The organism is Chryseobacterium sp. Mn2064 (assembly GCF_049319685.1).
In the GTDB taxonomy this organism is placed as follows: Bacteria; Bacteroidota; Bacteroidia; order Flavobacteriales; family Weeksellaceae; genus Chryseobacterium.
Genome location: NZ_JBMOUE010000010.1, coordinates 1 through 57,476, shown reverse-complemented (window position 1 = coordinate 57,476; position 57,476 = coordinate 1). Strand labels below are relative to the sequence as shown.

Here is a 57,476-nt window from a genome sequence, read left to right as displayed (position 1 = left end):
GGCAGACCCTCGGTCATTTTGGTTGCCATAAATCCTGGTTTTATGGTAAGAACGTGTACTTTTTTATCAAAAAGATAATTTCTCAATCCGCTTAAATAGGCTGTAAAGGCAGCTTTGGCACTTCCATAGATAAAGTTGCTCTGTCTTCCTCTGTCCCCTGCTACTGATGAAAGCCCAATGATGGTTCCAGATCTTCTGTTTTCAAATTTATGGGCAAAATAGTTCATCACAGGAACCAGCTTAGCGTAATTGATACTGATGATACGCTCTGTATTTTTGTTGTCATACAAACCCTCCTCTGTTCCTTCTCCTAAGTATCCTACGGCGCAAAACAATACATTTGAATCAATGGTATCAAATCTATTGTAATCTATATCTTTTGTAAGATCCAGTTCGATTACTTCAGACTGTTGCAGAAATTTCACATCAATGTGTCTTGCAAATCTTTCTGTAGTTTCTTTATTTGAGGTAAAAAGGTAAATTTTTCCAAACTTTTCTCCTTCCTGAAGTGCTTTTTCTACAAAGGCCTGTGCCACTTCGGACGTACTTCCCAGAACTATCATTATGAGTTGTTATTTATGATTCTTTTGTGCTGTAAAGACACAAATTTAGGATTTTGAATATTTTTCAGATAATTGGTGAGTGAAGATCTGCTCATGCTGTCTTTGGTAAGGTAAATTCTTCCGCCGAATTCCTGTACGATAGCATCCAGCTGATCTACCAGTTTTTTCAGTTTTGAATTGACCTTAAAGTCCAACGCCAATGTATACCCTTCTACAGGGAACGAGTTGTAGGCTTCCGGATTATCTTTTCCGAACAGCTTCAAAACCGCTAAGAATGATCCGTTTCCACTTTTGGCAATGGTTTCAAGAATTCTCTTCATTCCTTCTTTTCCTGCTGCTTTGGGAATCACCATCTGATATTGTATAAACCCTGATTTTCCATAGATCTTATTCCAATCATTAATGGCATCCAAAGGATAAAAAAAGGTTTCGTAATCGATAAAGTTTTTGACTTCTTTTTTAGACTGTTTTTTATAGTAAAGCCAATTGAATATTTTCACAGTCAGAGCATTCAATACAAATCCCGGAAAATAAAAAGGAACGATTGGCTGTAGCTTTTTCTTCAGTCTTAAAGGCGTTTTTCGTAGATTTTGCGGAAGTTCATGCTGAAAAGCGTGTTCTCCTCTCATAAGGATACTTCTTCCGATATCTTTTCCTTTCTGCAGACAGTCGATCCATGCTACGGTATAAGTCCAGCTTTCACTTTCTTCGAAAAGTCTGAAAATTTCATCTAGGTTTTCAGCTTTGATACTTTCCTGACGGATGTAAGCTGATTCTATATTTTTAAGTTTAAATCTTGCTGTGAGAATGATTCCCGTAAGACCCATTCCTCCAATTGTAGCCCAGAACTTATCGGAATTTTGCTCTCTTGAACAGGTAATAATTTCTCCGTTTTCATTCATCAGTTTAAAATCGATGACATATTCTGAAAAGCATCCTTCAGCATGGTGATTTTTTCCATGAACATCGGAAGCAATAGCCCCTCCTACAGAAACGAATTTTGTTCCGGGAGTTACATACAGGAAGTAGCCTTGCGGCACCGATATTTCCAGTACGTCTGATAGCAGTACTCCAGCTTCACATTCTATAATTCCGTTTAAGCGGTCGAAACTGATGAATTTATTTAATTTTTTGGTAGAAAATATAGATTCCCCCAATGAAGCATCTCCGTAGCATCTTCCATTTCCCCTTGCAATCACTTCATTGTGGTTGAGTACAAAATCTTTTATTCTTTTGAAGCTGTCCTCAGATCTCATTTCTTTTTCTACTACCGGGAAATTGCCCCAGTTAGTAACTTTCTGTGTGAAGTTCGGCTTCATTTTTTAAAGTAAATTTGAATTAAAAATGTGGCCACCCAAAGTAATAGTGTAACCTGTATATAGCGGTCTCTGTAAACAATTTTTGTAGGAGATTCTGTTCTGTTGTAAACAAGAGTCTGCTGAAGATATCTCAATAGTGCAAAAACTACGAAAATAACGGTATAAAAAACCCTCTCATGGAATCTTGCCTGTACTTCTGGCGACAGGGTAAACATAAGGTAACATACAATGGCCAACGTAATAGAAATGGAAAGCGCTATGTCTGCAAACTGAACATTATACCCGTCCAATGCTTTTCTTGTCTTTCCTGAAACCTGTGCATTGATAAGCTCTCCTCTTCTTTTTCCTATAGCCAATACAAGTGCCAGTACAAAAGTCAGCAAAATAGCCCATTGTGAGATACTGATCCCCGTGATATAGCCTCCTGCAAGAACTCTGAGTACAAATCCAATGGCAATAATAAAAATATCGATGATAGGAACGTGCTTCAGTTTGAAAGTATATGCTAAGTTCATTACCACATAAAATCCTATAATGGTAGCAAATTTCCATAACGGCTGATGGAAATAAAACTGTGCTAAAAATACAAGAACGGTATCGATAATCACTAAACCAATAAGAATTCCTATGGCTTTTGATTTTGAAATAGCTCCGCTAGCGAGGGGTCTTCTTCTTTTTTCAGGGTGTTTTCTGTCGGCTTCAATATCATTGTAATCATTCAGGATATAAACCACGCTTGCCGCAAGTGAAAAAATAACAAATGCGAAAACACTTTCAGTGAGAAGGTCAAAGTTGGTGATATTACCAGAAAAGAACAAAGGGACAAATACAAACAGGTTTTTCACCCATTGCTCTACACGGAGCAGCTTTAAATATTTCTTCATTTATGTTATTTCAAATGCAAAAATAGTAAATTCAAAATTTTCCAACCATAAAAATACAAAAAAAACCGCCGTGGCGGTCTTTTACGAAAATATTTATATGTTAAATTAATTACTGTCCTTGCTTGGCATCATTAATCATTTTCTCATTTGCAGTAATAGCGAATTCAACTCTTCTGTTTTTTGCTCTTCCTTCGTCTGTATCATTGCTTGCCACCGGCATATTTTTACCTTCACCTTTTGTGAACATTCTACCTGATGCTACTCCTTTTCCTGATAGATAAGCTTTCACTGCATCTGCTCTTCTTTGAGAAAGGGCAAGGTTATAAGCATCTTTACCAACGCTGTCTGTATAACCGTAAATGTTGATGTTTGTATCCGGGTTATCTGCCAATACCTGAGCAAGTTTGTTAAGGTTGGTTTGAGCAGTAGAAGTAAGATTAGAAGAATCGAAAGCAAAGTTCACAATACTCTCGTTCATTGTTACTTTAATACCGTCTCCTACTCTTTCTACCTGAGCTCCTGGTAAAGTTTCTTTAATATCTCTGGCTTGCTTATCCATCTTGTTACCAATCACGTTTCCAGCAACACCACCAATAATACCTCCTAATACAGCACCGATAGCACCGTTTCCACCTCTACCAACATTATTTCCAAGGATACCTCCAAGTACAGCTCCTGAAGCGACACCTACAGCGGTACCTCTTTGTTGATGATTTGAATTCTGAACCGCTTCACAGCTTGTCAATAATAATGCTGATGACAAGAAAAGGGCTCCTACGTATGTTTTAGTAAATTTCATTTTTTTTGATCTTTTATGTTGATAAATTATTTCATTCCTGCTCTCTGGAAGTTATAAACAACTTTTACGTTACCTCCTTCAAATGGAACATCTTGCTGAAGTGAAAACTGATCTGTAGTCTGGTTAATCAAAGTCAGTGTATAACCTGCTGTATTTTGTTTTGCCTTTGTACCGTCAGCAATTTTTTTAAACATAAACGTGTTACCGTCTTTTACTTCAAATTTGATAGGCTGTGTAAATGCCGGGCAATTTCCACCTCCGTTTAAAGTATACGCCCCTGTCCAGTTATTAGGAATTAATCTCCAGTGGCTTCCTACAAAACACTGTGCATCTGCACCTTCGTCAAAAGGTTTAATTTTATACCCTTTATCGTAATCTACGCTCACGATCTGCCAATCTCCTTTCATTTTAAGGAAATCGCCTCTCTGATTTTGAGATGTAGCTGCTTTATTCACTGAGGAACAAGACACTGCAAAAAGTGATGTTGCTAACATCCCTGCAAGTAGTAACTTTTTCATTTTGTTGTTTATTATTTTGTTACTATAAAGTTACAAAAAACCGTGCCAAAATTTAAAATAAAAAATAAAAAGTCCGAAAAAATTCGGACTTTTTATGGTTTCTCCTTAAACACAGGAAGATAAATTATTTTTTAACAGCCTTTTTTACGGATTTCGAAGGCTTAGTTACTTTTGCAGGTGTTTTATCGTTGTAAAAGTGTGTGTAGGCATATTCTGCGGCTCTTTTTACATCAATCACTCCTCCTGCTTGAGAATAGTTGGCAAATCCATTGGCTGTACTTGGGTTGCTACTTTTCACCAAAGATTCTATAATCTGATAAGGTTTAAGATCCGGCATATATGCTAATAAAACGGCAGCCGCTCCGGCAGCAACGGGTGAAGCCATAGAAGTCCCCTGAAGGTATTTGTATTCGTTTTTCGGAACGGTTGAATAGATTTCTTCTCCCGGTGCAAATACATTGACCATTTTCTTGTTATAGTTAGAGAAATCGGCTCTCAGCTCGTTATTTTTATTGGTACTTGCTCCTACAACCATTACGTTATTCACAAAAGGTTTTTCATCATTAACGTTTTTAAAATTGGTAGGATATGCTAAATGCTCTGCTACATCTTCATTTTCGTTACCCGCAGCTTTCACCAAAAGAACTCCTTTATCTTCAGCATATTTGAATGCGTCCCAAACTACATTTTTACCTGGAGAAAGTGGTTTACCAAAACTCATATTCAAAATTCTGGCGCCATTATCTACAGCATATCTGATAGCATTGGCTACATCTTTATCTCTTTCATCACCGTTAGGAACAGTTCTTACAGACATTATTTTCGCCACTTTGGATGCTACCCCATATTGGATTTCTTTTCCTTGAGGAAGGCCAGCAATAATTCCAGCTACGTGAGTACCGTGTTCTGCATCAGGGCCTTCGTAATGGTTATTTCCATAGATTTTTTCGGAATAATCATCATAATTATCCCCTACTATTTCTTTTCTCGTATCGTAGCTTAAATCGTATTGCTTAGATTGAGGAGAGTAATAGTCGATCGCTTCTTTCATCTGCTCTTTTACAGCTTTTTCGAATTCTGCAGAAGATTTACCTTTAAATTCCGGGCTTTGGGATAAACGGCCTAAGATATCAAGAGCAATAGCGTCTCTTTGCTCAGTAGGAGCTTTTATTGCAGCTACTGTCTGTGCATTTACCTCTTTTCCTCCCAAAAGCTTCACCATATTTGGGATCAGCTCATTAATCATGGTATAGGTTTGAAGACCTTGCTGTGCTTCCACGCTTTTCTTATTGAAAAGTTCTTTGGCCTTCATATACATTGCAAATTCTTCCGGCATTTTGGCCTGATTTGCTTTATTACTGGTGTAATCGCTTCCTTCAAAAACGGGCTTGTATTTGGCAACGACTCTTGTTACCTCCATATTGTCGATATCAACATCACCGTTTTTTCCTCCTAAGAAATTCCAGCCGTGTACATCATCAATATATCCGTTTCCATCATCGTCTTTTCCGTTTCCCGGAATTTCGTTGGGATTTGTCCATATATTGTTTACCAATCCCGGATGATCAACCTGTACACCACTGTCCAAAACTCCAACAATGACAGTTTTGGGTTTTAAACCTTTAGATTCTAAATACTTATAAGCATTTGCGGTATTTACTCCATATACTTTTGAGGTGGAAAAATCTTTATGATACCAGGTCATAAGATCTTTATCTTCTTTAGGATCAATACTTTTAGTTTTAGTTTCCTGTGCAAAGGAAAAACTAAAACCTGCTAAAAAAACGGCAGCTAATAATACCTTTTTCATATGTTGATATTTAAATTAAAATCATATTCAACCGATACATCAACTCGCTTTATTACTGAAGTTGTTATTTGCAGCGATTAATACGACTGTTTTATTTTTTTTATGTAAGCTAAAGATTCGGGGCCTTTGTTACACACAAGATCCAGAACCGATAAATCTTCCAGAAACCCGAATTTGTCTGAGAAAGTCTGATAATATTCTTCCATCTCAAATTCTGAAGACTGCTTGGCAGAAAATTTCTCTCTGAAATCAACAGCTTCAGGATTTCTGATATATTCTTCATTCAAAGAGTGTGCCTTTTCTGTTTTAAGTATCTGTTGGATGATCTCCAGCCCCTTTAAGTTAAAATCAAGAAGGAACTTTTCTTTAAGATCATATATTTTCCTGAATTTATCTTCATAGTATTCGAAATAAGGCGAGCTTTGATAAGCTGTTTTAATGGATTTCCAGTGAAGGGTTCTCCAATCTTCTCTATAAGAAATTTCGATATCTTTTATTACTCTCTTTCCGTTGTGAACCATAGGAATGATAAGCGACAGTTTTCCGTTGGCGCCATAGATATTGGCTCTGCTTCTGTAGGTTTGTTTGGGTAAGTTCTCAAATTGTTCCAATACAACTTCATTTTCAGCATCTAAAAACACTGAAAACCATGAAACCGGTGGCATATAAAATACCGGTAATACTATATTCTGCATAATAATAAATTCTAATTGTTAGGATAAAATATTCTTCCTACAACCTCTTTTTTGTCAACCAATCCCAAAAAACGGGAGTCCAAACTCGCATTGCGGTTATCTCCTAAAAAAAACAGTTTTCCTTGTGGAATTCTAAGAGGTCCAAAGTTATCTGCGCTCCAATTCTTGTGATACATTTTAATAATGTCCTGATCGGGATTTTGATTGATAAATCGTTCGTAGGTAAAATTGTTATTAAGTTCCTTATCGCTTAGCTGAGTAATGAAGTCGTTTTCATTCATTTGAAAGATCTCATGATCATCAACACCTTTGAGACTAAGATCGTTGGCATATGCCCTATCTATTTTATAGGAATGATTAACGTTGAACTGGTCTATTAAAACATTATTAACGTATAAGTTCCCGTCTTTAATCAAGACGATATCATTCTCCTCTCCTATCAGTCTCTGCAGGTATACTCCGCCAGGATAATTCGGGTTATTCTGATTGTAAGCAAGCATGGTAAATTTCTCATAAGGCAAGATATTACTCATAAAAACGAACGATTTTCTTTTGATGTTAGGTTCGTTTCCTGCTGTGGGTACAAAAGCATATTGCAAAACCCCGGAGAGTTTTGCAATAATAAAAAGAGTTACAATAAAGCTTCCTGTTAGAAGGACTTTATTAAATATTTTATTTTTAAACACTATTCTTCTGTGTTTTTCTTTTTGAATAATTTCATGAAATATTCCCATCCGAAGAACAGGATCAAAATCATCGCTGCAATCCACCAGTAAGAAGTTTTGTTAGCTTCTCCGGTATTGGTTGCTTTGAACATTCTTTCCCAACGGATTTTTTTAGGAGCCTGATATGTTGAGCTGGCATCTGAGAATACACCCTGTACACTCATCCAAGTAAACATAGGCTTTCCAACGATATTTTCTTCAGGCACAAAACCAAAGAATCTCGCATCTAATGAAGCATCTCTGTTATCTCCAATCATCATATAATAATCCTGCTGAATGGTATATTGGTTAGCTTCTTTTCCGTTGATGAAGATTTTTCCGTTCTTTTTCTCTAAGCTGTTGTGCTCATACTCAGAAATAATCCACTGGTACATTGGAAGCGTTTCCTGATTGATGGCTACCACGTCTCCTTTCTTAGGAATTCTTAGAGGGCCATACCAATCCTGATTCCAAGGTTTGTTGATTGGGAAAATAGATTGTGTTGTATCTATTTTAGTTTTAGCTTCGTCTCTGTAATATACCGCAGCTTCTCCTTTTGGATAAATTTCTTCCTTCATAGTAAGAACATGAGGAAGTTCTTTAATTTCTTTAGCCGTTTTATCAGTTAAGCCCTGGAAACCATAAATAAAGCCTCCGTCATTCTGCTGTACCTCCTGAACAGGTAGGAAACCATAAGCTTTATATAAACTTGGAATGTCTAATTGAGCATCTGTAGTTACAATGTATCTGTGTTGTACTTCCTGATCTCCTAAAACGGTTTCCGGTTTTCCGTTCACGAAAAGTCTTCCGGCTCTCATTTCAAAAGTATCACCAGCAGTCGCCACACATCTTTTTACATAAGGATCTTTTCTGTCGATTGCCGTATGAACTGAATCCTGAGGATAGTTGAAAACAACGACATCATTTTTTTGAGGTTTATTGAATTGTAAAATTCTTGTGTAAGGAAGTTTTACAGCATCTACATAAGATTTCGGGTCATCTTTTGGATTTCCTTTCTGCCCTGTATCCATAATGGTACCCTGAAGGAAAGGTATTGCCACAGGACGCATTGGTAATCTATATCCGTAGCTCCATTTATTTACGAAAAGGAAGTCTCCTACCAGCAATGTTCTCTCCATTGATCCTGTAGGAATTCCGAACGGCTGAGTTACGAAAACGTGGATGATGGTTGCAAAAACTACCGCGAAGGTAATTGAACCCACGAATGTATCTTTCTTTTTATCGTTTTTCTCTTCATCTGTAAGGAACAGATTGTCGGCATTTTCATCTTCTAATTCTAAATCTTTAGAATAGTTGATTACTGCCATATAAATAAACGGCAAAATTACCGTAAGAATCTGGTCTTTGAAAAGTGTTTTCCCGAACTTCTTCACCAAATAAAGGTGAAAAACAGACATCATGATTGGTCCTACAATCGGAAGATAGGAAAGAATAGCCCACCATTTCGGATGTTTTGTTTCTTTAAGAATAATGAAATAATTGTAGAAAGGTATAAAAGCAAATAAAGGGCTATACCCCAATTTCTTGAACATCTTCCAGGTTGAAATCCCCATCAATACTGATAAAATGAGGACATACACTGTATAAGTTAAAAAATAATTCATAATTTTTTGTGCCTATTCTTATGATATAAATGATAAAAATGATGAGTAATAAATGACCACAGCTTTTATGCTATTTACAATTCACTATTCATCATTTCCTGTTATTGGTATGCAATATAAAGATTTTGTTACAAATTAAAGGCCCAAAACGTCTTTCATTCCGAAGTTTCCTTTTTTATCTTTGATCCATTCCGCAGCCACTACAGCTCCTAATGCAAAACCGTTTCTGTTGAAAGCAGTATGTTTGATCTCGATTTCGTCTACTTCGCTTCTGTAATATACGCTGTGGGTTCCCGGAACCTCATCTTCTCTTACCGCAAAAATCCCCAGCTGATTGCCTTGTGTTTCTTCCAACTTCCAGGCTTCAAATTTTGGGTTATTTTGAATAATACCTTCTGCTATAGAGATAGCGGTACCACTTGGAGCGTCTTTTTTATGAATGTGATGTATTTCTTCTAACTGACAAGAATATTCATCAACGTTTTTCATAAGATCTGCCAGTTTTTCGTTTAAAGCAAAAAACAGGTTAACACCTAAACTAAAATTAGAACCATATAAGAATGCAGTATCATTTTCTATAGCTAGTTGTTCTACTTCCGCTCTTTGATCCAGCCAACCTGTTGTTCCACAAATGACTGGGATCTTATTTTGAAGACAGGCTTTAATATTTTCAAATGCAACTTCCGGCAGAGAGAATTCTATGACAACATCCGGATTGTTAAGATTTTCAGCAGTTGGAGTTTCCTTCAGGCGAGCCACTATTTCATGACCTCTTTTCTGTGCGATCTCATCAATGATCTTCCCCATTTTACCATAACCAACTAATGCTATTTTCATATGCTTTTCTTTTATAATGTACCGTATAAAAACGGTTACCTGTTTATATGTTGTAACTAAAATCTATAACTTAGACTAAGTCCTGTTTTTGGCGCGCTATATCCGTACTGATCCTGAATAATCGTAGGTTTAAAACTAAGATCCGGGTCGTGGCGGCTTTCGTAAAGGTGTGCATCTACTACGGCATCCAGAATGTTTAGAATATAAATTAATCCTGTAATGGCAATGGCATAGTCTCTTTGTCTTTTAGCTCTGTCCTGAGCATTCCCTAAAGCCTTTTTATCTAAAAACGGATGACTGTCTACAAACTCATTAGGAGTACCATTTAGTTTCGCCACATAATATTCACGGTATTTTCTGTATTGATTGTCGTTCCAAACAGCAATTCCTACTCCGGCTCCTACAGCTCCCCATACGATGGGAATTTTCCAGTATTTTTTGTTGTAGAATTGTCCTAATCCCGGTAGTACAGCTGAATACAAACCTGCTCTTGTAGGATTAAGCTTTATTGTTTTTTTGGTTGGGCCATTGGCCTTTTCCAGGTCTTCAATAATCTTGGCTTCCGTTTTCCCTGGTTTTAAGACAGGAGGTTCAGCTTTCGGAGGAGCTTGCATCCGAACGGTATCAATTGGATTAACTTGTGAGTAAGCTATAGCAGCAATACACAAGAAAAATGTGAAAAATATTTTCTTCATTTATTTAATGTGGGATAAAATATATTCCAGCTCTTCTTCATTTTTAAAGTCCAGAACAATTTTACCTTTTTTACCATTTCCAGAAGTTTTAATTTCAACTTTTACATCAAGGATGTCTGCAATTGTCTTCTGGGCTCTTTTATAATTATTGGAAAGTTCCACACTTGCTTTTTTGGCAGCGGGAGACTTTGGATTCTTCAGGGCAGCAGCGGCCTGCTCAGCCTGACGAACGTTTAATTTTTCTTTAATAATAAGTTCAAACAGAACCTGTTGATCTTCTTCGCTTTCAAGGCTGATAATTGCTCTTCCGTGACCTGCGGAGATCTCGCCACTTCTAATGGCGTTCTGAATATCCGGATTTAATCTTAATAGTCTGATAGAATTGGTAATCGTACTTCTGTCCTTCCCTATTCTCTGGCTCAGATTTTCCTGAGTAAGACCAATTTCCTCCAAAAGCCTGTGATAAGTTAAAGCGATTTCTATCGCATCAAGGTCTTCTCTCTGGATATTTTCAACAAGAGCCATCTCAAGAAGCTCCTGATCGTTTACTAAACGGATATAGGCAGGAATAGTCGTAAACCCTGCAATTTTACTTGCTCTGTAACGTCTTTCCCCGGATATGATTTCGAATTTCTCACCATCTTTTCTTAAGGTAATCGGCTGAATTACACCTAAGTTTGTAATAGACTGTGCAAGTTCGTTTAATGCTTTTTCATCAAAATAAGTTCTCGGCTGCGTAGGATTCGGATAAATATCTTCAAGCGCAACTTCGACAATGTTTCCTACAAACTTATCTGCTCCCTCATCGGTAGCGGAATTGATTGTTGCTTTGGATTCTGCACTTAAAATGGCGCCCAAACCGCGGCCCATAGCTCTTTTTTTGTCCTTCATAGATATAATTGATAAATGATGTTTGAGAAGCGATGACTAACCATCACTCATTGGCCATTTATTATTAATTTAATTCTTTACTAAATTTTCATTCTTCAAAAGAACTTCTTCAGCCAACTGAATGTACTGAACAGCTCCTTTACTTTCGGCATCATAGTTCAGGATACTTTCTCCAAAACTTGGTGCTTCACTTAATCTTACGTTTCTACTGATGATGGTTTCAAAAACCATTTCAGGGAAGTGAAGATTTACTTCTTCCACCACCTGGTTAGACAGTCTCAGTCTGCTGTCGTACATCGTAAGAAGAAGACCTTCTATCCCAAGATCTTTGTTGTGGATTTTCTGAACATTTTTAACGGTGTTCAAAAGTTTCCCAAGTCCTTCTAATGCAAAGTATTCGCATTGGATAGGAATAATCACAGAATCTGCCGCTGTAAGGGCATTTACGGTAATAAGACCTAAACTTGGTGCACAGTCGATAATGATATAGTCATAATCGTCTCTTACACTGGCTAATGCTTTTTTCAGCATATATTCACGATCTTCTTTGTCTACCAATTCAATTTCGGCAGCTACAAGGTCGATGTGAGACGGAATAATATCCAAATTTGGGGTAGCAGTTCTTTTGATACAAACTCTTGTATCTGCGCTATGCTCCAATAGATTATATGTAGAGTACTGAACGTCTTCAACGCCAAGACCTGATGTGGCATTCGCCTGAGGGTCAGCGTCAATGATCAAAATTTTCTTTTCCAATACTCCTAATGCTGCTGCCAAGTTTACGGCGGTTGTTGTTTTACCAACTCCTCCTTTTTGATTAGCAATACCTATGATTTTTGCCATTATTCGAACTTTAAGTTTCAAAAATACACTTTTTTCTTTGCTCTCGATGAATGGTGAAAATTAAAATTGAGTTAAAATACTGTTAATAAGCTTTTTAACGATTAAAAAAATTATCCACAAAAAAAAATCTTTGTGGATAACTATTCAATTTTTGTTTTCAGGATCAATTAATCAAACTTCATGGAGATAGGAAATTTGAAATAACTTCTTACATATTCTCCTTTTTTGTTTTTAGCAGGAGTCCATTTTCCTTTGTTTGAGATTGATTTAATTGTTCTTATTGCCTCATTATTAAAGTCGGCATTGGTTCCATTAGCTTTTACCCCTGAGATCGTACCGTCCATTTCTACAATAAAGGTGACTGTCGTTTTTACAACATCTTCTGATTCGAATCCTGAACCATCAAAGTTGCTCATTACTTTATTTCTAAAGGAATCTATTCCTCCCACAAAACTGGCTTCTACACCTAGTTCTCCAGATTCCAAAATTTTACTTCTATCCACCGGATCAGAAATTACTGGCGGCGGAGTATTGATTACAGGACCTGTTCCTACTGATAATGTTGGAACATTAGGTGTATTAGGTGTTACCGGATCTCCTTTAAAATGATCGACAAACCCTGCTACAGCATCATCAGGAACGGGATCTTTTTTCACATTATCCTGAGCTGTACTTGATGGCGTAGGCACTGTACTGTCAAATGTTTTCTTATTGGAAGATACTGGAGGTGCTACGGGAGTAATTTTCACTGGCGGTTTAACCTGCTCCTCTATTTCCGGTACAAAATCAATTATAACACCTCCTGGGCCTTTTGCAGTAGGTTCTATCTTAAATGCAGAAATCACAAATGGTGTAATTGATACTGCTGCCATTAAGCTTATTCCTACAAAAAGTGCTTTGGTTAATATTTTATCTGATTCGTTTCTTAATACATAAGCTCCGTAATCTTTGTTACGGTGTTCAAAAAGAACTTCGTTAAAACGAAATTCCTGGTTTTGGTTATGGTGTTTCATCACTACTACTATTTAAACTGTTAAAAAAAAGATTATTAGTTTGTTAGTTCTTATCGATAAGCAATGTTTCAATATCAAATCATCTGCCAAAAAATTATCAAAACAACATAATATTAGAAAATTTCATGATAAAGTATCAATTTTAACATTTATAGACCTTAAAAATTGATACAGAAAAATAATAACCTACACCATTTATCATAAAAAAGCTCAGGCCATCATTTTGATGGCCTGAGCTTTTATGCATATTCAAAGAACTATTAGAATAATTCTTTTCTGATAATGTTCTGACTTCTTTCTGGTCCTACAGAAACTAAGTATACATTGATTCCTAAATATTTTTCAATAAACTCGATGTATTTCTGAGCAGTGTCAGGAAGTTCATCATAGCTTCTTGCTTTTGTAATATCTTCGCTCCAACCTGGTAAATCCTGATAGATTGGTTCGTAGTTGTATAATTTTTCTGTTGAAGAAGTGAAATAATCGATGATTTTTCCGTCTTCAGTTTTATAATGTGTTACTACTTTCAGGTTTTCGATTCCTGTAAGAACGTCTAATTTTGTGATCACAAGGTTGTTGATCCCGTTGATCATACAAGCGTGCTTTAAAGAAACAAGGTCTAACCAACCTGTTCTTCTTGGTCTTCCTGTAGTCGCTCCGAATTCTCCTCCAATTTGTCTGATCTTCTCTCCCAGCTCGTTATCTAATTCAGATGGGAAAGGCCCGTTTCCTACTCTTGTACAGTAAGCTTTAGCTACCCCAATAAGGTTCTGAAGGGATGTTGGCGGAACTCCTGCTCCTGAACAAACACCTCCTGTAGATGGAGAAGAAGAAGTTACATATGGATAAGTTCCAAAGTCAATATCAAGCATTAACGCCTGAGCTCCTTCGAATAAAACGTTTTTGCCGTCTCTGATCGCTTCATTCAGTTCTAATTCAGTATCAACGATTCTGTCCTGAAGCTGCTTTCCGATGGCCAAATATTCGTTGTAAATTTCTTCAACGTCTAATGTCGGCTTCCCGTAATATTTTTCAAAAAGAGAATTTTTTACTTTTAGGTTTTTCTCAATTTTATCTCTTAAAATCTCAGGATTTAAAAGATCTACCATTCTGATCCCTACTCTTGCAATTTTATCTTCATAGCAAGGTCCGATCCCTTTTTTGGTAGTTCCGATCTGAGTTCCTCCGTGCTCCTCTTCACGGTAAGTATCCAAAAGGATGTGGTAAGGCATGATCACATGCGCTCTTCTGCTGATAAAAATGTGATCTGTTCTTAAGCCTTTGCTCTCGATCTGACCAACTTCTTTAATAAAAGATTTAGGGTTTACCACTACTCCGTTCGCAATGATACATTTCCCTTTGCATTGAAGAACTCCTGAAGGAAGAAGGTGCAAAACGAATTTTTCATCACCCACATAAACCGTGTGACCAGCATTGTCTCCACCCTGGAAACGTACTACATAGTCCGATTTTGCTGATAAAACATCCGTGATTTTTCCTTTGCCTTCATCTCCGTACTGAAGACCTACAACTACATAAGTTGACATATTTTACTTTTGTTTTTAGATTCATGCAAAATTACTTTTAAAAAAAATGACGGCCAAATTATAGAGGAAATTTATTTTGAGTTGGGGTGAAAATCATAAGGTTGAAACCGTTTAAATGAAAGTATTAATATGATTTATTCTGTATTATTGTGGTGACAAAAAAACTAAAATGCAAATAAATTCAACGGAAAGACTTCTTAAAATAGCCCAAGAATATGTATTAAAAACTGTTGGTGATCATGTTGAAGTTATCTTTACTGAAGACCATGATGAACTATTTATGTTCTATTATCAGGCAAAAGATAAAAAGGTAAGACTTGTAGGACAAGGGCCAATTATTATTGTTAAGAATGATAAAAGAATATTCGAATACGGCAGCGGTACCAGTGATGAGGAAGCTCTGGTTGATGTAACTCATAAACTGAACAAAGAAAGACTTATAAGACTCTACTATAAGAACTATGATATCTGGCAAAATTATTACGTATGGCACAAAAGATATCATTTGATTATCACGGAAATTTATGAAGAAGATCTAGATCAGGTTATTTCACTTCTCCTGAAAAACAGAATTCAATACCGTATCACCGATGAAAATCAGGAACGTTCGTATAATTATTACACTCAGGAACAGCTTGTGGAAAAATTTCAGAAAAAGCCCATCACTCTGGAAGATAGATTTTGCTACAACCATTTTTCCGACGTCCTTGCAGAACTGATTATTAAACATCCTCATTGTAGATTCACACTTTCAGAATAAGCTTACTTAATACTTTAAATACTTATGAAAAATACTTTAGTTCACTTATCTATTATATTTCTGTTGATTACCTCTTTAAGTTTTTCAACAAGAGAAAATAAAGTACGCAAATATGAAATAACCGGAAAAATAATTAACGAGGTTATCTTATCTCCGGGTTGTGGATATCTTGCACAAGCTACCGTTATTGAGTTTGAAATTATAAATTCAAACTTAAAAAACTACCCCGATAAAAATATTCCAATTATCATACAGTGTCCTGAGTTTTATGGAGACTGCTTTTTTGAAAAGAACAAGACGTATACATTACATGTTATGGATAAAAGCGGTACCGATTTTGGCTGGACTATCACTAATCTAAGTGTACAAAAGAAATATAATCTGGAAAAAAAATTATGGACTATATCTATAAAAAAAGAAGAATAGAACATCTCTTGTTTATTCAAAAACGATTTTTTATTCCTTAACTTTGAATAGCACCTAAAAAAGTCCTTATGCCATTATCCCAAACATCAGCCTACCTACCATCAAAAATCAACAATGATTCCCAGCTTTTCTCCACTCTGTTCTCTCCGGAAACAGCCAAAGCCACTTTACTCATTGTTCATGGGATGCAGGAACACAGCGGAAGATATGCCGAGATTGCAGAATACTTTGCAACTCATGGGATAGCTGTATTGACGTATGATCATTTGGGACACGGAAAATCTGTCAAAGAGAAAAAAGAGATTGGCTTTTTCCAGCTTGATAAACCTGATGAAAGACTTGTTGCGGACGCAGAAGTGATGGCAGATTATCTTGCAGAGCAATATCCGGAGGTACCTCATTTTATTTTGGGACACTCTATGGGATCTTTTATCACCCGTTGCCTTCTTCAAAGGGCCAGCCATAAGTTTTCCGGAGCCGTTATTACAGGAACCGGCGGTCCTTTACCAGGAATAGATGTATTGAGAGGTTATTTATCTTTAGCCAATACCATCGCTCCACGTTCTCGTACTTTTTTGAATTCTGTTTTTACGAAGGTCAATAACAAACAATTTAAAAAAGATAAAGATTTCAGTGCGACCAGCTGGCTGAGTATAAATCCAAAAAACAGAAAAGATTTTGAACGGGATCCACTTTGTGGTATTCCTTTCACCAACAATGCTTTTTATACATTGTTTACGATCTATAAAAAAGCTACAATGAGGAATTGGGCTTCTTCTATTGCAAAATCATTTCCTGTCTTATTTATAAGCGGGCAGAATGATCCTATCGGTGACTTTGGAAAAGGCGTTATGCATACGGTTGATCAATTAAAAACAGATGGTTTTCAGAATGTAGAAGTAAAAATCTACCCTGAAATGCGCCATGAGATCCTTAATGAGGAAATAAGGGAAAAAGTGCTCAATACAATCTACGAATGGATTTCAATCCATTAAAAATGTCCCCGGATTTATAGATTCATACAACAAAATCATGAGAATACATATTTTCGGAGCCTCAGGTTCCGGCGTAACCACCTTAGGAAAAGCATTGTCCCAAAAACTTGCTATTGAATATTTTGACAGTGATGATTTTTTCTGGCTTAAAACACCCATTCCCTTCACAGAAAGACAAAACCCAGAGATAAGAAATACTACTATTTCTCAAAAACTTCACGAAACTGACAGTTGGATCTTCGGGGGATCAATGATCAATTGGGGTGAAAATATATTTCCTGCTTTCGACCTGATTGTCTTTCTTTACCTTCCTCCCGAAATAAGATTGGAAAGATTGAAAAAAAGAGAATACGAAAGATATGGCGATGAAATTATTCATCATCCTGAAAAAGCAAAGAAATTTCAGGAATTCATAGACTGGGCTGCAGATTATGATCACAATACCGGTATTGCCAACAGAACCTTAAAAGCGCACCTCGAATGGCTGTCTGCAACCCATACCCCTTTGCTTGAAATTTCCGGAGATCATGATGTACAGCAAAAGATAGATATGATTCTGAATATACTACAACAGGAAAATATACCAACAGAATAATTGAGAAAGGTTACGATATAAAAGGAATTACTATTTTAGAACGCTGAAAAAAAATTACAATCCATCCCAATGACCATAGAAGAACTTATAAAAGACAAAACTATAAAATCAAAAGAAAAAGTAGAGATCATCAGTAAATGGATCTTAGAAAAAACCTTACCCACTGATGAATTGATCGTTTTTGCTGAAAAATCAAAAGATCCCATAAAAGCAACCTGCGTGGAAGCCTTGGAATATGCTACGAAACAAAATCCCACTCTAGCGGATGACACCGTATTTTCATTTGTCATACAAACTCTTACCGAAAAAGCACCCAGAATACGATGGGAAAGCGCCAAAGTAATAGGCAATACAGCCCATTTATTTCCTGAAAACCTGGATAAAGCCATTACCAACCTTTTGGATAATACAGTTCATGAAGGAACTGTAGTGCGTTGGAGTGCTGCATTTGCGCTAGGGGAAATCCTGAAATTGAAAACCCATCACAATGCTACCTTACTGCCTGCTCTTGAAAACATCAGTGAGAAGGAGGAAAAGAACAGCATTAAGAAAATCTATCTGGACGCGATAAAAAAAACAAAAAAGTAACCTTTATAAAAACACAAAAAATACAATGCTGGAAAACTCAAGAGACGAATTTATTAAAATAGCCAGAGACTACCTTTTAGAGAATGTAGGTGATGATGTTGATATATTCGAAGATGATATTGTAGAATCCGAAGATGCATTTCGTTTTCACTTCCAATCTAAAAAGTTTTTAGAAACCGGAAGATTTGGAGATCAGTATGTAGGACCAGGCCCTTTGTTCGTTTTAAAAAGAAGCAAAAAAGTCATTCCTTACGGAAGTGCTTCATTAGGAATAGCTGCCCATGTTCATTTAATCAGCAAATTAAACAAGGAAAGGCTCATTAGAATTTATCACAAAGATTATGATATTTGGGAAGGCAAATACAATCTGATCATCAATGAGATTACTGATGATCAAGAATTAGGATTTGAGGATTTCATCATTGAAGATTTTGTAAAAGTTCTTCTAAAACATAAAATTTGGGATTCTTCCCGCTATGATGACAAGAACAATGAAAGTTATTATTATACTAAAGAAGAATTGGAACAAGCTTTAAAGGCAGGCCCTCTCCTATTAAAAAGTCATTTTTGCGAGAAACTTGAAGATCTTCTTGTTGATCTTATCAATACCAACATATATCTTGACTGGACCTTATCTGAAGTGAAATAATTATTGTCATGCCGTAGAAATTCAGCAAATCAAAAAATTTCTACGGTATAACAACTGGAATTAATATTGTTATTATCCTAATACAATCTCCTTCTTTACCTCAATTTCCCCCAAAAATTTCTCATCATGGGAAATCACCAGCAATGTTCCATGATAATCTTTGATAGAATTAGTAAGAATTTCCACATTTTGAAGATCTAAATTATTGGTTGGCTCATCCAGAATGATTATATCAGGAGCTTTATTGCTGATCGAAAGTCCGCAGAGAAGCAACCGTAAACGTTCTCCTCCGCTAAGAGCACCACATTTTTTATCCCAGGTATCTTTTCCAAATAGAAATCTCGACAATAATGTTTTCACTTCAGACTCCGGCATTCCGTTATCATTAAAAGTCTGCACAAAATCATACAGTGTGGATTCATTATGGATCAAAGAATACTCCTGATCAATGTACATACTGTTGAATACTGCTTTGGTCAGAATCCCTGTAGAAGGGTTACTATTTCCCAACAGAAGCTGTATTAAAGTTGTTTTTCCTGACCCATTGGATCCTTTGATGCAAACCCTGTCTCCGCTTACAATTTCAAGATTAAGATTTTCTTTCCAAAGATTTTCTTTTCCATAGCTGAAATTGAGATCCTTTGCAGTAACCAGAATCTTTCCTAAATGCAGACCCGAATCATTAAAGTTAACTTTCATCTGGTCGGAGCTTTTCAGTGAGGAACGCAATTCTCTGAGATCCCCGGAAATTCCACTAATCTTTTCTGCATGAACATCTTTTAATTTGGAGGTATTTTTTTCAGCGTTATTACGGAGGGTATTCATCATAATTCTTGCCACTCCCGATTTTTCCTGCTTTCCCTTTCCTCTTGCATCTAGCTTTTGCTTTCTTTCCAAAGTTTCACGCTCCTTTTCTTTAGCTTTCTTCAATGCCCGTTCTTTAGCGTGAATATCATTTTGTAATGCCTCAACTTCAATTTCTTTCTGTTCAGCATAAAAATCAAAATTCCCTCCATACGTTGAAATTCCCTGATTGCTTACTTCGAAAATTGCATCCACCAGATTGAGCAATGCTCTGTCATGACTTACTACGACAACGGTAGCTTCTGCTTTATCAATAAGTTCGTATAATAATTTCCGACCTTCAATATCCAAATGATTGGTAGGCTCATCTAAAATGATAACATCAGGTTGGTTGATCTGAATTCCCGCAAGAAAAACCTTCGTTTTCTGCCCTCCGCTTAAAGTTTCCAAAGACTGATGGAGAGGAAAATCATCCAATCCCCAATGTTCTAAAGCCTTTTGACAGCGTTCTTCAATATCCCAATCATCATTCAGAATTTCGAAATAAACTTCGTCTACATCTCCATTTGTAATTTTTTGAAGAGCATTCAGTTTACCGTCTATTTGCAGGCATTCTGCAATGGTACAATGATTATAATTTCCAAACATCTGAGGAACAAAGAAAACGTCACCTTTGATGTTGATATTTCCTTCCAAAGGCTGTATTTTGCCTGCAATAATTTTCAGCAAGGTAGATTTTCCCATGCCATTGTTCCCAACCAAAGCAGATTTGGCGTGAGATGGTATCGTAATATTGATATGATTGAATAGAAGATTTCCTCCCGGAAACCCAAAGGATATATTTTGTAATAAAATCATGATTTCTTTCTTAATAATGGTTAAACACCAATAACTCAACGGCTATTGTTTGATAAAATCTGAAAGAAATTGTATCCTACATCTCTGTATTTTCGGGTTTTAAAAGAACAAAGATAGCACAAATCCGGGATTAAACACAAAAAGATTTTAATCAAAAATCAAAAATCCGTAACTTTGCCGCCTACTAAAAATTTTATGGAAAGCATTAAAGTTCACGACAAAACTTTCGTTCCTTATTTAGAGGATGCCGAAATTCAGGAAATTGTAAAAGAGACCGCATTAAGAATTTATGAAGATTATAAGGATGAAGTTCCTGTTTTCATCGGCGTTTTAAATGGCGTAATCATGTTCTTCTCAGATCTTTTAAAATACTACCCAGGAGAATGCGAGATTGCTTTCATTCAAATGAGTTCTTATGTAGGAACTGAATCTACGGGAATTGTTTACCAGAAAATGGAGCTTACAAAAGACGTAAGAGACCGTCACATCATTCTTGTAGAAGATATTGTAGATACAGGAAATACGGTTGAGAGTCTTTTCAAATATTTCAAAGAAACACAACGTCCTAAATCTGTAAAACTGGCAAGTTTCTTATTGAAACCTGAGATTTACAAAAAAGATTTCAAGCTGGATTATATTGGAAAAGAAATTCCAAACAAATTCGTACTTGGATATGGTTTAGATTACGATGAATTAGGAAGAAACCTACCGAATCTGTATCAACTGGCAGACGGACAAATCAACCATTAATTGTTGTCATTAGCTATCGGCTATTGGCTGTTAGCTTTAAAATTTAATCGAAATAAAAGTAAAATATTAACTTAAAAAAGCTAAAAGCCAACAGTATATAACTTAAGGCTGGCAGCGAATCAAACTTATGATAAACATTGTTCTGTTCGGCCCTCCAGGAAGTGGAAAAGGAACACAAGCTCAGAATCTAATCGAAAAATTCAATTTAAAACAGGTTTCAACGGGTGATCTTTTCAGATACAACATGAAAAACGACACTGAACTTGGTAAATTGGCTAAATCTTACATCGATAAGGGAGAATTGGTTCCGGATCAGGTAACAACAGATATGCTAATTGATGAGCTTAGAAAACCTACCGATACCAATGGTTTTATCTTTGACGGATACCCAAGAACAGCTGCTCAGACAGAAGCCTTGGAAACAATCGTTAAAGAAGAGCTTAATGACAAGATCGACATCTGTCTTGCATTGGTAGTTGAAGACAAACTTTTGGTGGAAAGACTTCTGAAAAGAGGTGAAACCAGTGGTAGAACTGACGACAGCAATGTACAGATCATTGAAAACAGAATTAAAGAATATTATTCTAAAACAGCAGAAGTAGCCGAGCTTTATAAGCAGCAGGGGAAATATGTAGAGGTAAACGGTGTTGGAGAAATTGATGAGATTTCCCAAAAACTTTTCGCTGAGGTAGAGAAAATTAAATAAGGATTTAGGATTTAGGGACTAGGATTTAGCATAGTTAAATATCTATTCCCTAATCCCTAAGGCCTAAACCCTAAAAAATATGTCAAACTTTGTAGATTACGTAAAGATCCATTGTAAAAGCGGACACGGAGGTGCTGGTTCTGCCCACCTTCGCCGTGAAAAGTATATCCCCAAAGGTGGTCCTGACGGAGGCGACGGAGGTCGTGGAGGTCATATCATCATGAGAGGAAATGCTAATGAATGGACTTTGCTTCCCCTTCGATACACCCGTCACGTAAAAGCCGAACGGGGTGAAAATGGAGGAAAAAACCAGCTGACCGGAGCATACGGAGCTGATATTTATATTGATGTTCCCGTAGGAACTATCGCCAAAAATGAAGAAGGTGAAATCATCGGTGAAATTATGGAAGATCAACAAGAGATCATCCTGATGCACGGTGGAAAAGGTGGTTTAGGAAACGAGCACTTCAAGTCTTCAACAAACCAAACGCCAAGATATGCTCAGCCAGGTTTACCAGGTGAAGAAGGTTATATTGTCTTCGAGCTTAAAATTCTTGCAGACGTAGGATTAGTTGGATTCCCAAATGCTGGAAAATCTACCCTTTTGGCTTCTGTTTCTGCAGCAAAACCAAAAATTGCTAATTATGCCTTTACAACGCTTACTCCTAACCTTGGAATTGTAGATTACAGAAATTACAAGTCTTTTGTAATGGCCGACATCCCTGGAATTATTGAAGGAGCAGCAGAAGGAAAAGGTTTAGGACACAGATTCCTTAGACATATTGAAAGAAACTCTATTCTTTTATTCTTAATTCCTTCCGATTCCGAAGATCATTTCAACGAATTTAAAATCCTGGAAAACGAGTTGAAGGAATATAACCCTGAACTTTTGGACAAAGATTTCATCGTTTCTGTTTCAAAATCCGATCTTCTGGATGATGAGCTTAAAAGAGAAATCGCTGCTGAATTTCCGGAAAATAAACAACCGTTATTCTTCTCAGGAGTTACAGGAGAAGGTCTTATGGAGCTTAAAGACGCCATCTGGAAACAATTGCACGGATAATACTTTACGGAAGTATCCGATAACAAAATATCAACAGCCTCTGGTCATTCCCGAGGCTGTTTTTTTATACTACTAAATTTTTTTCACACAAATAAAAAAAGATTTAATCTTTTGGAACAATTATTGAGAGCTCCTTTCAAATTGAAAAAATTATGAAATACCTGCTAACGCTTTGTGCATTTATATTTTTAGTGTCATGTACCACTTCTCAGAAAGTACAGTCAAAGTATTCTAAAATAGAATATGAAGCTACTCCATGCTTTGGATTCTGCCCTGTTTTTAAAATGACCATTAACGAGGATAGAACTGCTGTTTTTGAGGCAGAACATTTTAATTTTAATGATAAACCCTCAAAAGATGAGTTTTCAAAACCACGCGAAGGAACTTTTAAAGGAACGATTAAAGAAGAAGATTACAAAAAGTTGATCACTTTATTGGATGGGTTGAATGTAAAAAGTCTGAATGATCACTACGGAACAAAAAACATCACCGACCTTCCTACCTCTTACTTAAGAATTAACTTCGCAGACGGAACTTCAAAGAACGTGGAAGATTATGGAAAACATGGTAGTGAAAAACTTTCGCAAGTGTATCAGTTTTTTGAAAACCTAAGAAAAAATCAACAATGGACTAAGGTAGAATAGGCCATTTAAAAATATTTAGATTATTTTTGTGCAATAATTCCTTCTTTTGGGAGGAATTATTTTTTTATAAAAATATAATAATCATTATTTACTCAAAACCATGAAGAAAAACATTCTTTTAGCTTCACTATTCGCCTTGTCAGGTTTCATGAATGCACAGACTCAACCATCTTCAAAAACTGAATCTTCTATCAGCTTCGGAGTGAAAGGGGGATACAATTTGTCCTCAATGAAGATTTTTGATAATAAGCTGGATTCCAAATCTTATTTTTATATAGGGATAGTTGCGGAACAGCCCCTATCTTCTACATTTGGATTACAGGCAGAAGTTCTTTATACTCAGCTTGGTGGAAAAGTTGCCTATCCGGCAGTGGCACTCATAGGAAATGACGTATCGAATATAGGAGATATCACTTATAATTACCAATTCCACCAAATACAAGTGCCTATTTCCTTGAAATATTATTTCATTCCCAACCTTTCTGCTTCTGTAGGGATGAATATTGGATTTAATATCTCAACAAAAGTAGAAGGCAGTAATTCTATAATTGGAACTGACAAAAGGAATTATGAGGGAGTAAAAACCTTAAACCTATTTCCATTTCTTGGAGCAGAATACAAGCTTAATGATAAGTTTTTCGTAGATGCAAGATACAATTTCAATTTTATCGAGGTCAACAAAAACAATACATTCCCTGTGAAAATAGGATTTTTACAGGCCGGTGTAGGATATAGATTCAAATAAGAATATTTTTATATCAATAAAATGACCGCTCTACCCTGAGCGGTCATTTTTTGTAATAAATAAGCATTAAAAAGAGGAATTAAATTCTTAATTTTTTTTAGACTACCTTTGCAGAATGTAATTCTTTCAGACTGAAGGAATTTTTATTTAAATTTTAAAATAATTCATTTGAATTTTACAGACTTAAACTTAATAGAACCTATTGCAAAAGCAATCCAGGAGCAGGGATACACGACTCCAACTCCTATTCAGGAAAGATCTATTCCTGATATCCTGGAAGGCAGAGACTTTTTAGGTTGTGCGCAGACAGGAACAGGAAAGACAGCCGCTTTTTCTATTCCAATTCTACAGAATTTATCCAAAAATAAAATTCCCAATAAACATATAAAAGCATTAATCCTTACGCCAACCAGAGAGCTGGCTATTCAGATTGAGGAAAACATTAATGCTTACGGCAAATATCTTCAGTTAAAACAACTTGTTATTTTCGGAGGGGTAAAACAAGGAAACCAGGAAGCTGCTTTGAGAAAAGGCGTTGATATTCTGGTAGCCACTCCGGGAAGACTTCTTGATTTTATTGCTCAGGGAATTATCAGCCTGAAAAATCTTGAAATCTTTGTTTTGGATGAAGCAGACAGAATGCTGGATATGGGTTTCGTACATGATGTAAAAAGAATCATTAAGCTTTTACCTCAGAGAAGACAAACTTTATTTTTCTCAGCAACCATGCCGGGAGAAATTCAGAAGCTGGCTAACTCTATCCTTAATAATCCTGTAAAAGTGGAAGTTACACCTGTTTCTTCTACCGCAGATACGATCAAACAATCTGTATATTTTGTAGAAAAAGACAACAAGCTGAATTTGCTTTCTCATATTCTTCAGAATGATATTTCAGATTCTGTATTGGTTTTTGCAAGAACGAAACACGGCGCGGATAAGATTGCCAGAAAACTTCAGAAAGACAATATTTCTGCAGAAGCGATTCACGGTAACAAGTCTCAAAATGCGAGACAAAATGCTTTGAATAACTTTAAATCCGGAAAAACAAGAGTTCTTGTCGCGACTGATATTGCTGCAAGAGGAATTGATATTGATGAACTGAAATTCGTCATCAATTTTGAACTTTCTGATGTTTCTGAAACATATGTACACAGAATCGGAAGAACAGGAAGAGCCGGAGCTGAGGGGACTTCTATTTCCTTTGTAGACGGACTTGATCTTTTGAACTTAAAGAATACTGAAAAGCTTATCGGTAAAAAAATTCCGGTAATTAAGGATCATCCTTTCCATACTGATGATCTTGTTGCCCAAAAAAGGGATTCTAATAACAAACCTATGGCTGCAGGTGGTGGAAAACCCAAAACACCAGGTAACGGTAATGCACCCAGGTCTAACAACAACCGTAAAAAGCCTGCTGCAGGTGCTTCGGTAGGATTTAAAAAACCTAAGAATAAGAATTTCACCAGAAAAAAATAAAAGAAAGCTTTCCGATTGGAAAGCTTTTTATTTGAATAACCTTATGTTACTGTTCCTTATGCCCTTTTAAACAGTTTCTTTGCATTTTCTGTGGTGATTCTATCGATCTCCGTAAAATCAGTGTTATAAATATCTACCAGCTTCCCAGCTACCAGATCGAGATAAGAACTTTCATTTCTTTTTCCTCTGTGAGGAACGGGAGCGAGATAAGGAGAATCTGTTTCCAGTACGATTTTATCTAAAGGAACTTCGTTCAGAAACTGATCTATTTTTCCGTTTTTAAAAGTCACTACTCCACCGATTCCTAAAATAAAATTGAGATCGATGGCATGATGAGCCTGCTCAAGATTTCCTGAAAAACAATGGAATATTCCTCTCAGTTTCGGATGTTTTTTCCTTTCTAAAACCTCGAATGTTTCATCAAAGCTTTCTCTTGTATGGATCACAATAGGAAGGTCTTTTTCTATCGCCCATTCAATTTGCTGCTCAAAGGCTTTTACCTGAATATCTAAAGTAGTTTTATCCCAGTAAAGATCAATTCCTATTTCTCCAATCGCAGGAAAATGTCTTTGATCAAGATAATTTTTTACAATTTCAAGTTCTTTTTCCCAGGATTCCGGTTTTACGTAGCATGGATGTAGCCCCATCATGGAAAAAATCTGGCCTGGATATTCTGTTTCCAGCTGCAACATTTTCTCGTGAGACTCTGAATCGATGGCTGGAAGATAAAATTCAGAAATTCCTTTATCTAAAGCTCTCTGAATAGCTTCTTTTCTGTCTTCATCAAATTCTTCTGCGTATAAGTGCGTATGTGTATCAATCATTTTTTATAATTTTAACAGATCTTCGTAGGGATTTTCAAGGTTCATCAGCATTCCAAATGCAGGTTCTGTTTTGATTCCCTGTTTTTTAAGCTCTATTATTTTTTGTTTAAACTCCTCTCCTTTTTCCTGTAATATTTTGTATTCGGCCACCATATGTCTGTAAGCATTCTGCTGTGTGACAGGTTGATTCTGACCGAATATCTCAATAGGAAATTCTTCTAATGTAAAATTCACGACGATGCATTCTTTTCCTCTAGTCACCATATTTTCAATAGTAAAATCAGTATCAGAGGGGATTAAGCCGTTCATTTCTATCGTGTTCAGGAAATTATCTCTTAACCGAGGATCTACTTCACAAATGATATCCAGATCACTAGTTTCAATATCAATTTCTATAGGAATGGTTCCTGCCAAAATGGGCGAATAATCCTTTAATTTCTCAAAAATACGATGTTTAAGAAGAACTTCATACGTTCTTTTCTGTCTTTCGTTCCCATCTTTCAGATAGTCCAATCTCGTGAAATCAATCATTCTGAATTATTTTACAACCTTATGGTATATTTTTTATGCGGTTTGTTGTGCGTTAAAATGATTCAATACTTCTCTTGTGATATCCTTCCCTCCATTCATATTTCGATATAAGGAAGAAATACTGTAAATGGGTCCGAAAGGAATTCCCCACCAACCTAAAATGAAGGTAAGAATAGAATACTTCCAGCTGTACTTTACCGTAGACTCATCGGCCTTCACAAAATAAATATCACTTCCTCTTTTGAAAGTCATTATAATAATTGAAATGGTATATTGAAAAACAACAAACTTTGCTCCTCTCTGTAACTCGTGATTAATCTGGTCATTGGTTAAGCCCTCCATATTTTTAATAGCGGCCATAGTTTTTTAAAATATTTTATGTTTAACTTTAGTTCTTTGGTTATTAATTCTTTGATCCAGTTTTTCTCTGAATTCGATAAACTTAGGATCTTTTGCGTCATTAGTCTTATGTTCCAGAGCTCTGATAATTTTAAAGTTTTCCTTTATAAAATTCTGAGTTTCTCCAGAAAAATAAGAGTTTCCAAACTTATCGAAAATATAATTAACCGCCTGAGTGCTGGGATGAATCATATCTTCTTTATAAAAACGGTAATCTCTCAGATCATCCATTAAAATTTCGTAAACAGGCAGATAATGGCAGTCTTCAAACAGAGAAATTGACTCATGAATGGCTGTGATGAGTTTGGATTTGCTCAACTGATTCTCAATCATTCCATCCTTGGTGTGCCTTACCGGTGAAACGGTAAACAGGATTTGGACACCTTCTTTACAGATATCTTTAAGGTCTAAAATAGTCTGATAAATTGAAGTAGTAAGTTCCTGATGAGAAAGCAGTCTTTTCTCAAAAAATTTCTGCGGAATTTTGTGGCAATTGGCTACGAGCTTCTGTTTGAGAGTAAACTCATAGATGAATGAAGATCCATAGGTAATAATAATCCAGTCGGCTTCCTGAAGGAATGCATTTCCGGCTTCAATTTCTTTATTGATCTTATCTAAAGTCTGATGAATGTAGCGGGTGTCAAAACTGGTGTGATGATCTAAGGAAATATATTCATCGTTATAGGTAATCAATTCCTCTTCTTCATAAAATGCGGAGTCATGGAGTCTGTTTACCGCATTACCGATAGAAAAAGGGTTAAAAATTGTTCCGAAGGGATTATTAAGAGTCTGAAGCTGTCCGTCTTTCAGCAAATCTGTCATTTCTGAGGCAAAACATGATCCTATTGAAAATATTTTATCTTCAATTTCGATTTTTTTCTCTGATACGGGGATATCAACTTCGGTTCTGAATTTCATTGTATAGGGGTTAGGCTGCAGGAAATAGGTTGCAGGTAAATTGCTGCTACCTGCCACCTACCCTCTGCTACCTATATTAACTTTCTCTTCTCAGCAAGTAGTTTGCCAATTCTATAAATGGCTTTTTCTTTTCTTCAGGAATGTCAATTTTCTTCAGATAGCTTTGTCCAATTTCGTTGTGTTTTTCAATCAGACGTAATGCTTTTTCATCCACTTTTGTTCTTCTGAATATCTTTTCTACTCCATAAACTTTATCTACGTTTTCGGTCTTTTTAGAATACCAGTAGTCAAGTTCTTTTCTTTCTTCCTCTGTTGCGTGTTCTCTTGCCAAAAGGTAAAGAACAGTTTTCTTATTTTCGTAGATATCTCCGGCATGTTTTTTCCCGAACTGCGCCTGATCTCCGAATACATCTAAGTAATCGTCCATGATCTGGAAGGCAATTCCGATATGCTTTCCGAAGTTGAAAATAGCTTTTGCATCTTTAAAGTCAGCTCTAGCAATTAAAGCTCCGATCTCAAAAGAAGAAGCACTCAAAACTCCTGTTTTATAGGTAATCATTCTGATATAGTCATCAAAAGTCACATTTTCCTGAGTTTCAAAATTGATATCATACTGCTGTCCTTCACATAGTAAAAGTCCTGTATGAGTAAAGATTCTGATACAAGCTTTAAAAATCTCCGGTTCAAGGTCTTCAAAAAACTTATATGCTTTAAGCATCAGCCCGTCTCCTGAAAGAATTCCTACATTAATTCCGTGTAAAGTATGAATAGTAGGTTTATTTCTTCTTAAAGGAGCTTCATCCATAATATCATCATGAATAAGCGTGAAATTATGGAAAAACTCGATCGCCAAAGCAGGTTTTATGGCCTGTTTCAGATCTCCACCGAACAGGTCGCAAGCCATTAGGACCATAATAGGGCGAAGACGTTTACCACCATGAGAAATAATATAGTTCATCGGGTCATACAGCTCCGAAGGTTTATCTTTAAAGGTATATTTATTGATGGCGTCCGCAACAATCTGCTGGTATCTGTCTAAAAATTCCATAAAATCTTTTAATTTGAACAAAAATACAATTTTTCGAGGCTTTATAAAACAAAAAACTTTGCCCAAATGGACAAAGTTTGTTATGATAAGTTTAAATTTTATCTTAAGAAAAACATGCTACCAAAAGGTAAGTAATTGCTGCTACAATTGCTGAAATTGGAATGGTTAATATCCAAGCCCAAAGTAAGCTTACCGTGATTCCCCATCTTACGGCAGAGATTCTTTTCGTTAATCCTACCCCGATGATAGATCCTGTAATAGTATGCGTTGTAGATACAGGAATAGAAAGGTGTTCTGTAATAAACAAAGTAATTGCTCCTGCTGTTTCTGCACTTACACCTTCCAATGGAGTTACCTTAGTAATTTTAGTTCCCATTGTCTTGATGATCTTCCAACCACCACTCATTGTTCCTAAAGCGATTGCTAAAAACGATACAAGAGGAACCCATAGATAGTGCTGAGCAAAATAGTTGAAACGCTCTCCTGATGCAATATTTAAATATAAAGGATCGTGAATAATATCTACGTGATAGAAAATGATCGCTGCTCCAATAATACCCATTACCTTCTGAGCATCATTCAGACCATGTGTTAAACTAAACAATGCTGAAGAAGCCAACTGCAATCTCTTGAATGACTGATCTGCTTTGTGAGGGTTTGATCTTTTGTAAAGGTGAACAATAATTAATGTAATAATTATTGAAATCAACATCCCGATAAAAGGTGCAAGGAAGATAAAAAGGAAAATAGGAATCACTTTATCAAACTTTACAACACTTTGGTGGGTAACCTGGATGAAAGCTTCTTTAATGGTTTCCCAAAGACCTAGATTGGGCTGTGCTGCAGCTACATCATGATAATCTAACATGAAAGCGTGCATAAGAGCCGCACCTAAGAAACCTCCAATCAGCGTATGCGATGATGATGAAGGGATCCCGAACCACCATGTAAGAAGGTTCCAGGCAATAGCAGCCACAAGACCGGAAAATATAACCTCAAGGGTGATAAAATTCTCATTAACTGTTTTGGCAATTGTATTACCAATTTTAAATTCTCCAATAACATAGGCAGCTAAGAAGAAAGCTGCAAAGTTCCAAAGTGCCGCCCAAAGTACAGCCTGGAATGGAGTTAAAACTTTTGTAGAAACGATAGTTGCAATTGAGTTGGCTGCATCATGGAAACCATTGATATAATCAAAGATCAACGCCAACGCAATAATAACTACAAGTAAAATCGGAAATTCCATTTTTTGCTATGTATTGTTATCTTTTAGGCGTATTTAATCATGATGTTCTCAATTGTATTGGCAACATCTTCTGCTTTATCCGTTACGATTTCAAGATAGTTCAATACAGAAGAAACCTTAATGATGTTGATGGCATCGTTGGTTTCAAATAGCTCCACCATTGAGTTGGAAAGCAGGTCATCTGCAATATTCTCAATAGAGTTTACTTTAATACAAGCTTCTTTCACCTGCTCCATGTTTTTGAATCCTTTAAGATTCTTCATTGCATTCTGGATTTCAAGACAAGCTTTGTGGATCAGTAAAGAGAAGTCTGAGTAAGCCTTCATCTCCGGAGATTTGTATAAGAAAATATATTTTGTAGAAGCGTAGATATAATCGGCGATATCATCTAATCCTGTTGCCAGTGTGTGAATATCTTCACGATCAAAAGGTGTAATGAAATTTTTTCCCAGTTCTACGAAGATTTCGTGAGTAAGTTCATCATTTTTGTGTTCGAAATCACTCATTTTCTTCAACATTGAATCGTCATTAAGATCGAAATCTTTGATTCCTGCGTTGAATTCCTCAGACATTGCAACTAGGTTTTCAGTTACCTTTTCAAAAAGTACAAAGAAGATTTTATCTTTTGGTTGAAAAGCGTGGAAAATATTACCAATTCCCATTTTTTAGTATTTATAATTCGTGTGCAAATTTCCTAAAAAAGGATCGCCCATGAAACTATATAACATTAAGTTTTGTTAACATTAGCTTACCATCTGAATATCAAACAAAAAAACCGACATTACTGTCGGTTTTGTATGGTTAAAAAAGGGATTAGTTAGCTACTTCAGCTCTCATATCTTTCCCTTTGAATTTCATAGATTGAATATTGCTTAAAACATTGTCTTTAAACGATTTTTCAACTTCGAAGAAAGAGAATTTCTCTAAGATCTCGATATCACCGATTTCAGCTCTTTTCTTGGTTTTTCCACCAGCAGTTGCTTTGTTGATAATATCTAAAACATCAAGCTTCTTTAAGTGATCTTTTTTACCAAGGTTGAAGAAGAATCTAACCATATTTTCATCTTTTCTTCTTGGCTTTCCACCACGCTCTCTGTCTCTTCCGCGATCTCCTCTGTCTCTATCACGTCCTCTGTCTCGATCTCTGTCACGTCCGCGATCTCTTCTTGAGTAATCATCATCTCTGTTGCTCAATTTCTGTTCAACAAGATCATGCTTATCTTTGTAGTATAAAGCAAGGTCTTTCAATTGGAACTGTAGTAACTGGTGTACCAATTCTTCTTTTGTAAAGTTGCTTAGATCTGGAATTAAGCTATCGTCAAATTCGAAAAGATCTTCGTGTTCCGTCAATAATTTTTCGAATACACCACCTACCTGAGCTTTGATGATATCATCACCTGTAGGAATAAATTTTTCGTTAATTTCAATTTTCGTTGCAGATTTGATCTGCTTCAGTTTTCTGCTTTCTTCAGGCTTAATTAAAGCCATAGAAATACCGTCTTTACCTGCTCTACCGGTTCTTCCACTTCTGTGAACAAATACTTCCGGATCATCTGGTAAAGAGAAGTGAATAACGTGCGTCAGAGAGTTTACATCCAATCCTCTTGCTGCTACGTCTGTCGCTACAAGAATATCGATGTTTTTCAATCTGAACTTCTTCATTACTGTATCTCTCTGTGCCTGAGAAAGGTCTCCGTGAAGAGCATCAGCAGCATATCCGTTCTGCATCAAGAAGTCTGCAACCTCCTGAGTTTCCATTCTTGTTCTACAGAAAATAATAGAATACTGGTTAGGATTTGCATCGATCAATCTCTTCAACGCTTCTTTTTTCTGACGGTACCCTACCACATAGTATTCGTGAGTAATGTTCTTCTTCACTTCGTTGATAGAACCTACTGAAATACGGTGAGGTTTTGTAAGGTAATTTTTGGAAATTCTTTCCACCTCTTTATTCATCGTTGCCGAGAATAAGAAAGTTTGTTTAGTTTCCGGAGTTTCGCTTAAGATGGTTTCCAATTCGTCCTTGAATCCCATAGAAAGCATTTCATCAGCTTCGTCTAATACTAACCAATGAATAGCAGAAAAGTCTAATGCCTTTCTGTTGATAAGATCAATTACTCTTCCTGGAGTTCCCACAATGATTTGCGGCTTATCCTTCAAAGATCTCATTTGCTCTACAATACTACTTCCACCATAAACCGCAGTAGTTTTGATGTCTTTCATATACTTAGAGTAATTCTTTATGTCCTTCGAAATCTGAAGACATAATTCCCGTGTCGGACAAAGCACCAATAATTGGATTTTGCGACTCGTATCGTCAATCATATCCAAAATCGGAAGCGAAAACGCTGCTGTTTTGCCTGTCCCTGTCTGCGCAAGTGCGATCAAGTCGCGAATATCTGAAAGAATAAAAGGGATAGTCTGTTTTTGGATTTCTGTTGGGCTTTCGTAGCCCAGTTCGCCAATTGCCTTAAGGATATCAGGACTTAAATTGGTTTCCGTAAATAAATTCATTAACTATTTTAAAATTTTTGCAAAGATACAACAAATATTTGATTTGTTTTTGAATAAATTTTTAAATATCCAAAGTTAAATTCAGAATCCTTTAATATATTTTTAATTTTTAAAAAATTAACTCCAAAAAAACGAGCTTTACGTTAAAAAATTATTAAACATTATTTTTTTTTATTAAATTGGATTGATTTTTTCTGTCTTATTTATGAATTTTCAAAAATAAAACCATGAAACGCAAATTTTTCTTTCTGATATTCACTTTTATGGGTTTCGAAATATTTGCACAGACGACCAACTATCCGGTCAGCTGGACATTGGAAAACTGCATCGAGTATGCAAAAGAAAACAATATTTCGATCAATTCGCTAAGACTTTCAAAAAAATCTGCCGAACAGGACCTTCTTCAGGCAAAAGACGCGAAATACCCAATCTGAGCGGAACCGTTTCTCAGGGACTTGTGGCTTTGAATGGTGGCAATGGACTTCAACTCAATAGCGCCCAGTCTCAAAGTATCGGAGCCAATTCTTCCATGACACTTTATCATGCAGGTTATATTAAAAATAATGAAGTTTCAAAAAATCTGCTCGTTCAGATGGCTGATTTGTCCGTACAGGAAGCACAAAATAATATTACGCTGAATATTACTCAGGCATTCCTCAATATTCTGATGACTCAGGAAAATATTGTTTCTTTGGAAGGTGTTCTAAAAACAACCCAAACTCAATTGAAACAGGGAGATCAGTTTTATAAAGCTGGAAATATTTCGAAACTCAATTATCTTCAGATCCAGGCACAGGTTGCCCAAGATGAATATAATTTAACATCTGCTCAAAATACGCTACGGACTGGTATTGTGAATTTAAAGCAAATCCTTCAACTTCCTTCGAATTATGATTTTCAAATTGCAAAACCCGATAGTATTATAGTAGATGACCAACTGAAATCTTTACAGGAGGTACAGAATTTAGCACAAAACCAACGCCCTGAAGTAAAATATGGAGAACTGAATGTTGAAAATTCAAATACCAGCTTAAAAATGGCTAAAGCTTCTATACAACCGACTTTAAATCTAACGGGAAATATTTCCACCAATTATTCCTATGGAAACGGAAACTATTTTAATCAGCTCGGAAACAATTTTTATATGCCCATCGGTTTAAGCCTTGGAATTCCGATTTATAATAACAGAATTTATAAAACCCAGATTGAAAAATCAAAAATTGCTATCGAACAGGCCAATCTGGATTTATTGAATACCAAAACAGTCCTTAATCAACAAGTAGAACAATCCTACATTAGCCTGCAAAATGCTTTATCACAGTTTGACTCTGCCTCCAAACAAATGAATCTCTATCAACAAAGCTACGACATCATGAATGCACAGATGAAAATAGGCAGTATAGATTATGTACAGCTTCAGCAGCAGAGACTTCTTTATATACAGTCTATTCAAAATTATCTGCAGGCCAAATACACTGCAGTTCTCAATAAACAGATCTACGAATTTTATGCAGGTAACCCTATAAATCTAAAGTAAGCTATGAAAACACAGAATAAAAAATGGTTGTACTGGGTTGTGGGCGGCATCATTATGATAGGTGCAGTCTGGTTTTTCTTCATTAGAGAAAAAGAAGTCAAGATTCAGCTGGAAACCGTAAAACCTGAAATGGGTGAAATTTCCAATTCTATTACCGCTACAGGAACCATTCAACCCGTAGATACTGTTGCAGTGGGTACGCAGGTATCGGGAATCATCAAAAACATCTATGTTGATTTCAATTCAACGGTAAAAAAAGGTCAACTTCTGGCTACTTTAGATCCCGATCTTTTACAATTTCAGTCAGAGCAGTATAAAGCGAATTTACAGAATGCGAAAAGCAATCTTGCTTATAACGAAATTAATATCAACCGACAGTCTCAGCTTTATAAAGTTGGCGCCATCAGTAAGGCTGACTTCGATAATGCAAACAATCAGTACAACATTGCAAAAGCTCAGGTAGGATCTGTAACGGCACAGCTTTCTACAGCCAATAAAAATCTTTCTCTTACCAACATCTATTCTCCCATAGATGGAACTGTACTCAACAGAAACGTAAGTGAAGGGCAGACTGTGGCTTCAAGTTTCAGTACACCTACCCTTTTCAGTATTGCCAAGGACCTGACCAAGATGAGGGTAAGAGCTTCGGTGGATGAAGCAGATATCGGAAATGTTCAGGTGGGGCAGAAAGTGACTTTTACCGTGGATGCTTTTCCGGATGAGACATTTGACGGACAGGTTTCTGAAGTCCGTCTTCATCCTACCGTATCGTCTAATGTAGTCAACTATACCACCATCATTAATGCAGATAACTCCGAACTAAAACTTAAACCGGGAATGACCGCCAATATTACGATCTACACTCAGGTTTTAGAAAATGTCATGAAAATTCCTGTTGCAGCGACCAGTTTCAGACCAGACAGCCTGATCATCAAAAAGTATAAAGTTAATTCACCTTTTGCTAACGGTAAAAAACATGAAAAAGGGCAATGGAAAAACCATAACAAAAGTAAAGGAACAGAAAAGAAAAATGAAGCTGGAGTTTGGGTTATTGCAAAAGACAGTACAATTTCCCGCAAAAGGATCAAAACAGGAATGGACAACGATACTGAAATACAGGTTGTTTTAGGATTGAATAAAAACGACAACATTATTACCGGATATAAGGTTCTTTCTAAAAAAAGTTCCGGCAATGGACAGGCAAAAAGTCCATTCATGCCTCAAAGACGAGGTGGCGGCAATAACAACAGAAGCGGTGGCGGACCGCGATAGAAAACTTTCTAGTTTGAAAGTTCCAGTATTCATTTTCAATTTTAAACAAGAAAAGGTATGACAGAAAAAATTCTGGAGATCATGGATCTTAAAAGGGAATTCAAGATGGGTGAAGAGATTGTTCATGCTTTAAAAGGAGTTACATTTTCGGTAGAAAAAGGAGAATTTGTAACCATTATGGGAAGCAGTGGCTCAGGAAAATCGACCTTACTCAACATTATCGGATGTCTGGATAAGCCTTCAGGCGGTGATTATATTTTGGATAGTGTCAATATTAAAAATCTTGACCGTGATGAACTTGCAATCTTGAGAAATCAAAAAATAGGTTTCGTTTTTCAGTCATATAATCTTTTACCAAGAACTACAGCAAGAGAAAATGTAGAGCTCCCTCTTCTTTACAATTCGAAAGTATCTACTGAGGAACGTCATAAAAGAGCATTAGCAGCCCTAGCCGCTGTAAAATTGGAAAGCAGAGTTGATCATCTACCCAATCAGATGTCGGGAGGTCAACAGCAAAGAGTAGCTATTGCCAGGGCTCTAGTGAATGAACCCGTAATGATTCTTGCGGATGAAGCTACGGGGAATTTAGATACAAGAACATCCTATGAGATTATGGCATTGATGCAGGATCTTCACCATCAGGGTCGAACCATTGTTTTTGTAACTCACGAACCGGACATTGCCACTTTCAGTAGCAGAACTGTCACTTTGCGGGATGGAAAGGTTATTAAAGACGTTCAAAACGACAATATAAAGTCGGCAAAAGAGGCCTTAGAAAACCTTCCTGTTAACGATGATTATAAATAGTTAAATAAAAAACACTGTTATGAATCTTTCAAACCTCTTCAGAATTGCCTGGAAAGCTCTTTTACGAAACAAGCTTCGTGCATTTTTAACAATGCTTGGAATCATTATTGGAGTAGCTTCTGTTATTGCAATGACAGCTATTGGGGAAGGTTCAAAAAAGAGTATCAGTGATCAGCTTTCTTCAATGGGATCGAATATGATCACCATACGTCCATCCAGTAATGTTAATGTATCGGGAGGGGCGAGAATTGGTGCTTCAGGATTACAAACCTTAAAATCAGTAGATGCCGATGCTATCTCCAAAGGGGCTCCGGATGTATCTTATGTCTCCCCTGCGGTACAAACCAACGGGCAATCCATCAGTGGACCCAATAACTGGCCTACCCAGCTTCAGGGTGTCAATGAAGAATATTTTAAGATCAGAGACTGGAATGTAGCTGAGGGTAATATTTTTACTAAAAAAGATGTGTCTTCATCCAACAAAGTCTGTCTTTTAGGTCAAACGGTGTATACCAATCTGTTTCCTAATGGTGAAAGTCCAATAGGAGCCATTATAAGGTTCAATAAAGTTCCTATGAAAGTTATTGGCATTCTGGCAGCTAAGGGATCCAATGCTTTCGGCCAGGATCAGGATGACGTGATCATTGCTCCATTCAATACTGTTCAGAGAAGATTTCTGGGAATTACTTATGTGCAGACTATTTATGCCTCCTCTACGAATGAAAATACTTCAGACCAGGCTACCGATCAGGTTTCCGAGATTTTAAGAAAACAACACAAATTACCGACTGATGGAAGTAATGATGATTTCAGCGTAAGAACTCAGGCTGAACTTATTTCTACGATGAGCTCTACCAGTCAGCTTCTTACCGTACTTTTATCTGCCATTGCAGGAATATCGCTTATTGTGGGAGGAATCGGAATTATGAATATCATGTACGTTTCCGTTACGGAAAGAACAAAAGAAATTGGGCTTAGAATGTCTATTGGAGCCAGAGGGAAAGATATTTTATATCAGTTTCTTATTGAAGCTGTCATGATTAGTATCACAGGTGGAATTCTTGGGGTTATCTTGGGCATTCTTTCATCAGAGCTGGTGACGTTCTTTCTGTCGTGGCCTACTTTTATTACCGAATCTTCTATTATTATTTCATTTATTGTTTGTGCTGTTACCGGCGTGTTTTTTGGTTATTATCCGGCTTTAAAAGCGTCCAAACTAGATCCGATTGAAGCATTGAGATATGAATAGTTTTTGTACATTTGATTAGCAAATAATTTGCAATCAAAAAAACACTTACACAAAATATGTCAGCAAGTATTTCTTCCAAAACTTTTGATTTCCTAAAAAAGTTAAGCAAAAACAATAACCGCGAGTGGTTTAATGAAAATAAAGATCTGTATACTGAAGCTCAGCAAAATGTAGTTTCGTTTCTGGATGAGCTCATTAAAGAAATGTCAGATTTCGATGAAGAGCTTGCCAAAATCGACAGTAAAAAATCATTGTTCAGAATTTATCGCGATACGCGTTTTTCAAAAGACAAATCTCCTTATAAAACCAATTTCGGAGCTTCTTTGGGAATGGGAAAAGGAAATCAGAAAGGAGGTTATTATCTCCACATGGAACCAGGTAAATCATTTTTAGCAGGTGGAATTTACATGCCGGAATCTTCCGTATTGAAAGAAGTTCGAAAAGAAATTTCTTTGTACAGCGAGGATTTTCTCAAAATTATCAATCATAAAGACTTTAAAAAGCATTTTCCGGAACTGGATCAGGATGATAAACTCAAAAAGGTTCCTCAGGGTTTTGAAAAGGAAGATCCGATGGCAGAGTATTTAAAGCTTAAAAATTTTATTGTGGTTTATCCGCTAAAAGATGAAGAGGTCTTGGATAAAAATGCAGTACAAAATATGAGTAAGGTTTTTAAACTGATCAAACCGTTTAATGACTTTTTGAATGCTCCTTTTTTTTAGATTTTTTTAACCACAGATGACACGGATTTTCACAGATGATTGGGGTGATTTTTGAATGTCCTTTTCTTTAAATTTATTTTCTGTGAATAGGTCTTTTTTAACCACAGATAACATGGATTCTCACAGATGATTGGGGGTGATTTTTGAGAGAATAGCTATAAGCTGCGGTGAAAATATGTGGTAAATGTTTTAAATTTTATTATTCAATTATGTCGGTTTCGATGAACTTGCTGGTGATATAATTTTTAAACAGTGATCTTTATGGATGGATGTTTGTAGGCAGGTTGTAGGTTTGTAAAATTATCCCAATAATTTGCCAGGGGTATAGAAGCGTCTCTGTGACAAATTGAAAACTCATTATAAAACAGCTTTTTACAAAACCCATTAAAAATATTTCCTATTGAAAATCAGTCCATTATAATTCATATTTTTTAAGATAAGTTTTACTTTTTTGTTTATCTTTGCTGTTCGTCAAAAAGTTAAGGATGTCTTTATACCAAAAAATCGCAGAAAAGCTACAATATATAAGTCCGAGTTTTTACAAAAAAAGATATTTTAAGAGCTTAAACAATCTTAATAAAGATAATTTTTCGGAACGCAATGTAGAGCCGGAACTGGTATGGATCAAAGAATACCTTTCCAAAAATGCTGTAATACTAGACATTGGTGCCAACGTAGGAAGTTTCCTTTATCAACTGGAGAACAAGCTGGATCATGAAAATATTTATGGTTTTGAGCCTAACAAGAAACTTTACCGTCGTTTAAAAAGACTTTTCCCTGCTATGAGGATTTTCCCTCTTGCACTTTCCGACGAAAATATGATTGCGGAATTTAAAGTTCCCATCATCAATGGAAAAACGATTGCTTCCCGTGGTACTTTAAATACTTCTTACAAGGAAAAAGGCGAAGAAAAAAGCTATACTGAAAAAGTAAAAGTAATAAAGCTCGACGAATGGGCAGCACTGGAACATTTCAACAGACTGGATTTCATCAAAATAGATGTTGAAGGAAATGAAATGAAAACCCTTTGGGGCGCTAAGGAAACCATCAAAAAGTTTCAGCCTACTTTAATGGTTGAAATGGAACAAAGACACCACCAAACACCAATATGGAATGAAATATCTGAAGTAATACACTGGGGATACGAAGCTCAATATCTAAACAGAAACAGCTTCACCCTAGAAACACTTACTGAAGACATTTTATTGCAAAACACAAACGACGAAAAAAATAAAACTCAGTACATCAACAATATCATTTTTATACCTAAAAACATTTAAAACAACTTTATGAGTGTAGTAGCGAGACAAGGCTTCAAATATTCCATTATCGGTTATATTGGTTTTTTGCTGGGCACAGTTTCTGCAATATTTATTTTCCCGAATGACTTTGAATTTTACGGAAAGTTGCGCTACAGTATGCAAACCGCAGAAATGCTCGTTCCTTTTGTTGTTTTTGGTATTTCTTATGCGAATGTAAAGTTTTTTAATGCTTTGCAGAAAGAAGGAAAAAATCAGAATATGCTTTCACTATCTCTTGTGACGGTTCTGATCAATTTTCTCATTTTTGTTACTGTATTTTTTATTCTCCCCTATTTTTATCCCAAATTTGTACATTCGGAAGCGTGGAAGATTAAAAAAATTATTTTACCCTTAATTTTAATTTTATCACTCTGTGCTATTTTCAATAAATACACTTCAAATTATAAAAGAATTGTTGTCTCTAATATTTTTGACAATCTTTTTCCTAAAATAGCCAATCTGGGTGCTTTCTGTCTTTTCTTCTATTTTTCTTTATCTCAAAATATTGCGCTGGCTTTTTTCTTCGGAGTATTTACGCTCATGCTCTTTGGCTATATATATTACACCAATAAGCTGGAAAAAATAAAGTTTGACATTAGTACAGATTATTTCAAGAAAGATCACTTTTGGAAGGAATTTCTAAACTATAGCTTCTTCGGATTTCTGGGAACTTTTGGTAACTATCTAGCTATCAATAGTTTTATGATTGGAGAATTCATGGGAATGGAAGAAAACGGAATCTATTCTGTTCTGTATGCTTTGATTTCTCTGATATCAATACCGCAATTGGGATTATTCAATATTTCGGCTCCTATTATCAGTAAAAACCTTGCCGACGGGGATATGACAGGGTTGGACAGATTTCATAAAAAAACCTCATTAACGCTTTATTTTTTGGGAGCAGTTTTATTTTCCTGTATTATGGTAGGGTTTCCTTATCTGACTCAGTTTCTGCCTAAAAACGGAACCATGCTCAGAGAGTATGAACCGGTAATATGGATCTGGGGATCCGCTGTATTGGTAGATCTGGCAACAGGATTTAACGGAAATATCATCTCACTTTCAAAATATTACCGATTCAATATTCTGATCATGCTTTTGCTGGCTGGTTTAACGATTGGGCTGAACTTTTATTTCATCAAAAATACGGGTCTAAAATTGATTGGAATTGCACTATCTACAGCAATTTCCCTTACTATATACAATGTTATCAAGATCGCTTTCAATTATATTGTTTTTAAGGTTTCCCCCCTTACCATTGAAATGATATTTGTTTCCATTATCTGTACTCTTGCTATTACTGTAGCGATTGTACTGCCGGATTTCAACAATAATTTCATCAATCTGATCTACAAACCTTCTGTTGTTCTGATATTGATCTATATCGGAAATTATTTCACCAAGATTTTCCCGATTGAAGAATATCTAAATATGAAATTTATTAAGAGTATTTTTAAGTTTAAGTAAAAAAATATCACATTCGTAAATATCATACAATCAGATTAACCGAGTATTGTATAATAATATGAAATCAGCATAACACAGAAACGATAACACCCATCTGATAGTGCCTGGGAACATTTAGTTGAGCAGGTACCTTCGTGAAAAACAAAATCAAAAAAGCGTAATTATTGAGTAAGATTATTCAAAATACTTTCCAGATTTTTTACAACCTGCTTTTTACTATATTTTGTTTGAAAATCAAAATTGACCAGTGATAATTTACCGCACTGCTCAAGAATGCTTTCTTCTTCTGGAAGAATAAATTCCAGATTTGACAGATAGTTTTTTGGAAAAACAGCCAGTTTTCCATACTTAATGGCATCACCAAGGTTTCCTGTCATTTTAGTCAGGCCATAGATTTCTTGCATGCTGAAAAATTCTGTATCCTGCTGAATCGGGCACCATAGAACGTCTGCTTTCTGCATCCATTTTTCAAATTCTTCGGAAGAAACTCTTCCAGAAAAGTAAATAACTTCAATATTCTTAGAGAGTTTTTTAGACAGATTTTCAAGTTGCTTCAACTCATTTCCGCTTGCCTTTCCAAGGAACACAAATTGGCAAGGCTTATCTGTATTGAGTTTCTGAATGGTTTCAAAAATATAAGCATAATCTCTTCTTTTCTGCGAAACACCACCGGGAATCACTACTACAAAATCTTCATTTTTTATTTTGTCAAAATTTCTTGTATAAAACAGTGGCAAAAACTGATATCTCTCTGAAATCAATGTTTCATCCAATACAAAAAGAGAGCTAGAGGTCTTATAAACCTTGGATTTATAGAATAACCCTTCTTTCAACCATAGCTTTAATCTGAAAATAATATCTCCTTTGAAAATACTTTTCATCAAATCCAGCTTTGAAGCTTTTATGAAATTAAGATTATGAGTAATAATTCCTGTATTGTATTTCCTTGTTATCGCTAAAAATGTATTAAAATAACGATGCACCGTTCCTATAACAACCAGATCATATTTTTTTCCCTTTAACTGATCCAGAATCATAGAACTATCCGACAAAAATACATCTTCATCATTATGACTGACCTGATTTTTGATTCTTTTTGAGAAATAATAGTCTACCGAAAAATCCGGAGAGTCTTCCATCATATCCATGAAAGCCTGGGCAATTTCTGCATGGGTATCGATTTCTATGTAAGCTATTTTTTTCACTAATTTTCGGGAGTTAATCTTATAAGTTTTGGCTAAAGCCAATGGATTTTATTTTTTATTAAACGGGTTAAAAACTGCTTCTATTGATGAATATTTACAATGATAAAAAAAACATTCTATCTCTTCAACCATTTCTTTTTCAACATTCTCCAACGTTGATCGTTAATAGATTTTTGTTCTTCTTTGGTAATTTTCAGTTCTAATTTCTGTGATCTGCAGTTTTCATAAGCCTTAATAATATCGAAGAAAAATGAAACAGATTTGCTTTTCATCGCTTCTTTTGAAGAGGCAATATAAGCCAGAAACCTGTTCAGTCCTAAGAAGTAAAAATATCTTCCGTAATAATCTGCAGGACGAATGGTGTAATCGGCTCCTTTTACTTTAATCAGTTTTACGTGAAGTTCTGGAAGAACAACCTCTTTCCATCCTAAATTTTCAAGCAGAATTGAATCTATGTTATCCCAGCCTAAAGTTTCCCTTAAACCACCCATCTGAACAAAACATTCTTTACGATATGCTTTCATCGGGCCTCTCACATGGTGTTTGTTGGAATTCCCTTCATATACCCACTGTCCATCTTTTTCTACGTATAACAGTCCGCCAACAAGCCCATATTCCGGATTGTTTTTAAAAGCATCTTCTATTTTTCCCAGATAATTTTCCGGTAAGATGATATCGGCATCGAATTTACAGATGATATCAAATTCATTGATATTTTGAGTCTGAAGTCCGTTTTTAAATGCATGAACCACTTTAGAACCTGGCTGATGTTGAGATTTCTGAAGATTGATGGTTTCAAAACGCACATCCGTTTCCGTGTATCTTCGGATTACTTCAGGAGTTTTGTCTATGGAACCATCATTCACGATTATTACTTTAAAATCTTTGCTGTGTTGCTGTTTTAAAGAATCAAGAGTAAATGAAAGATTGTCTTCTTCGTTATGAGCAGGAATTATAATTAAAAACCTCACGAATTATAGTATAAATGATGAATGATAAGTGATAAATGACCTTATATCGATCATTTACCACTTATTGTTTTTTTATTTATTATGCGGTTTCAGCATATTTTTAGGATCAAGGATTTCATCAAGTTTTTCTTGAGAAAGGATTCCTTTTTCCAATACAAGATTGTAAACGCTTTTCCCTGTTTCCAAAGCTTCTTTAGCGATTTGCGTAGACTGCTTGTAACCAATATATGGGTTAAGAGCCGTTACAATACCAATACTGTGCTTCACCATATTCAGGCAAATTTCTTTATTGGCAGTAATTCCTACTACACATTTATCACGAAGCGTATCTAAAGCATTGCAAAGGAAATTGATATTTTCCATGATCGCATGAGAAAGTACCGGCTCCATTACGTTAAGCTGTAACTGACCTGCTTCTGCAGCAAAAGTTACCGTAAGATCATTTCCGAATACTTTAAAACAAACCTGATTCACAACTTCAGGAATCACTGGATTTACTTTACCTGGCATAATAGATGATCCCGGCTGCATTGGCGGAAGATTGATCTCGAAAAGACCTGCTCTTGGTCCTGATGAAAGTAATCTTAAATCGTTACATATCTTAGATAGTTTTACAGCAAGACGCTTCGTTGCTGAAGAGTAAATTACATAAGATCCAGTATCTGGAGTCGCTTCTACCAAATCCGGTGCAGAAACAATAGGGAATCCTGTAATTTGTGCCAGATTTTTAGCACAAAGCGTTGCATATCCTACCGGAGCATTTAATCCTGTTCCGATAGCAGTAGCTCCCATATTTACTTCTACAAAAAGGTTGGCATTATTGTTCAGTTTGGAAATATCTTCTTCCAAAGTAGCAGCATATGCTTCAAATTCCTGTCCCAAAGTCATTGGTACGGCATCCTGAAGCTGCGTACGCCCCATTTTGATAACATCATGAAACTCCTGCCCTTTTGCACGGAAAGCAGCAATAATTTTTTCAAGTCTTTCTACAAGTCCAATATTCATCTGCAGCAATCCCATTTTGATTGCAGTAGGATACGCATCGTTTGTCGACTGAGAAAGGTTAATATGGTCATTAGGTGAACAGAATTCGTATTCTCCTTTGTTTTTCCCTAGTTTTTCCAGTACAATGTTGGCAATAACCTCATTCGCATTCATATTGATGGAAGTTCCTGCTCCTCCCTGAATCATATCTACCGGAAATTGGTCATGATATTTCCCTTCTACAATTTCATCACACGCCTCAGCTATTTTGAAATACAAGTTTTCTTCAAGAAGTCCCAATTCATAATTGGTTTTCGCTGCTGCCTTTTTTACAAAAGCCAGACCTTTGATAAAGTCCGGATAAGAAGACAAAAGCTGTCCTGAAATCTTAAAATTGTTGATAGCTCTTTGTGTCTGAACCCCATAATAAGCATCTAAAGGCACATTCAGTTCGCCTAATAGATCGCTTTCTTTTCTGAAATTTTCCATTACAGATATTTTACTGTTTTTGATCGTTTAAAGATAGCAAAAACGCATCTAACCGATGCGTTTTAATTTGAATTATTTTACTGGATATTTTTGATTTAAAGCTTGTAGTATTGCCCAGGTTTCAGCGTCCATAATTCCATCATAATTCTGAGGGCGGTAATGGTACTGAAAGGCTTCGATTGTCTTTTTAGTGGCATCATCCCACTTTCCGCTGAGATCCAATCCATATCCGAACTTCTGTAACGTCGTCTGAACAAGGAAAATAAAAGATGGATCGGCATATCTTGTGGCAAAATCCGCTTGTGCAATGGTAAAGAAGTTTTGCTTAGCCATCTCGTCATACCACATCCCAATCTGGTACTCATCGTAAAGTTTTTTCCATGGGAACATTGGACCAGGATCCTGTTTTCTTGTAGGAGCAATATCTGAATGCGCCAGAACATTGGTTGCAGGAATCTGATATCTTGTGACAATATCCTTTGCCAAAGCTGCTACTTTTTTCACCTGTTCATCACTGAATGGGGCAAATATTCTTTTTCCTGTACCGTCTGCAGAATAACCGGCATTTACGATTTCAATTCCGATTGAGGTATCATTAAGGTTTTTATCGTTTCTCCATGAACTTACTCCTGCATGGTAAGCACGTTTATTTTCATCTACCAATTGATAAATCTCGTTATCTCCGGTATTATTAACCAAATAATGAGAGCTTACAGCCTGCTGGGTAAGAACTGTAATTGATTTATCGTCCGGTAATGCTGTATAATGTAATATTAAGTAACGCTGTCTGAAATTTTGTGCAATGGCTGGAAAATACGTTTTCACCACTTTATATCCACCTGGTTTTGCAGATACGATAGAACCATAGCTTGCCGTATTATCATTTTTGTTAGGGTCTGCTATATTAGTTGTAAAAAAGTCGACTCCATGATCGGAAACTACTTTTGGTTTTTGAGCAGTCGGCTGTTGGGGTTCAACGGTCGATTTTGCCTGTGTTACCGGGGTTTTCGGTTTGTATGTATTTTTTTTCACATTTTGTTGGGAAGTACATGAAAAAACAAAAGTGCTTAATCCGATGATATATAATGTTTTACGCATCAGTTTGGTTTTTGAATGGTTTATTACTTCAAAAATACACAAAATTTTCTTGAATTTTATTTGGTAAATAAAGAAATCTGTTCTATATTTGCACTCGCAATAACGGAACAACGATCATTAAAAAATAAACAAAAAGGAGGGTTGCCGGAGTGGTTAACGGAGCAGTTTGCTAAACTGTCGACGCGAAAGTGTCGCAAGGGTTCGAATCCCTTACCCTCCGCTCTTCTATATATTCGGGGCGTAGCGTAGTCCGGTCATCGCGCCTGGTTTGGGACCAGGAGGTCGCAGGTTCGAATCCTGCCGCCCCGACTTTTTAATGAGCTTATTCAATAAGCAAAAACAACTTTCAAGGGTGCGTAGCTCAGCTGGATAGAGCATCTGCCTTCTAAGCAGACGGTCAAAGGTTCGAATCCTTTCGCGCTCACAAAACCTCACAATTTTTATTGTGAGGTTTTTTGTTTTCATTATATTCGTCCTATGTGTTGTTGCTATATTCTGTATTCTATACATTTAAACAAATATTATATTGGCCATTCTTGTGATAATATACAGGAAAGGCTAAGAAGACATCTTTCAGAACATAAAGGTTTTACATCAAAAGCTAAAGACTGGATTATTGTTTATAAAGAAGATTTCAATTCAAAAGAGGATGCTTATAACAGAGAGAGGGAAATCAAAAACTGGAAAAGCAAAATTAAAATCGAAAAATTAATACAGCAGAAAAATATAGAGCATCCCGATTTGTAATCGGGACGGTCAAAGGTTCGAATCCTTTCGCGCTCACAAAACCTCACAATTTTTATTGTGAGGTTTTTTGTTTTCATTATATTCGTCCTATGTGTTGTTGCTATATTCTGTATTCTATACATTTAAACAAATATTATATTGGCCATTCTTGTGATAATATACAGGAAAGGCTAAGAAGACATCTTTCAGAACATAAAGGTTTTACATCAAAAGCTAAAGACTGGATTATTGTTTATAAAGAAGATTTCAATTCAAAAGAGGATGCTTATAACAGAGAGAGGGAAATCAAAAACTGGAAAAGCAAAATTAAAATCGAAAAATTAATACAGCAGAAAAATATAGAGCATCCCGATTTGTAATCGGGACGGTCAAAGGTTCGAATCCTTTCGCGCTCACAAAAACCTCACAATTTTTATTGTGAGGTTTTTTGTTTTTATATGCTTCAATATCTCCCTTTTCTTTTAATTACGTCTTAATTCACTTCATCAACTTCAATTCCCCCATCTCAAGTAGACAGCTCACCAAAGCTTTTAAGTTGATAAAATTTTAAAATACATAATGAATAATACTTAAAGATTCTGATTGTAAATTACCTTTTTAAGCTCTACATTTAGCCATTCATTGGCTGCCAAGGCATAAAAAACTAAAACAATGAGAACTAATAATTCATTATGAAAAAAATCAAATTACATTTATTTGTCATCACAACGATTACAGCACTTTTAAGCAACAATGTATTTGGCCAGATAAATCCTAAAGAAGTAGATGCACTGGTGACAAATGCACTGGGGAAATTTAATGTGGCTGGAGCTGCCGTTGCTATTGTAAAAGACGGAAAGATAATTCATAAAAAAGGTTATGGTATAAAATCAGTAGATAGTAAACTACTTGTTGATGAGCATACAAATTTTGAAATAGCCTCCAACAGTAAAGCTTTTACTACGGCTGCCCTATCAATTCTAGTAGATGAAGGCAAAATTTCCTGGACTGATAAAGTCAAAAAATATATTCCTGAATTTAAAATGTACAATGACTATGTGACAGAAAATTTCACTATTGAAGATTTACTAAGTCATCGAAGCGGTCTTGGCTTAGGAGCAGGTGATTTAATGATGTTTCCCGACGGCACAGACTTTACTATTAAAGATGTTGTAACATCATTTCAGCACTTCACTCCTGTTTCAGGCTTCCGGGCACAATTTGATTATGATAATCAGTTGTATTTAGTGGCAGGTGAAGTAACGGCAAGAGTAAGCAAAATGACCTGGGAAAATTTTATCCAAAAACGAATCCTGGAGCCTCTACAAATGAAAAACTCTTTTAGCTCTATTAATCAGTTAAAAGATATAAATACAATGGCTTCTCCACATTCATCAGAATCAGGTACTATAAAAAAAATACCGCTATATGGAGCAATGGTAAATGGTGCTGCAGGAGGAATCGTATCAAACGTTGATGATATGTCTAAATGGATGCTCGCTCAGCTAAACAAAGGTAAATACGGAACCAATTTAGAAAAACAGCTTTTCACCGAGGAAAGACAAAGTGAAATGTGGACGATACATACTGTTGAAAGAACAAATTCTAACCCAAGATACAACCAACATTTCAGTGGATATGGATTAGGTTGGAGTTTATCCGATATTAAAGGAAATTTAAGTGTTTCGCATACCGGTGGTTTACCAGGAATGCTTTCTATTGTTACGATGATTCCTGATTTAAATTTAGGTGTTGTTATTTTAACAAACACGGAAAATGGGGGATCTGGTCTTTTCTCTTCGGTAAGTCAAACGATTATCGACAGCTATTTAGGGTTAAATGATTTTGGCTGGGTAGATAAATATGCGGCTCATTTTCAAGCTCAGAAAAAATCCGAAGACGCAGTAACCAAAAAGGTTTGGGAAACCGTAAGCAAAGCAAAAAACACTACTTTAAAAAACGAAGATTTAATCGGTTTGTATGAAGATAAATGGTTTGGAAAAGTAGAAATTTTCTTAAAAGGAAATCAACTATGGTTTAAGTCTCATCGTTCACCTAAACTAAATGGGCCCATGAGTTTCTACAAAGCCAATACTTTTGCCATTAAATGGGAGTATCAAGATATGAATTGTGATGCATTCGCTATATTTAATTTAGATGAGGAAGGCAAAGGGCAAAGCATCAAGATGAAAGGCATTTCACCAGAGATAGATTTCAGTTATGACTTTCAGGATTTAGATCTACAAAAAGTAAAGAATTAATTCGATAATAATTTTTTCAAGAATAAGGAAGCTCACAATAAATATTGTGAGCTTCCTTATTTTTAATACTCATCTTATTGTTAAGATTTTTAGGGTTACCTCTGAGAACTCTTGTTCATTTTTCTCAAATATGTTAAAAATCCTATCTGAATAAAACCCATACTTAATTGCAGTAAAACTCAAATTGTTATAATTTTGTTCTCATCTAGTCTAATTCAATGAAAAATTTTAATATCATTATCGCAAGCTGCCTGCTTGTTTTGGTCACATCCTGCAAAACAACAGCTCCAATTTCACAGACATCAACCCAGAATACACCTTACCAAGATCTTGGGCATCATGGAAAAATATATGCGGCATTTTATCAGCAAAGAGCTGCCGAGTATGAAGCACTATGTTTGCAAGCCTATAATATTGCTCAACTTCGCCTTGATGAAGCTTTAGCTAAAAATCCCCAAAGACCTCTAGCCATCATTTCTGATATTGATGAGACTTTCCTGGATAATTCCTACTATGCTGTTGAGCGTTCAAAAATGGGTAAGAATTACGATCAAAAAACATGGGAAGAATGGACTGCAAAAGGAATCGCAAAACCTCTTACCGGTTCGCAGGAGTTTTACCAATATGCAGCCAATAAAGGCATTCAGGTATTCTACATCACGAACCGTACTGAACAGGAACGAGCAGGAACATTGAAAAATTTAAAAAAGTACAACTTCCCTATCCAAGGAGATGATCATCTTATCCTAAGGTCAAAGGAAAGCAGTAAAGAAAACCGAAGAAAAGATATCGCTAAAAATTATGAAATCGTCTTATTGTTGGGTGATAACCTCGCCGATTTTGCGGATATTTTCGATAAAAAATCAGAAGGAGATCGTTCTGCCGCAGTAAAAAGCTCAGCAAAAGATTTTGGAAAGAAATTCATCATTATCCCCAATGTTGGTTATGGAGATTGGGAAGCCTCATTTTACAATTATAAGTACGATTATACTGATCAGCAGAAAGATGCTATGATGTATGATGCTGTAAAAGCCAATCCTTAGAATAAAGATATAGAGATTAAAGAAAAGTAATCCTTCAATAGAAACTCACATATTTTTGTGAGTTTTTTTGTTTCATCCCAACTGATAACACATTTTATTTTTCAAAAGCACAACCATGTGACGAATTGACCTTATTTTCTATTTGGTACTATTTTGGACAACTGCATTAACAATTCTCATAGAAAACCATCATTTTTTATTACATTTAAAACAAAAACAAATCTATATCGAAAAACTGTACAATTTTTAATGAATGAAGAAAATATTTTACTTATTTATAATTTGTCTTATTGCAGTTTTTGGTCTGAATACCATTGTGTTTAAAGAAATCCCTGAAAAGGAGAAACAGTCATTTCTTCAGGAAGTTCAGCAGTATATGCACCCCATCAAAAGTATCTCTATGGAAACGACAGAAAATGAGGATTTAAAATTCCTTGATTCCGTGTTGAAAGATAATAGAATTATAATGCTTGGCGAGAACATTCATTATGATGGGGCAACAATGCAGGCCAAAAGCAGACTGGTTCGATATCTTCATGAAAATCTCGGATACAACACCGTATTGTATGAAGCAGGGCAATATGATATGTGGATGATGAATGAAGAGATGAAAAACCACTCTCTCAACATTTCGTCAGATTCCATAGGAAGTGTTGGACTTTTTGATTTCTGGTGGAATAACAAAGAAACACAGCCCCTGATTACTTATTATCAAAAAACAAAAACTACCACACACCCCGTAGAAATTGGCGGGTTTGATATCCAGTTTTCCGGAGACGCGCTTTACAATAGAAGAGGTAAACTGTTGAAAGATTTTTTAAGTAAAAATACTATTTCCCTTACAGGTTATCCTCTCTTCAACAAACATCTGGATAAGATTGAATACTTCATGTACGAAGGTTATACCAAAAGAAATTTAAAAGAAAATCAGAAAAATGAACTTCTGAATGAGATTAGCCAACTGGAAAAAGCTGTTCTAAAACTGGAAAAGAATAATAAAAACAGTATATATATCAGATATTTACATGATATCAGAAACAATTTAACTAAGACATGGAAATATAAATCCGGGTCTATGCCTAGTATGCAGTTCCGGGATTCTTTAATGGCCCAAAACCTCATCCATCAGATCGATTCCGTTTATCCTAATCAAAAGATTATAGTATGGTGTGCCAATATTCACACTTTTTCCGCCCCATACAATAAAGAATACACACCTTTAGGTTCTTATATTAAGAAAAAGTACGGAAAAGCTTCTTACATGGTTGATTTTTCGTCCTACGCCAAATTAAATGATAATAAAAGTTTTTTCAACAAGCCCGGAAAATTTGCGATCGAAAATACATTTCATGCGATGAAAACACCTTACTTTTTTATTGATTTGAGAAGCATTCCTGAAAATTCTCTCTTAAAAAAGGAATTTGTATCTACCATCAACCAGGGAGTGGATCAGAAAAAGAAATGGAGCCAATTCTTTGACGGCATATTTTACATTGACACCAATACCGTTTTAACCCCCATCAAAAAATAATGAACAGTATTACGACAAAAGATCTCTGTTATACTATAGGATCGAAAACGATTTTAAATAATATCAATCTTACGATACCGGAAGGCAGCATTTATGGCTATCTCGGAAGGAATGGGGCTGGAAAATCGACAACAATAAAACTTCTTTTGGGACTTTTGGAAGTGAATGGTGATCCTATTTTCATTCAAAATAAAAGCTTAAAACAACACCGGACAGAAATACTTTCTACGACTGGAAACCTCATCGAATCGCCCTGTTTTTATACCAAACTGACTGTCCAGGAAAATCTGAAATACCTCGATATTGTTTATGGAAAAGGGCAAAAAAGGATTGATGAAGTTTTGGAACTGGTAGATCTTCATCAGGAAAAGAAAAAGAAAGCCAGCGCTCTGTCTATGGGAATGAAACAGCGATTGGGTATTGCCATGGCCATTTTTCATGATCCCCAGCTATTGATTTTGGATGAACCTCTGAACGGACTTGATCCTCAGGGAATTTTTGAGATGAGAAAGCTTTTTCAGCACCTGAATGATGAGGGAAAAACTATTTTTCTTTCGAGCCATATCTTAAGTGAGTTGGAAAAAACAGCTACTCATATCGGAATTATCGAAGGTGGTGAGATGGTTTTTCAGGGCACAAAGAATGAGCTTTTAAGTCAGGTTGAAAAAGATGTTGTTTTGAGAATCGATCAACCGGAGAAAGCATTATCTGTTGTGCAGGAATTTTTTACAGCAACCCTTAACAGCCAGAATAAAATTTCGGTCAGAATCAATGATGATAAAGACTTTCACCTTCTTTTAAAAAACCTGATTCAGAATGGTATTGAGATTTATGATATAGATTCTCAAAACGCCAATTTAGAACAGATCTTCATTAACTTAATTTCCAGGAAAAATGATTAATACCAATACTTTCTCTAAAGCTTTTTCATCGGAGCAGTATAAGCTTTCCAAAAATAAAGAGATTTTCGGAATTCTGCTTCTTCCCGTTCTTATTATTTTCGGTATTGATCTTTATATTGCTTATGATACAATCAGTTCTGGAATAGATACCGGTGATGGCACTATTAATCCGTGGAAAATGACATTAGGCAGAAGTGTATTTATGTTTTTCTACCTTCTTTTTCCTATTCTTGTATCACTTTTTGTGCATGCCTGCTGCGATGTTGAGACCAAGAATAATAATTATAAAATTCTTTTCACCCTTCCCATTTCCAAATCGAAGATCTTTTTTTCAAAAGCTTTATTTATTCAGATCACGGTATTTTTTGCCGTACTGTTCTCTTATCTGGCGTTTTTATTGAGCGGGTATCTTTTGAGCATTGCCTTTCCAGTTCTTGGGTTTCAGAATTATGATTTCAGAGAGGTTATTTTTTATATCTTTCTTAAATTACTGATTACTCTTTCTGCTATTTCTATGGTACAACTGACCTTGAGCCTGCTTTTCAAAAACTTTATCTACCCTATCGGTTTTGGAGTATTCATGCTTCTTTTTACCACCATTATTCAACAGAAAGCCTTCGCCGATTTTTTAATTTTTACAGGCGGATACCGATCTCTTGAACATTTACTGAGTGAGAATATCAGTTTTGAAAGACTGGATTACTGTAATATTACGGCAATCTTTATATTCACAGCCACCAGCTTCTATCTGTTTATCAACAAAAAGGAAAGATAAAATAGTATTGATCTTAAAATAAAAATAAAAAAAGAGTGTTCTAGGCCACTCTTTTTGTTTTTGTTTCGTTGTTTCCTGTTTCTGCTTTTTTATTTCTAAGGTCACGCTTCATTTTTCGGTATTCCCAGGGAGCCACTGCATTTACATCCTGCCAGAGACCTCTTTTATTCTGCTGCGCATTTTCCTGAAGTTTACCCAAGGAAGCATCCTTAGAATAAGTGAAATACCACCATCCAAAGCCTGCTTTTATCAGCTCTCGTGAAAGGTATTTCCCATTATCATAATATACTTTGGCAATAGAACGTCCGTAACGATCGGTATCTGTCTCCACAAAGCTAATTGTCTTTCCAAATACTTTATCAGAAGTGAACTGCTTGGCATTTTTTCCGAACGGCTGTCCTTTTTCGGGACAATCTACTTCGGCCAATCTGAGTTTTTTTTGCTGGTTTCCTTCTAAAAGAATCGTAATGGTATCTCCGTCTGAAATTTTAATCACTTTTCCGGTGGTCTGTGAGAATATAAATACCGGAAAAAATACATACATCAACATTAATCGTTTCATCCGGCAAATATAGGAATGAAAGCTTGCCTTACAAGAAAAATGTAGTCCTAATATTTAATCATTTTAAGACTTTTTGATTTGATTATAAATTCAGAATTGGGATTTTCCAATATTTTATCCTCCGAATAATACAAAGGGAAGAAATCGAAAACAATAATACCATCAGATTCTTCCAACAGAGCATTACTAATTACAGTGCTGTTGACTCTTTTACTTTCAAAGAACTTAAAGAAAACACAGTCTTCAAATATTAGACTGATCTCGTCATGTTCTGAAGTTAGCCAATTGTAGCTTAAAGTACTTACGATACAAGTGGTCCCTTCAACCAACTTTTTGTATTCAATCTCTTTTATGACCGAGTCCGAAAAAGAACGGTATGTATTTTTAATTGGTTTGATCATGGTTTTATGTGGTTATTATAGTATTCTGATTGATTGCTTCGAATGGTAAATAAAAAAAACGGATTAGGCTGAGTACTGGAATTAGTAATATTGTAATCTTCCCCAACGGATATAATTTCTAAGTCCAAACCTGAGTTTTTTGTTGATTGTTTTTAAAAGTAAAAGTATGAGTTAACCTACAATTTCAATACCAAGTAAAACTCCATCTTCATTAAAATCTAAATATACAGACACTCCTTCGTAATCAATTATACTTGATAATTCAATAGTTTTTTTCACCTTTTCCTTATCTTCATCTAATTCGTTAGGCACACATATATATCCCACAGATTTGTCATCTTCGCTTATTTTAACGACTATTTTATTTAGCATTTAATACTGTTTTTAATTTAACTGTTCCATTTTTACCTACTTGATATGCTGCTTTTCCATTATTTCCAATTGGAACTAAAACTCTATCAGCATGACTTGAATCTTTAATTGATCCTATTGGAAAATCTTTATTTTTCATTTCCCTCAAAATCTTCCAAATTTGGAGAACTAGAATTTTATTGTGTTTATAGTATTTCAACTTTAAATCCTGCTCTTTTTAATAAATAAACAAGGGTGTCAAAAAAATATTTACTTGCATTTTTTATTATACATTCTGCATCACTAAATACTATACTTATATTTATCTCATTGTTTTTTTGAATATCAATTAAATAATCTTCTAAAGAGTCTAAATTACTTCCAAAATAACCTCTCTTACCCATTAATAATTCACCAAGCTGATAATATATATCTTCTGTGCAATTAATTAATTTACCATCAATATGCACTTCACTGATTTTTTTCATTTCAAACAAACTATAATTCCAGATATAGCAAGCGGTAAGATATGCTTTTTTCATTTCCACATTTTTAATCGTAAGCCAGTCAATCTCAATGCCATTATCCCAGTTATAGAAAACATCAACAATATATTGATTATAACCACCACCTAAAATACTTTCATTATTCATCATATTAACGTTCAATACTATATCCTCATTAACCTCATCCTCGTCTAATGCAAAAATATAATTTGTAATGAATGTAGTTTTATATAAAGAAAACGCCTCACTATTTTTAGACTCTACTTCGATACTCAAATCACCTTTATATTCAATTAAGTCTAAAATATCTTGCTGATAAAACCCGTTAACTTTCATTAATAATTGGTCTTCAATAATATTTTCATTTCTTGTTAATTTTATATAACTTATTCCTAAATCTTTATTATTTAATAATATTTTCATCTATTTTCTTTTTGTTATCCTATGAAAAAGTTGTGCAAACTTCCCTCAAAATGTATCCATTGAAAGATAAAGTTTGTGGTTTAAAAAACTTTAAATTTAAATATGAAAAAGAGTAAGTATTCAAAATGATGACGAATTAATTGAATTTCTGACACAACTTCCCCCGATAGTCATGGGTATTATGACATATAAATTTATCATATCATTCAGTATCCATAACTTTATGAACATTATTAAAATTATACCAGCGTTCTTTTTTGCCTGGATAATAGTAATATAAATTATCCAAATAGGTCTCCTCTTTAAGAAAAACACTCCCTTTATTCATAGGTCTTGCATAATTATCTAAATTATTAATGAGGCTAACATATTGATTATAATTATGCTTAGTCTGTGATGAAATGGCTTCACATAATATATTTTTATTATTCACCCTATTACCATCATCGCTAATACGCCCAATGCTTGAAGTATATTCCTTAGTCAAATTGATATTTAAAAAAGTGATTAATTTTTGCACATCAATAGCCACAAAGAAGATATATCCGCTTTTTTTTAATAATTGAGATAATTCATATAAATCTTTATTAGAGTTATTAGATTTCTTCCCAATTCTACGTTCATCAAGTGTCAAAAAATTATCCCTGCAAAAACATCTTTTAGCCATTAAAAACTGTTGAAAGGCTAAACTGTCGTTTTTTAAAAATGTTTGTAATTTATCATATTGGGTATTTCTAGCAGGAGTTTGCCCTCCAATGAATAAATTACATAACAAAAAAACTAAAATAATGAACACTTTTTTCATTACTTATTTTGTTTATTGTTGATATTGGAATACTGATTAATTATCAAATCATTATATATAATACTTACAGTAATTATTTTTCTCATTTTTTCAACTTTTTTAGTCCTATGAATAAAGGTAGTATATAACAAATATGACCTGCTCTACTTTTGTATTGCATACACATTAATCCATTCTGTATAAAAATCCACCTTATACAAACCATTATTGAAATAGCTCTATCCTTAGCAAATGAGCATTCAATTGAAAAGAAAGAAGAAAGAAATCAGAAAAAAAATTTTATTTTCTAAAAGCTCTAAATCAATGGTTATTAATTCAGTAAATTTAACAAAAAAGTATTCATGAAAAATTAATTAAAAATTACCGCTCAATTTATTTTTTTATTTCAAAAAGTATTGTACCTTTGCAACCGCAAAAACGAAGTAAAATTCGTTAATGATGGCCTTATCGGGGCGTAGCGTAGTCCGGTCATCGCGCCTGGTTTGGGACCAGGAGGTCGCAGGTTCGAATCCTGCCGCCCCGACTGTTTTAGTAGTTTTCTCAAAACTACTCAATGGGTGCGTAGCTCAGCTGGATAGAGCATCTGCCTTCTAAGCAGACGGTCAAAGGTTCGAATCCTTTCGCGCTCACAAAAAACCTCACAACACGCTGTGAGTTTTTTTATTTCACTGTTAGGTGGAATATTTTACAAAATCAATAAGCGAAATAAAATTCGCTAGTGATGACTCCATCGGGGCGTAGCGTAGTCCGGTCATCGCGCCTGGTTTGGGACCAGGAGGTCGCAGGTTCGAATCCTGCCGCCCCGA

At 35.5% G+C, this 57,476-nt stretch carries 61 protein-coding genes and 6 tRNA genes (1 of these 67 running past the window's edge); 33 read left to right on the top strand and 34 right to left on the bottom strand.

What is annotated here, in order from left to right:
* The 15 genes from ACL9RH_RS23710 to ACL9RH_RS23640 form a co-directional block, all read right to left on the bottom strand.
* Positions 1–563 carry the 5' portion of an SDR family NAD(P)-dependent oxidoreductase gene (locus tag ACL9RH_RS23710; RefSeq protein WP_422695794.1) on the bottom strand. 163 nt of this gene lie to the left of the window's left edge, so 563 of the gene's 726 nt are visible here — the first part of the coding sequence; the start codon lies at positions 561–563; its stop codon lies off the left edge, out of view.
* Positions 563–1,882 carry an FAD-binding protein gene (locus ACL9RH_RS23705; RefSeq protein ID WP_422695793.1) on the bottom strand — a complete coding sequence of 440 codons (1,320 nt, stop codon included), beginning with the start codon at positions 1,880–1,882 and terminating at the stop codon, positions 563–565. Before ACL9RH_RS23705 ends, ACL9RH_RS23710 begins: the two co-directional genes overlap by 1 nt.
* A complete protein-coding gene (locus ACL9RH_RS23700; protein ID WP_422695792.1) occupies positions 1,879–2,766 on the bottom strand; it encodes a decaprenyl-phosphate phosphoribosyltransferase in 888 nt (295 codons plus the stop codon). Before ACL9RH_RS23700 ends, ACL9RH_RS23705 begins: the two co-directional genes overlap by 4 nt.
* Positions 2,767–2,875: 109 nt before the next feature.
* On the bottom strand, positions 2,876–3,565 hold the full coding sequence (locus ACL9RH_RS23695; RefSeq protein WP_422695791.1) for an OmpA family protein: 690 nt from the start codon (positions 3,563–3,565) through the stop codon (positions 2,876–2,878).
* 26 nt (positions 3,566–3,591) lie between these two features.
* Positions 3,592–4,083, bottom strand: a complete 492-nt coding sequence (locus ACL9RH_RS23690; protein WP_422695790.1) for a hypothetical protein — start codon at positions 4,081–4,083, stop codon at positions 3,592–3,594.
* A gap of 124 nt (positions 4,084–4,207) precedes the next feature.
* Complete coding sequence (locus ACL9RH_RS23685) at positions 4,208–5,893, bottom strand: S8 family serine peptidase (RefSeq protein WP_422695789.1); 1,686 nt, start codon at positions 5,891–5,893, stop codon at positions 4,208–4,210.
* A gap of 77 nt (positions 5,894–5,970) precedes the next feature.
* Complete coding sequence (locus ACL9RH_RS23680) at positions 5,971–6,588, bottom strand: WbqC family protein (protein WP_422695788.1); 618 nt, start codon at positions 6,586–6,588, stop codon at positions 5,971–5,973.
* Between the two features lie 11 nt (positions 6,589–6,599).
* The gene (lepB, locus tag ACL9RH_RS23675) at positions 6,600–7,274 is read right to left on the bottom strand and encodes a signal peptidase I (protein ID WP_422695787.1); all 675 of its coding nucleotides are present in this window, start codon (positions 7,272–7,274) and stop codon (positions 6,600–6,602) included.
* On the bottom strand, positions 7,274–8,917 hold the full coding sequence (lepB, locus tag ACL9RH_RS23670) for a signal peptidase I (RefSeq protein ID WP_422695786.1): 1,644 nt from the start codon (positions 8,915–8,917) through the stop codon (positions 7,274–7,276). Before lepB (ACL9RH_RS23670) ends, lepB (ACL9RH_RS23675) begins: the two co-directional genes overlap by 1 nt.
* A 135-nt stretch (positions 8,918–9,052) precedes the next feature.
* A complete protein-coding gene (dapB, locus tag ACL9RH_RS23665; RefSeq protein WP_422695785.1) occupies positions 9,053–9,754 on the bottom strand; it encodes a 4-hydroxy-tetrahydrodipicolinate reductase in 702 nt (233 codons plus the stop codon).
* A gap of 56 nt (positions 9,755–9,810) precedes the next feature.
* Entirely contained in the window at positions 9,811–10,449 is a 639-nt protein-coding gene (locus ACL9RH_RS23660; protein ID WP_422695784.1) for a DUF5683 domain-containing protein, read from the bottom strand.
* Complete coding sequence (locus tag ACL9RH_RS23655; RefSeq protein WP_422695783.1) at positions 10,450–11,340, bottom strand: ParB/RepB/Spo0J family partition protein; 891 nt, start codon at positions 11,338–11,340, stop codon at positions 10,450–10,452.
* Positions 11,341–11,409: 69 nt separating this feature from the next.
* On the bottom strand, positions 11,410–12,183 hold the full coding sequence (locus ACL9RH_RS23650) for a ParA family protein (RefSeq protein WP_422695782.1): 774 nt from the start codon (positions 12,181–12,183) through the stop codon (positions 11,410–11,412).
* A gap of 167 nt (positions 12,184–12,350) precedes the next feature.
* Entirely contained in the window at positions 12,351–13,196 is an 846-nt protein-coding gene (locus tag ACL9RH_RS23645) for an energy transducer TonB (RefSeq protein WP_422695781.1), read from the bottom strand.
* Positions 13,197–13,456: 260 nt separating this feature from the next.
* The gene (locus tag ACL9RH_RS23640; protein WP_062676417.1) at positions 13,457–14,743 is read right to left on the bottom strand and encodes an adenylosuccinate synthase; all 1,287 of its coding nucleotides are present in this window, start codon (positions 14,741–14,743) and stop codon (positions 13,457–13,459) included.
* 169 nt (positions 14,744–14,912) lie between these two features.
* Here ACL9RH_RS23640 and ACL9RH_RS23635 point away from each other — a divergent pair, with 169 nt between their 5' ends.
* The 6 genes from ACL9RH_RS23635 (at position 14,913) to ACL9RH_RS23610 (ending at position 18,756) form a co-directional block, all read left to right on the top strand.
* Entirely contained in the window at positions 14,913–15,503 is a 591-nt protein-coding gene (locus ACL9RH_RS23635; protein ID WP_422695780.1) for a hypothetical protein, read from the top strand.
* A 24-nt stretch (positions 15,504–15,527) separates the two neighbouring features.
* A complete protein-coding gene (locus tag ACL9RH_RS23630) occupies positions 15,528–15,929 on the top strand; it encodes a hypothetical protein (protein ID WP_422695779.1) in 402 nt (133 codons plus the stop codon).
* Positions 15,930–15,997: 68 nt separating this feature from the next.
* Positions 15,998–16,924 (top strand): alpha/beta fold hydrolase, encoded by a 927-nt coding sequence (locus ACL9RH_RS23625; RefSeq protein ID WP_422695778.1) that lies wholly within the window; start codon positions 15,998–16,000, stop codon positions 16,922–16,924.
* 37 nt (positions 16,925–16,961) lie between these two features.
* The gene (locus tag ACL9RH_RS23620; protein WP_422695777.1) at positions 16,962–17,519 is read left to right on the top strand and encodes an AAA family ATPase; all 558 of its coding nucleotides are present in this window, start codon (positions 16,962–16,964) and stop codon (positions 17,517–17,519) included.
* A gap of 69 nt (positions 17,520–17,588) precedes the next feature.
* Positions 17,589–18,107: a hypothetical protein gene (locus ACL9RH_RS23615; RefSeq protein WP_422695776.1), complete on the top strand. Its 519-nt coding sequence runs from the start codon at positions 17,589–17,591 to the stop codon at positions 18,105–18,107.
* Positions 18,108–18,132: 25 nt separating this feature from the next.
* Positions 18,133–18,756 carry a hypothetical protein gene (locus ACL9RH_RS23610; RefSeq protein ID WP_422695775.1) on the top strand — a complete coding sequence of 208 codons (624 nt, stop codon included), beginning with the start codon at positions 18,133–18,135 and terminating at the stop codon, positions 18,754–18,756.
* Positions 18,757–18,828: 72 nt separating this feature from the next.
* Here the strand turns inward: ACL9RH_RS23610 and ACL9RH_RS23605 are convergent, their stop codons facing one another.
* On the bottom strand, positions 18,829–20,418 hold the full coding sequence (locus ACL9RH_RS23605) for an ABC-F family ATP-binding cassette domain-containing protein (protein ID WP_422695774.1): 1,590 nt from the start codon (positions 20,416–20,418) through the stop codon (positions 18,829–18,831).
* A 195-nt stretch (positions 20,419–20,613) separates the two neighbouring features.
* Between ACL9RH_RS23605 and ACL9RH_RS23600 the strand changes: the two genes are divergently transcribed.
* The 6 genes from ACL9RH_RS23600 (at position 20,614) to ACL9RH_RS23575 (ending at position 25,802) form a co-directional block, all read left to right on the top strand.
* A complete protein-coding gene (locus ACL9RH_RS23600; RefSeq protein WP_422695773.1) occupies positions 20,614–21,168 on the top strand; it encodes a phosphoribosyltransferase in 555 nt (184 codons plus the stop codon).
* Positions 21,169–21,295: 127 nt separating this feature from the next.
* Positions 21,296–21,874, top strand: a complete 579-nt coding sequence (locus ACL9RH_RS23595; RefSeq protein ID WP_422695772.1) for an adenylate kinase — start codon at positions 21,296–21,298, stop codon at positions 21,872–21,874.
* Positions 21,875–21,953: 79 nt separating this feature from the next.
* Positions 21,954–22,937, top strand: a complete 984-nt coding sequence (gene obgE, locus ACL9RH_RS23590; protein ID WP_422695771.1) for a GTPase ObgE — start codon at positions 21,954–21,956, stop codon at positions 22,935–22,937.
* Positions 22,938–23,089: 152 nt separating this feature from the next.
* Positions 23,090–23,581 (top strand): DUF6438 domain-containing protein, encoded by a 492-nt coding sequence (locus tag ACL9RH_RS23585; RefSeq protein WP_422695770.1) that lies wholly within the window; start codon positions 23,090–23,092, stop codon positions 23,579–23,581.
* 100 nt (positions 23,582–23,681) lie between these two features.
* Positions 23,682–24,326, top strand: coding sequence for an outer membrane beta-barrel protein (locus ACL9RH_RS23580; protein ID WP_422695769.1), 645 nt, complete (start codon positions 23,682–23,684; stop codon positions 24,324–24,326).
* Positions 24,327–24,494: 168 nt separating this feature from the next.
* The gene (locus ACL9RH_RS23575) at positions 24,495–25,802 is read left to right on the top strand and encodes a DEAD/DEAH box helicase (RefSeq protein ID WP_422695768.1); all 1,308 of its coding nucleotides are present in this window, start codon (positions 24,495–24,497) and stop codon (positions 25,800–25,802) included.
* A 56-nt stretch (positions 25,803–25,858) separates the two neighbouring features.
* Here ACL9RH_RS23575 and ACL9RH_RS23570 read toward each other — a convergent pair whose 3' ends face one another.
* The 8 genes from ACL9RH_RS23570 to ACL9RH_RS23535 all read right to left on the bottom strand — a co-directional run bounded on the left by ACL9RH_RS23570 (position 25,859) and on the right by ACL9RH_RS23535 (position 33,282).
* Positions 25,859–26,626: a TatD family hydrolase gene (locus ACL9RH_RS23570; RefSeq protein ID WP_422695767.1), complete on the bottom strand. Its 768-nt coding sequence runs from the start codon at positions 26,624–26,626 to the stop codon at positions 25,859–25,861.
* A 3-nt stretch (positions 26,627–26,629) separates the two neighbouring features.
* Complete coding sequence (locus ACL9RH_RS23565) at positions 26,630–27,157, bottom strand: DUF4269 domain-containing protein (protein ID WP_422695766.1); 528 nt, start codon at positions 27,155–27,157, stop codon at positions 26,630–26,632.
* Between the two features lie 33 nt (positions 27,158–27,190).
* Positions 27,191–27,517: a hypothetical protein gene (locus tag ACL9RH_RS23560; protein WP_422695765.1), complete on the bottom strand. Its 327-nt coding sequence runs from the start codon at positions 27,515–27,517 to the stop codon at positions 27,191–27,193.
* Between the two features lie 6 nt (positions 27,518–27,523).
* On the bottom strand, positions 27,524–28,474 hold the full coding sequence (locus tag ACL9RH_RS23555; RefSeq protein ID WP_422695764.1) for a GSCFA domain-containing protein: 951 nt from the start codon (positions 28,472–28,474) through the stop codon (positions 27,524–27,526).
* A gap of 76 nt (positions 28,475–28,550) precedes the next feature.
* Positions 28,551–29,522 carry a polyprenyl synthetase family protein gene (locus ACL9RH_RS23550; RefSeq protein WP_422695763.1) on the bottom strand — a complete coding sequence of 324 codons (972 nt, stop codon included), beginning with the start codon at positions 29,520–29,522 and terminating at the stop codon, positions 28,551–28,553.
* 103 nt (positions 29,523–29,625) lie between these two features.
* Positions 29,626–30,768: an inorganic phosphate transporter gene (locus ACL9RH_RS23545; RefSeq protein ID WP_422695762.1), complete on the bottom strand. Its 1,143-nt coding sequence runs from the start codon at positions 30,766–30,768 to the stop codon at positions 29,626–29,628.
* Positions 30,769–30,791: 23 nt separating this feature from the next.
* Positions 30,792–31,430: a DUF47 domain-containing protein gene (locus ACL9RH_RS23540; protein WP_065393534.1), complete on the bottom strand. Its 639-nt coding sequence runs from the start codon at positions 31,428–31,430 to the stop codon at positions 30,792–30,794.
* Positions 31,431–31,581: 151 nt separating this feature from the next.
* The gene (locus ACL9RH_RS23535; RefSeq protein WP_422695761.1) at positions 31,582–33,282 is read right to left on the bottom strand and encodes a DEAD/DEAH box helicase; all 1,701 of its coding nucleotides are present in this window, start codon (positions 33,280–33,282) and stop codon (positions 31,582–31,584) included.
* Between the two features lie 227 nt (positions 33,283–33,509).
* Here ACL9RH_RS23535 and ACL9RH_RS23530 point away from each other — a divergent pair, with 227 nt between their 5' ends.
* From ACL9RH_RS23530 to ACL9RH_RS23495, 8 genes are all read left to right on the top strand, one after another.
* Positions 33,510–33,716: a hypothetical protein gene (locus ACL9RH_RS23530; RefSeq protein ID WP_422695760.1), complete on the top strand. Its 207-nt coding sequence runs from the start codon at positions 33,510–33,512 to the stop codon at positions 33,714–33,716.
* Between the two features lie 29 nt (positions 33,717–33,745).
* The gene (locus ACL9RH_RS23525) at positions 33,746–34,819 is read left to right on the top strand and encodes a TolC family protein (protein WP_422695759.1); all 1,074 of its coding nucleotides are present in this window, start codon (positions 33,746–33,748) and stop codon (positions 34,817–34,819) included.
* Positions 34,820–34,822: 3 nt separating this feature from the next.
* Positions 34,823–36,091 carry an efflux RND transporter periplasmic adaptor subunit gene (locus ACL9RH_RS23520; protein ID WP_422695758.1) on the top strand — a complete coding sequence of 423 codons (1,269 nt, stop codon included), beginning with the start codon at positions 34,823–34,825 and terminating at the stop codon, positions 36,089–36,091.
* Positions 36,092–36,148: 57 nt separating this feature from the next.
* The gene (locus tag ACL9RH_RS23515; RefSeq protein WP_422695757.1) at positions 36,149–36,898 is read left to right on the top strand and encodes an ABC transporter ATP-binding protein; all 750 of its coding nucleotides are present in this window, start codon (positions 36,149–36,151) and stop codon (positions 36,896–36,898) included.
* Positions 36,899–36,917: 19 nt separating this feature from the next.
* A complete protein-coding gene (locus tag ACL9RH_RS23510; RefSeq protein WP_422695756.1) occupies positions 36,918–38,147 on the top strand; it encodes an ABC transporter permease in 1,230 nt (409 codons plus the stop codon).
* Positions 38,148–38,203: 56 nt separating this feature from the next.
* Positions 38,204–38,869, top strand: coding sequence for a DUF2461 domain-containing protein (locus ACL9RH_RS23505; RefSeq protein ID WP_422695755.1), 666 nt, complete (start codon positions 38,204–38,206; stop codon positions 38,867–38,869).
* Positions 38,870–39,354: 485 nt separating this feature from the next.
* A complete protein-coding gene (locus ACL9RH_RS23500; protein ID WP_422695754.1) occupies positions 39,355–40,149 on the top strand; it encodes an FkbM family methyltransferase in 795 nt (264 codons plus the stop codon).
* Between the two features lie 9 nt (positions 40,150–40,158).
* Positions 40,159–41,637 carry a lipopolysaccharide biosynthesis protein gene (locus ACL9RH_RS23495; RefSeq protein ID WP_422695753.1) on the top strand — a complete coding sequence of 493 codons (1,479 nt, stop codon included), beginning with the start codon at positions 40,159–40,161 and terminating at the stop codon, positions 41,635–41,637.
* Positions 41,638–41,798: 161 nt separating this feature from the next.
* Here the strand turns inward: ACL9RH_RS23495 and ACL9RH_RS23490 are convergent, their stop codons facing one another.
* The 4 genes from ACL9RH_RS23490 to ACL9RH_RS23475 all read right to left on the bottom strand — a co-directional run bounded on the left by ACL9RH_RS23490 (position 41,799) and on the right by ACL9RH_RS23475 (position 46,384).
* A complete protein-coding gene (locus tag ACL9RH_RS23490) occupies positions 41,799–42,842 on the bottom strand; it encodes a hypothetical protein (RefSeq protein WP_422695752.1) in 1,044 nt (347 codons plus the stop codon).
* Positions 42,843–42,958: 116 nt separating this feature from the next.
* Positions 42,959–43,813 (bottom strand): glycosyltransferase, encoded by an 855-nt coding sequence (locus ACL9RH_RS23485; RefSeq protein ID WP_422695751.1) that lies wholly within the window; start codon positions 43,811–43,813, stop codon positions 42,959–42,961.
* A gap of 72 nt (positions 43,814–43,885) precedes the next feature.
* Positions 43,886–45,286, bottom strand: coding sequence for an aspartate ammonia-lyase (gene aspA / locus ACL9RH_RS23480; protein ID WP_422695750.1), 1,401 nt, complete (start codon positions 45,284–45,286; stop codon positions 43,886–43,888).
* A 72-nt stretch (positions 45,287–45,358) separates the two neighbouring features.
* Entirely contained in the window at positions 45,359–46,384 is a 1,026-nt protein-coding gene (locus tag ACL9RH_RS23475) for an N-acetylmuramoyl-L-alanine amidase (protein ID WP_422695749.1), read from the bottom strand.
* A gap of 135 nt (positions 46,385–46,519) precedes the next feature.
* On the opposite strand from ACL9RH_RS23475, the gene ACL9RH_RS23470 reads away from it, so the two are divergent.
* From ACL9RH_RS23470 to ACL9RH_RS23425, 10 genes are all read left to right on the top strand, one after another.
* Positions 46,520–46,604 (top strand) — tRNA-Ser (locus tag ACL9RH_RS23470).
* 14 nt (positions 46,605–46,618) lie between these two features.
* A tRNA-Pro gene (locus ACL9RH_RS23465) sits at positions 46,619–46,693 on the top strand.
* Positions 46,694–46,734: 41 nt separating this feature from the next.
* Positions 46,735–46,808 (top strand) — tRNA-Arg (locus ACL9RH_RS23460).
* A gap of 53 nt (positions 46,809–46,861) precedes the next feature.
* Positions 46,862–47,131, top strand: coding sequence for a GIY-YIG nuclease family protein (locus tag ACL9RH_RS23455; RefSeq protein WP_422695748.1), 270 nt, complete (start codon positions 46,862–46,864; stop codon positions 47,129–47,131).
* Positions 47,132–47,220: 89 nt separating this feature from the next.
* Positions 47,221–47,490 (top strand): GIY-YIG nuclease family protein, encoded by a 270-nt coding sequence (locus tag ACL9RH_RS23450; protein ID WP_422695748.1) that lies wholly within the window; start codon positions 47,221–47,223, stop codon positions 47,488–47,490.
* Positions 47,491–47,802: 312 nt separating this feature from the next.
* Complete coding sequence (locus ACL9RH_RS23445; protein ID WP_422695747.1) at positions 47,803–49,371, top strand: serine hydrolase; 1,569 nt, start codon at positions 47,803–47,805, stop codon at positions 49,369–49,371.
* A 218-nt stretch (positions 49,372–49,589) separates the two neighbouring features.
* A complete protein-coding gene (locus ACL9RH_RS23440; RefSeq protein ID WP_422695746.1) occupies positions 49,590–50,414 on the top strand; it encodes a 5'-nucleotidase, lipoprotein e(P4) family in 825 nt (274 codons plus the stop codon).
* Between the two features lie 253 nt (positions 50,415–50,667).
* Positions 50,668–51,945, top strand: a complete 1,278-nt coding sequence (locus ACL9RH_RS23435; protein WP_422695745.1) for an erythromycin esterase family protein — start codon at positions 50,668–50,670, stop codon at positions 51,943–51,945.
* On the top strand, positions 51,945–52,847 hold the full coding sequence (locus ACL9RH_RS23430) for an ABC transporter ATP-binding protein (RefSeq protein WP_422695744.1): 903 nt from the start codon (positions 51,945–51,947) through the stop codon (positions 52,845–52,847). The genes ACL9RH_RS23435 and ACL9RH_RS23430 overlap by 1 nt, the downstream gene beginning before the upstream one ends.
* The gene (locus ACL9RH_RS23425; RefSeq protein WP_422695743.1) at positions 52,840–53,622 is read left to right on the top strand and encodes an ABC transporter permease; all 783 of its coding nucleotides are present in this window, start codon (positions 52,840–52,842) and stop codon (positions 53,620–53,622) included. Before ACL9RH_RS23430 ends, ACL9RH_RS23425 begins: the two co-directional genes overlap by 8 nt.
* Before the next feature lie 40 nt (positions 53,623–53,662).
* Here ACL9RH_RS23425 and ACL9RH_RS23420 read toward each other — a convergent pair whose 3' ends face one another.
* From ACL9RH_RS23420 to ACL9RH_RS23395, 6 genes are all read right to left on the bottom strand, one after another.
* Positions 53,663–54,184, bottom strand: coding sequence for a thermonuclease family protein (locus tag ACL9RH_RS23420; RefSeq protein ID WP_422695742.1), 522 nt, complete (start codon positions 54,182–54,184; stop codon positions 53,663–53,665).
* 47 nt (positions 54,185–54,231) lie between these two features.
* Positions 54,232–54,585 carry a hypothetical protein gene (locus ACL9RH_RS23415; protein WP_422695741.1) on the bottom strand — a complete coding sequence of 118 codons (354 nt, stop codon included), beginning with the start codon at positions 54,583–54,585 and terminating at the stop codon, positions 54,232–54,234.
* A 171-nt stretch (positions 54,586–54,756) separates the two neighbouring features.
* Positions 54,757–54,957, bottom strand: a complete 201-nt coding sequence (locus tag ACL9RH_RS23410; protein WP_422695740.1) for a hypothetical protein — start codon at positions 54,955–54,957, stop codon at positions 54,757–54,759.
* Positions 54,947–55,096, bottom strand: coding sequence for a hypothetical protein (locus ACL9RH_RS23405; protein WP_422695739.1), 150 nt, complete (start codon positions 55,094–55,096; stop codon positions 54,947–54,949). Before ACL9RH_RS23405 ends, ACL9RH_RS23410 begins: the two co-directional genes overlap by 11 nt.
* Positions 55,097–55,142: 46 nt before the next feature.
* A complete protein-coding gene (locus ACL9RH_RS23400; RefSeq protein ID WP_422695738.1) occupies positions 55,143–55,865 on the bottom strand; it encodes a barstar family protein in 723 nt (240 codons plus the stop codon).
* Positions 55,866–56,067: 202 nt separating this feature from the next.
* Entirely contained in the window at positions 56,068–56,670 is a 603-nt protein-coding gene (locus ACL9RH_RS23395) for a hypothetical protein (protein ID WP_422695737.1), read from the bottom strand.
* A 448-nt stretch (positions 56,671–57,118) separates the two neighbouring features.
* On the opposite strand from ACL9RH_RS23395, the gene ACL9RH_RS23390 reads away from it, so the two are divergent.
* The 3 genes from ACL9RH_RS23390 (at position 57,119) to ACL9RH_RS23380 (ending at position 57,476) form a co-directional block, all read left to right on the top strand.
* Positions 57,119–57,193, top strand: a tRNA-Pro gene (locus ACL9RH_RS23390).
* A 32-nt stretch (positions 57,194–57,225) separates the two neighbouring features.
* Positions 57,226–57,299, top strand: a tRNA-Arg gene (locus ACL9RH_RS23385).
* A gap of 102 nt (positions 57,300–57,401) precedes the next feature.
* Positions 57,402–57,476, top strand: a tRNA-Pro gene (locus ACL9RH_RS23380).

Bases quoted from the DNA above. Each gene is read 5' to 3' on its own strand.
- ACL9RH_RS23430 (WP_422695744.1), top strand. From the start codon at position 51,945: ATGAACAGTATTACGACAAAAGATCTCTGTTATACTATAGGATCGAAA.
- ACL9RH_RS23605 (WP_422695774.1), bottom strand. From the start codon at position 20,418: ATGATTTTATTACAAAATATATCCTTTGGGTTTCCGGGAGGAAATCTT.
- ACL9RH_RS23620 (WP_422695777.1), top strand. From the start codon at position 16,962: ATGAGAATACATATTTTCGGAGCCTCAGGTTCCGGCGTAACCACCTTA.
- ACL9RH_RS23550 (WP_422695763.1), bottom strand. From the start codon at position 29,522: ATGGAATTTTTAGACAGATACCAGCAGATTGTTGCGGACGCCATCAAT.
- obgE (WP_422695771.1), top strand. From the start codon at position 21,954: ATGTCAAACTTTGTAGATTACGTAAAGATCCATTGTAAAAGCGGACAC.
- ACL9RH_RS23420 (WP_422695742.1), bottom strand. From the start codon at position 54,184: ATGAAACGATTAATGTTGATGTATGTATTTTTTCCGGTATTTATATTC.
- ACL9RH_RS23600 (WP_422695773.1), top strand. From the start codon at position 20,614: ATGGAAAGCATTAAAGTTCACGACAAAACTTTCGTTCCTTATTTAGAG.
- ACL9RH_RS23625 (WP_422695778.1), top strand. From the start codon at position 15,998: ATGCCATTATCCCAAACATCAGCCTACCTACCATCAAAAATCAACAAT.
- ACL9RH_RS23425 (WP_422695743.1), top strand. From the start codon at position 52,840: ATGATTAATACCAATACTTTCTCTAAAGCTTTTTCATCGGAGCAGTAT.
- ACL9RH_RS23615 (WP_422695776.1), top strand. From the start codon at position 17,589: ATGACCATAGAAGAACTTATAAAAGACAAAACTATAAAATCAAAAGAA.
- ACL9RH_RS23700 (WP_422695792.1), bottom strand. From the start codon at position 2,766: ATGAAGAAATATTTAAAGCTGCTCCGTGTAGAGCAATGGGTGAAAAAC.
- ACL9RH_RS23635 (WP_422695780.1), top strand. From the start codon at position 14,913: ATGCAAATAAATTCAACGGAAAGACTTCTTAAAATAGCCCAAGAATAT.
- ACL9RH_RS23455 (WP_422695748.1), top strand. From the start codon at position 46,862: ATGTGTTGTTGCTATATTCTGTATTCTATACATTTAAACAAATATTAT.
- ACL9RH_RS23565 (WP_422695766.1), bottom strand. From the start codon at position 27,157: ATGATTGATTTCACGAGATTGGACTATCTGAAAGATGGGAACGAAAGA.
- ACL9RH_RS23450 (WP_422695748.1), top strand. From the start codon at position 47,221: ATGTGTTGTTGCTATATTCTGTATTCTATACATTTAAACAAATATTAT.
- ACL9RH_RS23685 (WP_422695789.1), bottom strand. From the start codon at position 5,893: ATGAAAAAGGTATTATTAGCTGCCGTTTTTTTAGCAGGTTTTAGTTTT.
- ACL9RH_RS23660 (WP_422695784.1), bottom strand. From the start codon at position 10,449: ATGAAGAAAATATTTTTCACATTTTTCTTGTGTATTGCTGCTATAGCT.
- ACL9RH_RS23650 (WP_422695782.1), bottom strand. From the start codon at position 12,183: ATGGCAAAAATCATAGGTATTGCTAATCAAAAAGGAGGAGTTGGTAAA.
- ACL9RH_RS23555 (WP_422695764.1), bottom strand. From the start codon at position 28,474: ATGAAATTCAGAACCGAAGTTGATATCCCCGTATCAGAGAAAAAAATC.
- ACL9RH_RS23405 (WP_422695739.1), bottom strand. From the start codon at position 55,096: ATGAAAAATAAAGATTTTCCAATAGGATCAATTAAAGATTCAAGTCAT.
- ACL9RH_RS23640 (WP_062676417.1), bottom strand. From the start codon at position 14,743: ATGTCAACTTATGTAGTTGTAGGTCTTCAGTACGGAGATGAAGGCAAA.
- ACL9RH_RS23560 (WP_422695765.1), bottom strand. From the start codon at position 27,517: ATGGCCGCTATTAAAAATATGGAGGGCTTAACCAATGACCAGATTAAT.
- lepB (WP_422695786.1), bottom strand. From the start codon at position 8,917: ATGAATTATTTTTTAACTTATACAGTGTATGTCCTCATTTTATCAGTA.
- ACL9RH_RS23695 (WP_422695791.1), bottom strand. From the start codon at position 3,565: ATGAAATTTACTAAAACATACGTAGGAGCCCTTTTCTTGTCATCAGCA.
- ACL9RH_RS23680 (WP_422695788.1), bottom strand. From the start codon at position 6,588: ATGCAGAATATAGTATTACCGGTATTTTATATGCCACCGGTTTCATGG.
- ACL9RH_RS23520 (WP_422695758.1), top strand. From the start codon at position 34,823: ATGAAAACACAGAATAAAAAATGGTTGTACTGGGTTGTGGGCGGCATC.
- ACL9RH_RS23445 (WP_422695747.1), top strand. From the start codon at position 47,803: ATGAAAAAAATCAAATTACATTTATTTGTCATCACAACGATTACAGCA.
- ACL9RH_RS23400 (WP_422695738.1), bottom strand. From the start codon at position 55,865: ATGAAAATATTATTAAATAATAAAGATTTAGGAATAAGTTATATAAAA.
- ACL9RH_RS23540 (WP_065393534.1), bottom strand. From the start codon at position 31,430: ATGGGAATTGGTAATATTTTCCACGCTTTTCAACCAAAAGATAAAATC.
- ACL9RH_RS23510 (WP_422695756.1), top strand. From the start codon at position 36,918: ATGAATCTTTCAAACCTCTTCAGAATTGCCTGGAAAGCTCTTTTACGA.
- aspA (WP_422695750.1), bottom strand. From the start codon at position 45,286: ATGGAAAATTTCAGAAAAGAAAGCGATCTATTAGGCGAACTGAATGTG.
- ACL9RH_RS23630 (WP_422695779.1), top strand. From the start codon at position 15,528: ATGAAAAATACTTTAGTTCACTTATCTATTATATTTCTGTTGATTACC.
- ACL9RH_RS23595 (WP_422695772.1), top strand. From the start codon at position 21,296: ATGATAAACATTGTTCTGTTCGGCCCTCCAGGAAGTGGAAAAGGAACA.
- ACL9RH_RS23435 (WP_422695745.1), top strand. From the start codon at position 50,668: ATGAAGAAAATATTTTACTTATTTATAATTTGTCTTATTGCAGTTTTT.
- ACL9RH_RS23535 (WP_422695761.1), bottom strand. From the start codon at position 33,282: ATGAATTTATTTACGGAAACCAATTTAAGTCCTGATATCCTTAAGGCA.
- dapB (WP_422695785.1), bottom strand. From the start codon at position 9,754: ATGAAAATAGCATTAGTTGGTTATGGTAAAATGGGGAAGATCATTGAT.
- ACL9RH_RS23580 (WP_422695769.1), top strand. From the start codon at position 23,682: ATGAAGAAAAACATTCTTTTAGCTTCACTATTCGCCTTGTCAGGTTTC.
- ACL9RH_RS23545 (WP_422695762.1), bottom strand. From the start codon at position 30,768: ATGGAATTTCCGATTTTACTTGTAGTTATTATTGCGTTGGCGTTGATC.
- ACL9RH_RS23645 (WP_422695781.1), bottom strand. From the start codon at position 13,196: ATGAAACACCATAACCAAAACCAGGAATTTCGTTTTAACGAAGTTCTT.
- ACL9RH_RS23530 (WP_422695760.1), top strand. From the start codon at position 33,510: ATGAAACGCAAATTTTTCTTTCTGATATTCACTTTTATGGGTTTCGAA.
- ACL9RH_RS23515 (WP_422695757.1), top strand. From the start codon at position 36,149: ATGACAGAAAAAATTCTGGAGATCATGGATCTTAAAAGGGAATTCAAG.
- ACL9RH_RS23570 (WP_422695767.1), bottom strand. From the start codon at position 26,626: ATGATTGATACACATACGCACTTATACGCAGAAGAATTTGATGAAGAC.
- ACL9RH_RS23705 (WP_422695793.1), bottom strand. From the start codon at position 1,882: ATGAAGCCGAACTTCACACAGAAAGTTACTAACTGGGGCAATTTCCCG.
- ACL9RH_RS23415 (WP_422695741.1), bottom strand. From the start codon at position 54,585: ATGATCAAACCAATTAAAAATACATACCGTTCTTTTTCGGACTCGGTC.
- ACL9RH_RS23500 (WP_422695754.1), top strand. From the start codon at position 39,355: ATGTCTTTATACCAAAAAATCGCAGAAAAGCTACAATATATAAGTCCG.
- ACL9RH_RS23440 (WP_422695746.1), top strand. From the start codon at position 49,590: ATGAAAAATTTTAATATCATTATCGCAAGCTGCCTGCTTGTTTTGGTC.
- ACL9RH_RS23395 (WP_422695737.1), bottom strand. From the start codon at position 56,670: ATGAAAAAAGTGTTCATTATTTTAGTTTTTTTGTTATGTAATTTATTC.
- ACL9RH_RS23475 (WP_422695749.1), bottom strand. From the start codon at position 46,384: ATGCGTAAAACATTATATATCATCGGATTAAGCACTTTTGTTTTTTCA.
- ACL9RH_RS23690 (WP_422695790.1), bottom strand. From the start codon at position 4,083: ATGAAAAAGTTACTACTTGCAGGGATGTTAGCAACATCACTTTTTGCA.
- ACL9RH_RS23585 (WP_422695770.1), top strand. From the start codon at position 23,090: ATGAAATACCTGCTAACGCTTTGTGCATTTATATTTTTAGTGTCATGT.
- ACL9RH_RS23610 (WP_422695775.1), top strand. From the start codon at position 18,133: ATGCTGGAAAACTCAAGAGACGAATTTATTAAAATAGCCAGAGACTAC.
- ACL9RH_RS23505 (WP_422695755.1), top strand. From the start codon at position 38,204: ATGTCAGCAAGTATTTCTTCCAAAACTTTTGATTTCCTAAAAAAGTTA.
- ACL9RH_RS23655 (WP_422695783.1), bottom strand. From the start codon at position 11,340: ATGAAGGACAAAAAAAGAGCTATGGGCCGCGGTTTGGGCGCCATTTTA.
- ACL9RH_RS23495 (WP_422695753.1), top strand. From the start codon at position 40,159: ATGAGTGTAGTAGCGAGACAAGGCTTCAAATATTCCATTATCGGTTAT.
- ACL9RH_RS23410 (WP_422695740.1), bottom strand. From the start codon at position 54,957: ATGCTAAATAAAATAGTCGTTAAAATAAGCGAAGATGACAAATCTGTG.